General features: G+C 71.1%; 46 protein-coding genes and 1 other RNA gene (1 of these 47 cut by a window edge). 7 read left to right on the forward strand and 40 right to left on the reverse strand.

Features of this window, described 5'->3' with window-relative positions:
- The 10 genes from AB0B86_RS28510 to pruA all read right to left on the reverse strand — a co-directional run.
- Window positions 1-529 carry the 5' portion of a hypothetical protein gene (locus AB0B86_RS28510; protein ID WP_357405211.1) on the reverse strand. 422 nt of this gene lie to the left of the window's left edge, so the window shows 529 of its 951 coding nt (coding positions 1-529); its start codon is at window positions 527-529; the stop codon falls past the left edge of the window.
- 46 nt (window positions 530-575) lie between these two features.
- Window positions 576-1,064: a hypothetical protein gene (locus AB0B86_RS28515; RefSeq protein ID WP_357405213.1), complete on the reverse strand. Its 489-nt coding sequence runs from the start codon at window positions 1,062-1,064 to the stop codon at window positions 576-578.
- Between the two features lie 142 nt (window positions 1,065-1,206).
- On the reverse strand, window positions 1,207-1,887 hold the full coding sequence (locus AB0B86_RS28520) for a hypothetical protein (RefSeq protein ID WP_357405215.1): 681 nt from the start codon (window positions 1,885-1,887) through the stop codon (window positions 1,207-1,209).
- A gap of 81 nt (window positions 1,888-1,968) precedes the next feature.
- Window positions 1,969-2,344, reverse strand: a transfer-messenger RNA (tmRNA) gene (gene ssrA / locus AB0B86_RS28525).
- 105 nt (window positions 2,345-2,449) lie between these two features.
- Window positions 2,450-2,929, reverse strand: a complete 480-nt coding sequence (gene smpB / locus AB0B86_RS28530; RefSeq protein WP_355028000.1) for an SsrA-binding protein SmpB — start codon at window positions 2,927-2,929, stop codon at window positions 2,450-2,452.
- Window positions 2,930-3,078: 149 nt separating this feature from the next.
- Window positions 3,079-3,954 carry a permease-like cell division protein FtsX gene (ftsX, locus tag AB0B86_RS28535; RefSeq protein WP_357420173.1) on the reverse strand — a complete coding sequence of 292 codons (876 nt, stop codon included), beginning with the start codon at window positions 3,952-3,954 and terminating at the stop codon, window positions 3,079-3,081.
- Between the two features lie 67 nt (window positions 3,955-4,021).
- Window positions 4,022-4,702 carry a cell division ATP-binding protein FtsE gene (gene ftsE / locus AB0B86_RS28540; RefSeq protein WP_030331491.1) on the reverse strand — a complete coding sequence of 227 codons (681 nt, stop codon included), beginning with the start codon at window positions 4,700-4,702 and terminating at the stop codon, window positions 4,022-4,024.
- Between the two features lie 118 nt (window positions 4,703-4,820).
- A complete protein-coding gene (gene prfB / locus AB0B86_RS28545; protein WP_357420174.1) occupies window positions 4,821-5,942 on the reverse strand; it encodes a peptide chain release factor 2 in 1,122 nt (373 codons plus the stop codon).
- A gap of 121 nt (window positions 5,943-6,063) precedes the next feature.
- Window positions 6,064-6,579: a PadR family transcriptional regulator gene (locus tag AB0B86_RS28550; protein ID WP_357405221.1), complete on the reverse strand. Its 516-nt coding sequence runs from the start codon at window positions 6,577-6,579 to the stop codon at window positions 6,064-6,066.
- A 177-nt stretch (window positions 6,580-6,756) separates the two neighbouring features.
- Window positions 6,757-8,385, reverse strand: a complete 1,629-nt coding sequence (gene pruA / locus AB0B86_RS28555; RefSeq protein ID WP_357420175.1) for an L-glutamate gamma-semialdehyde dehydrogenase — start codon at window positions 8,383-8,385, stop codon at window positions 6,757-6,759.
- Window positions 8,386-8,710: 325 nt separating this feature from the next.
- Here pruA and AB0B86_RS28560 point away from each other — a divergent pair, with 325 nt between their 5' ends.
- Window positions 8,711-9,796 (forward strand): hypothetical protein, encoded by a 1,086-nt coding sequence (locus tag AB0B86_RS28560; RefSeq protein ID WP_357405225.1) that lies wholly within the window; start codon window positions 8,711-8,713, stop codon window positions 9,794-9,796.
- Window positions 9,797-9,823: 27 nt separating this feature from the next.
- Here the strand turns inward: AB0B86_RS28560 and AB0B86_RS28565 are convergent, their stop codons facing one another.
- Entirely contained in the window at window positions 9,824-10,333 is a 510-nt protein-coding gene (locus AB0B86_RS28565) for a hypothetical protein (RefSeq protein WP_357420176.1), read from the reverse strand.
- A 217-nt stretch (window positions 10,334-10,550) separates the two neighbouring features.
- Here AB0B86_RS28565 and AB0B86_RS28570 point away from each other — a divergent pair, with 217 nt between their 5' ends.
- Window positions 10,551-10,778: a helix-turn-helix domain-containing protein gene (locus AB0B86_RS28570; protein ID WP_357405230.1), complete on the forward strand. Its 228-nt coding sequence runs from the start codon at window positions 10,551-10,553 to the stop codon at window positions 10,776-10,778.
- 109 nt (window positions 10,779-10,887) lie between these two features.
- Complete coding sequence (locus AB0B86_RS28575; protein WP_357405232.1) at window positions 10,888-11,508, forward strand: Rv3235 family protein; 621 nt, start codon at window positions 10,888-10,890, stop codon at window positions 11,506-11,508.
- Between the two features lie 183 nt (window positions 11,509-11,691).
- Here the strand turns inward: AB0B86_RS28575 and secA are convergent, their stop codons facing one another.
- The gene (gene secA / locus AB0B86_RS28580; protein ID WP_357405234.1) at window positions 11,692-14,619 is read right to left on the reverse strand and encodes a preprotein translocase subunit SecA; all 2,928 of its coding nucleotides are present in this window, start codon (window positions 14,617-14,619) and stop codon (window positions 11,692-11,694) included.
- A gap of 168 nt (window positions 14,620-14,787) precedes the next feature.
- On the opposite strand from secA, the gene AB0B86_RS28585 reads away from it, so the two are divergent.
- Together AB0B86_RS28585 and AB0B86_RS28590 are read left to right on the forward strand one after the other, a co-directional pair.
- On the forward strand, window positions 14,788-15,939 hold the full coding sequence (locus AB0B86_RS28585; protein WP_357405236.1) for a GNAT family N-acetyltransferase: 1,152 nt from the start codon (window positions 14,788-14,790) through the stop codon (window positions 15,937-15,939).
- The gene (locus tag AB0B86_RS28590) at window positions 15,936-17,048 is read left to right on the forward strand and encodes a GNAT family N-acetyltransferase (RefSeq protein WP_357405238.1); all 1,113 of its coding nucleotides are present in this window, start codon (window positions 15,936-15,938) and stop codon (window positions 17,046-17,048) included. The genes AB0B86_RS28585 and AB0B86_RS28590 overlap by 4 nt, the downstream gene beginning before the upstream one ends.
- Before the next feature lie 62 nt (window positions 17,049-17,110).
- Here AB0B86_RS28590 and raiA read toward each other — a convergent pair whose 3' ends face one another.
- The 8 genes from raiA to efeU form a co-directional block, all read right to left on the reverse strand.
- On the reverse strand, window positions 17,111-17,746 hold the full coding sequence (raiA, locus tag AB0B86_RS28595) for a ribosome-associated translation inhibitor RaiA (RefSeq protein ID WP_357405240.1): 636 nt from the start codon (window positions 17,744-17,746) through the stop codon (window positions 17,111-17,113).
- A gap of 245 nt (window positions 17,747-17,991) precedes the next feature.
- Window positions 17,992-18,693, reverse strand: coding sequence for a ComF family protein (locus tag AB0B86_RS28600; protein WP_357420177.1), 702 nt, complete (start codon window positions 18,691-18,693; stop codon window positions 17,992-17,994).
- Window positions 18,694-18,705: 12 nt separating this feature from the next.
- Window positions 18,706-20,517 carry an LpqB family beta-propeller domain-containing protein gene (locus AB0B86_RS28605; RefSeq protein ID WP_357420178.1) on the reverse strand — a complete coding sequence of 604 codons (1,812 nt, stop codon included), beginning with the start codon at window positions 20,515-20,517 and terminating at the stop codon, window positions 18,706-18,708.
- Complete coding sequence (gene mtrB / locus AB0B86_RS28610; RefSeq protein WP_357405246.1) at window positions 20,514-22,271, reverse strand: MtrAB system histidine kinase MtrB; 1,758 nt, start codon at window positions 22,269-22,271, stop codon at window positions 20,514-20,516. Before mtrB ends, AB0B86_RS28605 begins: the two co-directional genes overlap by 4 nt.
- A gap of 12 nt (window positions 22,272-22,283) precedes the next feature.
- Window positions 22,284-22,973, reverse strand: a complete 690-nt coding sequence (mtrA, locus tag AB0B86_RS28615) for an MtrAB system response regulator MtrA (RefSeq protein WP_110564421.1) — start codon at window positions 22,971-22,973, stop codon at window positions 22,284-22,286.
- Between the two features lie 226 nt (window positions 22,974-23,199).
- Window positions 23,200-24,477: an iron uptake transporter deferrochelatase/peroxidase subunit gene (efeB, locus tag AB0B86_RS28620; protein WP_357405248.1), complete on the reverse strand. Its 1,278-nt coding sequence runs from the start codon at window positions 24,475-24,477 to the stop codon at window positions 23,200-23,202.
- Between the two features lie 25 nt (window positions 24,478-24,502).
- Window positions 24,503-25,636, reverse strand: a complete 1,134-nt coding sequence (gene efeO, locus AB0B86_RS28625; RefSeq protein ID WP_357405250.1) for an iron uptake system protein EfeO — start codon at window positions 25,634-25,636, stop codon at window positions 24,503-24,505.
- A gap of 22 nt (window positions 25,637-25,658) precedes the next feature.
- The gene (gene efeU, locus AB0B86_RS28630; RefSeq protein WP_357405252.1) at window positions 25,659-26,561 is read right to left on the reverse strand and encodes an iron uptake transporter permease EfeU; all 903 of its coding nucleotides are present in this window, start codon (window positions 26,559-26,561) and stop codon (window positions 25,659-25,661) included.
- 169 nt (window positions 26,562-26,730) lie between these two features.
- Between efeU and AB0B86_RS28635 the strand changes: the two genes are divergently transcribed.
- Complete coding sequence (locus AB0B86_RS28635) at window positions 26,731-26,889, forward strand: hypothetical protein (protein ID WP_357405309.1); 159 nt, start codon at window positions 26,731-26,733, stop codon at window positions 26,887-26,889.
- 72 nt (window positions 26,890-26,961) lie between these two features.
- Here AB0B86_RS28635 and ahcY read toward each other — a convergent pair whose 3' ends face one another.
- The 14 genes from ahcY to AB0B86_RS28705 all read right to left on the reverse strand — a co-directional run bounded on the left by ahcY (window position 26,962) and on the right by AB0B86_RS28705 (window position 42,725).
- Window positions 26,962-28,458, reverse strand: coding sequence for an adenosylhomocysteinase (gene ahcY / locus AB0B86_RS28640; RefSeq protein WP_357405254.1), 1,497 nt, complete (start codon window positions 28,456-28,458; stop codon window positions 26,962-26,964).
- Window positions 28,459-28,739: 281 nt separating this feature from the next.
- Complete coding sequence (manA, locus tag AB0B86_RS28645) at window positions 28,740-29,903, reverse strand: mannose-6-phosphate isomerase, class I (protein WP_357405256.1); 1,164 nt, start codon at window positions 29,901-29,903, stop codon at window positions 28,740-28,742.
- A gap of 3 nt (window positions 29,904-29,906) precedes the next feature.
- Window positions 29,907-30,908 carry a cation diffusion facilitator family transporter gene (locus AB0B86_RS28650; RefSeq protein WP_357405258.1) on the reverse strand — a complete coding sequence of 334 codons (1,002 nt, stop codon included), beginning with the start codon at window positions 30,906-30,908 and terminating at the stop codon, window positions 29,907-29,909.
- Window positions 30,909-30,975: 67 nt separating this feature from the next.
- Window positions 30,976-32,172: an SIS domain-containing protein gene (locus AB0B86_RS28655; RefSeq protein WP_357405260.1), complete on the reverse strand. Its 1,197-nt coding sequence runs from the start codon at window positions 32,170-32,172 to the stop codon at window positions 30,976-30,978.
- Window positions 32,169-32,354, reverse strand: a complete 186-nt coding sequence (locus AB0B86_RS28660) for a Trm112 family protein (protein ID WP_357405262.1) — start codon at window positions 32,352-32,354, stop codon at window positions 32,169-32,171. The genes AB0B86_RS28655 and AB0B86_RS28660 overlap by 4 nt, the downstream gene beginning before the upstream one ends.
- A gap of 61 nt (window positions 32,355-32,415) precedes the next feature.
- Complete coding sequence (locus tag AB0B86_RS28665; RefSeq protein ID WP_357405264.1) at window positions 32,416-33,801, reverse strand: phosphomannomutase/phosphoglucomutase; 1,386 nt, start codon at window positions 33,799-33,801, stop codon at window positions 32,416-32,418.
- A gap of 69 nt (window positions 33,802-33,870) precedes the next feature.
- Window positions 33,871-35,010 (reverse strand): hypothetical protein, encoded by a 1,140-nt coding sequence (locus AB0B86_RS28670; RefSeq protein ID WP_357420179.1) that lies wholly within the window; start codon window positions 35,008-35,010, stop codon window positions 33,871-33,873.
- Between the two features lie 210 nt (window positions 35,011-35,220).
- Window positions 35,221-35,886 (reverse strand): endonuclease V, encoded by a 666-nt coding sequence (locus tag AB0B86_RS28675; RefSeq protein ID WP_357420186.1) that lies wholly within the window; start codon window positions 35,884-35,886, stop codon window positions 35,221-35,223.
- A gap of 173 nt (window positions 35,887-36,059) precedes the next feature.
- Window positions 36,060-36,353 (reverse strand): hypothetical protein, encoded by a 294-nt coding sequence (locus AB0B86_RS28680; protein WP_357420180.1) that lies wholly within the window; start codon window positions 36,351-36,353, stop codon window positions 36,060-36,062.
- 184 nt (window positions 36,354-36,537) lie between these two features.
- Complete coding sequence (locus AB0B86_RS28685; RefSeq protein WP_357420181.1) at window positions 36,538-37,011, reverse strand: hypothetical protein; 474 nt, start codon at window positions 37,009-37,011, stop codon at window positions 36,538-36,540.
- 50 nt (window positions 37,012-37,061) lie between these two features.
- On the reverse strand, window positions 37,062-37,502 hold the full coding sequence (locus AB0B86_RS28690) for a hypothetical protein (RefSeq protein ID WP_357420182.1): 441 nt from the start codon (window positions 37,500-37,502) through the stop codon (window positions 37,062-37,064).
- Window positions 37,502-41,962 (reverse strand): toxin glutamine deamidase domain-containing protein, encoded by a 4,461-nt coding sequence (locus AB0B86_RS28695; RefSeq protein ID WP_357420183.1) that lies wholly within the window; start codon window positions 41,960-41,962, stop codon window positions 37,502-37,504. The genes AB0B86_RS28690 and AB0B86_RS28695 overlap by 1 nt, the downstream gene beginning before the upstream one ends.
- 11 nt (window positions 41,963-41,973) lie before the next feature.
- Window positions 41,974-42,306, reverse strand: coding sequence for a hypothetical protein (locus tag AB0B86_RS28700; protein WP_357405280.1), 333 nt, complete (start codon window positions 42,304-42,306; stop codon window positions 41,974-41,976).
- The gene (locus AB0B86_RS28705; RefSeq protein ID WP_357420184.1) at window positions 42,303-42,725 is read right to left on the reverse strand and encodes a YbaB/EbfC family nucleoid-associated protein; all 423 of its coding nucleotides are present in this window, start codon (window positions 42,723-42,725) and stop codon (window positions 42,303-42,305) included. Before AB0B86_RS28705 ends, AB0B86_RS28700 begins: the two co-directional genes overlap by 4 nt.
- 80 nt (window positions 42,726-42,805) lie before the next feature.
- Between AB0B86_RS28705 and AB0B86_RS28710 the strand changes: the two genes are divergently transcribed.
- Complete coding sequence (locus AB0B86_RS28710) at window positions 42,806-44,047, forward strand: SUKH-3 domain-containing protein (protein WP_357420185.1); 1,242 nt, start codon at window positions 42,806-42,808, stop codon at window positions 44,045-44,047.
- Window positions 44,048-44,057: 10 nt separating this feature from the next.
- Here AB0B86_RS28710 and AB0B86_RS28715 read toward each other — a convergent pair whose 3' ends face one another.
- The 6 genes from AB0B86_RS28715 to AB0B86_RS28740 all read right to left on the reverse strand — a co-directional run bounded on the left by AB0B86_RS28715 (window position 44,058) and on the right by AB0B86_RS28740 (window position 49,389).
- Entirely contained in the window at window positions 44,058-44,720 is a 663-nt protein-coding gene (locus AB0B86_RS28715; RefSeq protein ID WP_357405286.1) for a hypothetical protein, read from the reverse strand.
- Window positions 44,721-44,776: 56 nt separating this feature from the next.
- Window positions 44,777-45,454: a M15 family metallopeptidase gene (locus AB0B86_RS28720; protein ID WP_357405288.1), complete on the reverse strand. Its 678-nt coding sequence runs from the start codon at window positions 45,452-45,454 to the stop codon at window positions 44,777-44,779.
- Window positions 45,451-46,581, reverse strand: coding sequence for a D-alanine--D-alanine ligase family protein (locus AB0B86_RS28725; protein ID WP_357405290.1), 1,131 nt, complete (start codon window positions 46,579-46,581; stop codon window positions 45,451-45,453). The genes AB0B86_RS28720 and AB0B86_RS28725 overlap by 4 nt, the downstream gene beginning before the upstream one ends.
- Window positions 46,578-47,591: a pyridoxal-phosphate dependent enzyme gene (locus AB0B86_RS28730; RefSeq protein ID WP_357405292.1), complete on the reverse strand. Its 1,014-nt coding sequence runs from the start codon at window positions 47,589-47,591 to the stop codon at window positions 46,578-46,580. The genes AB0B86_RS28725 and AB0B86_RS28730 overlap by 4 nt, the downstream gene beginning before the upstream one ends.
- A gap of 71 nt (window positions 47,592-47,662) precedes the next feature.
- Window positions 47,663-48,727 (reverse strand): HAMP domain-containing sensor histidine kinase, encoded by a 1,065-nt coding sequence (locus AB0B86_RS28735; RefSeq protein WP_357405294.1) that lies wholly within the window; start codon window positions 48,725-48,727, stop codon window positions 47,663-47,665.
- Window positions 48,724-49,389, reverse strand: a complete 666-nt coding sequence (locus AB0B86_RS28740; protein WP_357405296.1) for a response regulator transcription factor — start codon at window positions 49,387-49,389, stop codon at window positions 48,724-48,726. The genes AB0B86_RS28735 and AB0B86_RS28740 overlap by 4 nt, the downstream gene beginning before the upstream one ends.
- Between the last annotated feature and the right edge of the window lie 339 nt (window positions 49,390-49,728).

The following is a 49,728-nucleotide window of genomic DNA, read 5'->3' on the forward strand; positions in this document are numbered from 1 at the left end:
CGGCACCGAACGTGACAGCGGTGACGGTGAGCGGCAGACAGGCCGTCTGCGCCGAGCTGGTGGCCCACCCGTCCGGCCCCGGTTCGACACTGGGGCCACCGGGGGTCGGTCGGCCGGTGCGCTTCGGTCGCCCCGGGCAGGGCAGCGGATCACCCTGGGCCAGCTGCTGGTACGCCTCGGCGGCGCTGACCAGCGGCAGCGTCAACCGGCCGTCCGGGAAGCGGATCTCGCCGGCGACCCGGGTGGGCGGTATCGCGACCTCGGCCCGGTACCACCCGGCCCGGAAGGCCGTCTCGGTGTCGGGAGTGAAGCGGGGGTCTCCGGTGAGCACAGTGGGCCCCTCGAGCGGGACGTACCCGGTGCGCCATTCGGAGCCGGGCCGCCACGCCTCGGCCACCTCGGCGGCCCGATTGTCGAACGCCTCCCCGCGGGGCGACGCGCTGCGGGGTCCGTCGGCCGGATCCGCGCCGGTGGCGCAGCCCGCCACGAACAGCAACGGGAGTACGAGCAACAGGGCTTGTCGACGCATGTACGGTTCGACGCCGCCGTCGACCCCCCGGTTCCCGGTCGACCGCTCAGGTTTCGCCGCCCAGGTCCGTCTGGTACGCCTCCCAGAGCAGGTCGGCACCGCTGCGCCGATGCCGGGCCAGGCTCCGCAGCAGGTGCCCGGCCCGGTACCGCAGCTCGTCGAGGTCACCCTCGGGCCGCTCGGCGATCCGCTGCACGGCCAGGATCGCCGCGGTGATCCCCGGGTGCTCCCGGGTCAGCAGCCGCACCCCGTGGTGCAGCCGCGGCGACTGGGTGAGCAACTCCCGGTAGAGGCCGGCTGGACCCTCGGTGGCGCGGACGTGCTCGGCGAAGCCCTGCCGCACCGGACGCAACCGGAGCAGGACCTCGTCACGCCAGCGCGGCTCGGTGGGCGGTGCGGCGACGGCCCGGCCGAACGCGTGGACGTCGCCGGCCAGCCCGGCCGGGCGTGGCTCACCGGGCAACCCGGTGGCGTGGTGCGGTGCGGCGGACGACCGGGCGCCGAGTGACGACTGCTGGACCGGACCGGTGACCATGGCACCTCCCGCGCTGTGCTGCTACCCCATACCGCGATGGTGAGCCCGCCCGACCGCGCCTGTAAAGGTGCCTGAGCCTGCTCATTCGCCCCGTTGACCCCGGCAGTCCCGTACGTCCCAGTCGGCCCGGAGGTACCGTCGCTCAGCCGAGCTGGGGGTGTTCCGCCAGGCGGCGCAGTTGGCGGGCGACGGTGTGCGCGTCGCCGTCCCTGCCGTCGACGGGCCGACCCGTCGCTATCGCGTCGGCCAGGGCCCGCAACTCGGACGGGGGCAGGCTGACCAGCCCCATGCCGTGCAACGCGAGGGTGACTCGTCGTCCATTCGCGCGGTCGGTAGCGATGATGGCGGGGGCCCGCTGCCCATCCGTCGGGAAGTCGTCCGACGCCTCCCGGTACGCCAGCGCCGCGGTGTCGATCCGGGCGGTGGCGAGGTCGACGCCGCGCGTCCGAAACGCGCCCCGGACCCGCAGGTTGCTGCCCTCCAGCCATGCGGCAGTACGGAGCACCCGCAGCACCAGGTAGATGCTGAGCAGGACGAACGGCAGGCCGCAGAGCCCGATGAACGGGCTCAGCCCGACCTGTTCGGTGCCACTGCCGGAATCTCGCAGCGCGCGGGGCAGCATCCCCGGCGGCACGTCGCGAGCGTCCTCGTAGGAGGAGAACGGGTCACCCGGGCCGGACAGTTGGCCCAGCACCCCGCGGGCGATCAGCGGCAGCACCACGAACGCCGCACCGACGGCCGCGACGAAGACGCCAACCACCACCGTCCAGGTGCGTTGCGACGGTGAGGCACCCACCGAAAGGCGCAGCTCCTGGCTCATCACAGGGGCAGCGTAGGCGCTCCGCGCGACCGATCCAACACGACGAAGCGCCCCGGCTGGTGGGCCGGGGCGCTTCGCTCGAGGTGGTGGAGGTGCCGGGAATCGAACCCGGGTCCTTCGCCGGTTTGTCAGGGCTTCTCCGAGCGCAGCTCGCTGTGCCTCTACTCGGCCCCACCGCTCACGCGAGCAAGTTGGTGTGACGGGCCCAGTCGCTGATTGATCTCGCCGCACGGACCCCGCGACCGGGTCCGGTTGGCCAGCCTCCTAGCTGATGCCGGCTACTGGGACGAAGGCGTTCCCAGACCGACAGACTTAGCTACTCGCCTCAGGCGGCGAGAGCGAAGTCAGCGCGTTGGTTATTGGCGCTTATAAGTTTCCGACGACCGATTCTCGAGACGACGTCGGCTTCCTCGGCTCGCTTCCCCTGTCGCTGCGTACGAAGTCGAAACCAGTCACCCCCTCGACGGGCCACCGATGTGGTGGCACTGACAAGACTAACGCCTGCCGCAACGGCTTTCATCCCGAGGCCCCGGGCCGGTGCGTCGACCCGGACAAACGGGGCAATCTACTCGTCCATCCCCTTGCCGCGCCGACCGGACACCCGGGCGATCTCCCGGTCCGCGTCCCGCTTGGCGAGGTCCTGACGCTTGTCGTACGACTTCTTGCCCTTGGCCAGCGCGATCTCGACCTTGGCCCAGCCGTCGGAGAAGTAGACCTGCAACGGCACGATCGTCAGCCCGCCCTCGCGGGTCTTGCCGACGAGCTTGTCGATCTCGCCCCGGTTGAGCAGCAGCTTGCGGGTCCGCCGGGGCTCATGGTTGGTCCAGGTGCCCTGGGTGTACTCCGGGATGTGCATGGCGTGCAGAAACAGCTCGCCGTCACGTTCCTGGGCGAACGCGTCGACGAGCGACGCCCGCCCGGCCCGCAGCGACTTGACCTCGGTCCCGGTCAGCGCCATGCCGGCCTCGTACGTGTCGAGGATGGCGTAGTCGTGGCGGGCCTTCTTGTTGGAGGCGACCACCTTGCGCCCCTTTTCCCGTGGCATCGGTGCCACCCCCTCTCCTCCGTGGTCCGGGCATCGAACTCACCTCAGCCGGACAACCGATCATGCTACCCGAATAAGAAGGACCCTCCCGCGCCGTTTATTTCCGGCGGCGGGAGGGTCCTTCACAGACGGGACGACCCGTACGGTGCCTAGACGCGCAGGTAGAAGCGCAGCGTGATCCAGGCGGTGCCCGCGCTGATCAGGCCACCGACGACGGCCATCAGCGGGAAGACGACAAGGATGTCGCCCCAGGAGATCGGCGAGAGCAGACCCTGCAACGCGCTCAACGAGCGGTCGAAGAGCAGATACTTGGCTGCTACCAAGGCCACCAGACCCAGCAGCGAGCCGATCAGACCGGCCACCACGGCCTCCAGCACGAACGGCGCCTGGATGAACCAGTTGGACGCGCCGACCAGCTTCATGACCGCCACCTCACGCCGCTTGCTGTACGCGGCGACCTGGATGGTGTTCGCGACAAGCAGCAGGGCGGCGATCGCCATCACGATGGCGGCAGCCAGGGCGATGTTCTGGATCGAGGTGAGGATGTCGAAGATCTTGTCGAGCAGTCGACTCTGGTCGATGATCTCGTCGACGCCCGCGCTGTTCTTGTACTGCTCGTAGATGTCCTTGTACTGCTCCGGGTTGTTCAGCTTGAGCCGGAACGACTCGGGCAACTGGTCGGGCTTGACCACGTTCACCAGGTCGGGCGCGTCCTGGTACATGACCTTGAACTTCTTGTAAGCCTCGTCCTTGTCGACGTAGAAGACCTCCTTCACCAGGGGGTCAGCGTCGAGTTTGGCGTTGAGGTCGGTGCGCTCCTGCTCGCTCACCTCCTGCTTCAAGAAGATCGAGACTTCGATGTTCTTGTAGTAGGTGACCTTCATGTCGTCGACCTGGCGGTACATGAGACCGCTGGCGCCGAGCATGGTCAGCGAGACCGCCATCGTGATGATCATCGCGATGGACATGGTCACGTTGCGCCACAGTCCGACCAGTACCTCGGACAGGACGTATTTCACGCGCATCGGGATTTCCTCCGGGTCTCCGGCATGAAGTGTTCGTCGTCAGGCTGCGCAAGGGTGGAGAGCCGGCTCACCCGTAAACGCCGCGGGCCTGGTCACGCACGATGCGACCGCTCTCGATCTCGACGACGCGGCGGCGCATCTGGTTCACGATGTTGGAGTCGTGGGTGACCATCACGACGGTCGTGCCGGTGCGGTTGATCCGGTCCAGCAGGCGCATGATCTCGATCGAGGTGTCCGGGTCCAGGTTTCCGGTCGGCTCGTCCGCCAGCAGGATCAGCGGACGGTTCACGAACGCCCGGGCGACGGCGACCCGCTGCTGCTCACCACCGGAGAGCTCGTGCGGGTAGCGGTGCTCCTTGCCACCGAGCCCGACCAGCTCCAGCACCTCCGGCACGACCCGGCGGGCAACCGCCTTGGTCTTGCCGATCACCTCGAGGGCGAACGCCACGTTCTCGTACGCGGTGCGGTTCGGCAGCAGCCGGAAGTCCTGGAAGACACAGCCGATCGAGCGCCGGAAGTGGGGTCGCTTCCAGGAACGCATCGACGTGACGTCCTTGCCGTTGACGACGACGCGGCCCTTGTTGGGGGCCACCTCGTGCAGCAGCATCTTGATGATTGTGGACTTGCCGGAGCCGGATGGACCGATGAAGAAGACGAACTCGCCCTTCTCGATCGAGACGGACACGTTGTCGAGCGAAGGCCGGGACGCCTTCGGGTACGTCTTCGTCACTTGCTCAAGCTGAATCACGGGTGGTGAGTCTACGCGGTGTAACAACTGAGCCAAGCCCCACGCCCCGTCCATCCGGCACGAGTCGTCGAATCGGGCCTCTACCTGGAGATCGACGACGCGTTCCGCCCGCGTGTCGTTACGCTCCGTCGTTGGCGAGTTGCCGCTGCTTGCGCCAACGGATGCCCGCCTCGATGAAATCGTCCAGATCGCCGTCGAAGACGGAGCTCGGATTGCCGGTCTCCTGCTCGGTTCGGAGATCCTTCACCATCTGATACGGGTGCAGGACATAGGAGCGCATCTGGTCGCCCCACGAGCTGGTGCCGCCGCTCTTGAGGCCGGCCATCTTCTCTTCCTCCTCCTGGCGCTTGCGCTCCAGGAGCCGGGCCTGGAGCACCCGCAGCGCGGAGGCCTTGTTCTGCAACTGGGACTTCTCGTTCTGGCAGGTCACCACGATGCCGGTCGGGATGTGGGTCAACCGGACCGCCGAGTCGGTGGTGTTGACGCTCTGCCCACCGGGGCCGGAGGAGCGGTACACGTCGACGCGTACCTCGTTCTCCGGGATGTCGATGTGGTCGGTCTGCTCGGTGACCGGCAGGACCTCGACGCCCGCGAAGCTGGTCTGCCGGCGGCCCTGGTTGTCGAACGGGCTGATCCGGACCAACCGGTGGGTGCCCGACTCGACACTCAGCGTGCCGTAGGCGTACGGCACCTTGACCGCGAAGGTGGCCGACTTCAGACCCGCCTCCTCGGCGTAGGAGGTCTCGTAGACCTCGGTCGGGTAGCCGTGCCGCTCCGCCCACCGCAGGTACATCCGCAGCAGCATCTCCGCGAAGTCCGCGGCGTCCACGCCACCGGCGCCCGCACGGATGGCGACAAGCGCCTCCCGGGAGTCGTACTCGCCGGAGAGCAGGGTGCGGACCTCCATCTCCTGGATGGCCTTCGTCAACCCGGCGATCTCCGACTCGACCTCGGTCAGCACACCCGGGTCGGACTCGGCCTCGGCCAGCTCCAACAACACCTGGGCGTCGTCGAGGCTGGATCGGAGGCTGCCCAGCTTGCTGATCTCGCCGTTGACGTACGACAGCTGGGAGGTCACCTGCTGAGCCTTGGCCTGGTCGTCCCACAGGTCGGGGGCGGAAGCCTCCTGCTCAAGGCGGGCCTTGTCCTCGTGGAGTCGGTCGAGGTTGAGGACGGCCTCGATGTTTCGCAGGGTCGCGTCGAGTTCCTTGAGCTGTTCGGCGTAATCGGCAGCGGTCACGACAGGTAAGCGTACTGCGCGGACGGCGATCGGGCTTGCGAGCCCCGCGGTCCGGCGCGAAAGCGACACTGCGCCACCTTGCGCTGAGCAGCTGCGACCCGCCGGGCGAACCCGCCGGAGATCACCCGACCGGCGCGGACTTCAACCAGGACAGGGCGGCCCGGTGATAGGCGACGGCGAACTCCAGCGCGCTGGCGTCGTACGTCTCCCCATCCCGTTTGGCGTTCTTCACCTGCTCCCGGACCTGGGCGAGGGCCTCGGTGTGGTATTCGTTCGCCGAGGCGTACAGGCCCTTCAACTGGCTGGCGGAGTGCAGGTTGCCGAAGGCCATCCGCAACGCGATCGGGTTGCGGATGGTGTCCCGCCCCGGGTTCTCGGTGAGCCAACGGGAAAATGTCCGTTTCCCGCTGGCGGTGAGCGCGTACGGCTGGCTCATCCGCGGCCCCGGTTTCCCGAGCCGCACATAACCTCGCTCGGCAAGCACCGGCAACTCGCGGTAGACCTGACTACGCGTCATCGACCAGTACGGCGCCAGACGGCGCTCAGCAGCGGCCATCAACTGACCACCTGTCATCGGGCCCTCGTGGAGGAGGCCGAGCAGGGCCGCCGCCGTGGGGTTGACTCCGGAATCCGCCATGCCCTCTACGCTGCCACTTTGCGCACCCGGCGTCCAGGATTTGCCGGTTTGCCACCCAACAGGTCTTCCTAAGTGCACTGTCGGCGGCAGACTGTCCGTTGAGGACTATCGATGCCTCGCGGCATACGGGCCGACCGGCCGGCGGCGCGGGTGACGTCGCCGGCCGATCGTCGCCGGTCAGCCCATGTGCGGGTAGGTGTGGTCGGTCGGCGGTACGAAGGTCTCCTTGATCGTCCGCGGCGACACCCAGCGGACCAGGTTGAGCCAGGAGCCCGCCTTGTCGTTGGTGCCGCTGGCCCGCGCGCCGCCGAACGGCTGCTGCCCGACCACCGCGCCGGTCGGCTTGTCGTTGATGTAGAAGTTGCCCGCCGCGTACCGCATCCGCTCGGCGACCGCGTCGACCACCCGGCGGTCGGTGGCGAACACCGAGCCGGTGAGCGCGTACGGGGCGATCGACTCGGCCTGCGCGACCACCTCGTCGAACCGGGCGTCGTCGAACACGTGCACGCCGAGGATCGGCCCGAAGTACTCGGTCGTGAAGGTCTCGTGCGCGGCGTCGGAGCACTCGAAGAGCGTCGGCCGGACGAAGTAGCCGACCGAGTCGTCGGCGGTGCCGCCGGCGAGCACCCGGCAGCTGTCGTCACCGCCGATCAATTCCAGCGCGGCGGTGTGCCGGGCGAACGCCTTGTCGTCGATGACCGCGCCGCCGAAGTTGCCGAAGTCGGCCACGTCGCCGTAGGTCAGTGAGTCGGTGGTGGCGGCCAGCCGGTCCCGCAGCCCACCCTCCCAGAGGGAGCGCGGCACGTACGCCCGGGAGGCCGCCGAGCACTTCTGGCCCTGGTATTCGTACGCGCCGCGGATCAGCGCGGTGTGCAGGGCGTCCACGTCGGCGCTCGTGTGCGCGACCACGAAGTCCTTGCCGCCGGTCTCGCCGACGAGGCGCGGGTAGCCCCGGTAACGGGCGATGTTGTCGCCAACGGTCCGCCACAACTGCTGGAAGACCTTCGTCGAGCCGGTGAAGTGGATGCCGGCCAGGTCGGGGTCGGCGAGCACCACGTCGGAGACCTCCTCGCCCCGGCCGGTGACCATGTTGATCACGCCGGGCGGCAGGCCGGCCGCCTCGAACAGCCGCATGGTGAAGTGCGCGGCGAACTGCTGGGTCGGGCCCGGCTTCCAGATCACCGTGTTGCCCAGCAGGGCCGGGGCCGACGGCAGGTTGCCGGCGATGGCGGTGAAGTTGAACGGGGTGACCGCGTAGACGAAGCCCTCGAGCGGGCGGTGGTCGAAACGGTTCCACACGCCGGGCGAGGATGCCGGCTGCTCCTCGAGCAGACGCCTGGCGAAGTGCACGTTGAACCGGAGGAAGTCGATGAACTCACACGCCGAGTCGATCTCCGCCTGGATCGCGGTCTTCGACTGGCCGAGCATGGTGGCGGCGTTGAGGGTGTCGCGCCACGGGCCGGCGAGCAGCTCGGCGGCGCGCAGGAAGATCGCGGCCCGTTCCTCGAAGGGCAGCGCCCGCCACATCGGAGCGGCGTCCTTGGCCGCCTTGATCGCCGCGCGGGCGTCGTCGTGGGTGGCGTGCGCGGTCACGCCCAGCACGTGCGCGTGCCGGTGCGGCTGCACCACGTCGATCGACTCACCGGCGGCCATCCGCTGCTCACCGCCGATGGTCATCGGCAGGTCGATGCGCTCGGCGGCGAGCTCGGTCAGCCGCCGCTGGAGCCGGTCCCGGTCGGGGCTGCCCGGCTCGTAGTTGCGAACCGGCTCGTTGCGCGGCTCGGGAACGGAGAACACGGCATCCATCAAGGCTCCTGGCGATCTCGACAGCAGTGGCGAAACCGGACCCGCGGGCACCGACCGGGCGGCCGGACACCGGTCGCCGCACGGGTGGGCCGAGCAGCGGCGGGACCTCCGACAATTCTCCCACGGAGGGAGGCCCACCCTGCCTCCGCCATCGCCTTCCACGAAGGACCGGCCCACCCCTTCTCCCCTTACCGACCGGAGTCGATCCGGCGATCGGCCCGCGGTGCGTGCCCCAGCTCACCCGCTCGTGGTCGGCGGCGGTGGGGCGCCCAGCGGGCCCGCGTACCCTGAATGGTCGGTGACCTGCCGCCTCGAAGGGGAGACGATGACCAAGCAGCCCGGCCGCGTCCCGGCCGCGGAGTCGCACGAGCCGGCGGCCGACGCGACGCGCCCCGGCAGCCGGCCGCTGCCCGCGCCCGGCGCGGCGGTGCTCGCGCTGCTGGCCCTCGGCTGGCTGGCCGCCATGCTCTGGTCCACCCGGGAGGCCACCAACTCGGCGGCGGCCGGGGTGACCGCGATCAGTCTCTCCGCGTTCGCGCTGCCCGGCGTGATCTCGGCCGCGCTCGTGTGCGGGGCGGCCGTCGCGCTGGCCGGCGGCAACCTGCTCGCCCGCCGGTACGGCGACTGGGCCACCCTGCGCTTCGCCGGGGCGATCGGCGGCGGAATGCTTGTCGGGCTGGTGGCGGCACTGGCCATCAACCTCACCTACTTCGACACGTCGACCACAAACGTGATCGCCGGCACCACCGCGGCCGCGGCGATCATCGGTGGCGCGGTGGCTGCCGCGCGGACCGCCCCGGCGGTCGGTGCGGTGGTGACCGCCGCACTGGGCGCGCTGATCTTCGTGGTCGCGTTCAGCCAGGCCCGGGACCCGCTGTTCGACCTCTTCGGGGCCGGCGACAGCCAGCAGTCGGTGGTCGACGCGGCCAAGTGGGTGTCCCGCACCGAGTCGTTCATCGCGGGGCTGCTCGCCGGGCTGCTCGCCTTCGGTTACCTGACCTGGGCGCGACGCCGGATGGTTCGCCGCGATCCTGCCGCTCCGGCGCTGCGCTGGCCGGCGTACCTGCTCGCCGGGGCCGGGCCGGGCCTGCTCCTGCTGCTCGCCGAGGTGATCATCCGGGTCGGTGGCCGGTCGCTGCTCGATCTGGCCAGCGCACTCAGCGAGGCGGACGCGGTGGCGCAGACCTCACTGGGCACCTCGCGGGTGGACAACGGCATCTGGGTGCTCTTCGTGGGGGCACTGACCGCGCTCATCGCGTTCGGCCGCACACTCGGCCCGGCACACGCCGAGGACGACGAACCGACCGCCGACCCGGAGGCCGGCGCGCACCAGGTCGACCCGGCGGCCGACGAGCCGGACCCGGCCGAGGCGTTCGACACGGACCCGGCCAAGGCGGATCCAGCCCGCTGACATCGGCGGCCGGAGCGCGGGGCCGGCTCAGCTGGCCGCGTGCAGCAGCAGGTCCAGCTCCGTCACGTCGTACCACTCAAGTTCGTGGTCCTCCGCGCCATCGACTGTGAACTGGGCGTCCGGATCGCCGGCGGCCGCCTCGGCCACCACCTCGGCCGCCGCGGCGACCTCCGCCACCGCGTCCGCGCCGTCCACGTGCAGGGCCGCGACGGCGCCCATCGGCACGGCCTCGGCCAACGTCACAATGCTGGAACCCAGCTCGCCGTCGCCCCGCCCGAGCGCGCTGGCCGGCAGGTCGGCTGAGACGACGACGCGGCGGCGGGGAGCCGTCGGGTCGGCCCGGAGCAGCTGGAGCGCCTGCTGGGCGGCCCGGGTGAACGCGACGTACTCCAACTCCTCCTCGTCGCCTTCGGCGTACCACTCACGCAGCGCCGGGGTCACCGCGTGCGCCTGGTCGGCCGCCAGCCCTTCCGCGCGCAGTCGGGCCAACATCGGTACGGTCGCCGGCACGTACACCCGGACAAGCTCGTCGGTCACCTGTCGTCTCCCCCGCCTCGTCCCCGCGCCGGCGTCCGCCGGCACGGGCGCAGATCATGCCGCACGCCGTGACCGTCATACACCCCGACCGGAGGCCGGTGGAAGTTTCCGCCCGGTGTGTCCGGTGCGTCGACCTTCGGCCGGACCGGTCCGGCGCTGGGCGTTCCTTGCTGTCGATGGCAAACTTAGCCAAACGACATCAACCCCGGGAGTTCGTGTGGAGCCCAGGTTCCTGTTGCTCTCCGACGTCGCCACCGAGCTGAACGTGTCGGACTCGCAGGTCTACCACATGGTGCGCAGCGGCGAACTGCCGGCGATCAAGATCGGTGGACGGGGTCAGTGGCGGGTCGAGCGGGCGCGCCTGGAAGAGTACATAGCCCGCAAATACCAGGAAACCGCTGAATGGGTGCAGAGCAACCCGCTGGTCGACCGCGAACCGGAGTAGCACCCCGGCCGGCCCGCCACCCTGAGGCATTGACCGACATTGGTGCGTGGTCCAGAATCGAGGATGTCGAAGGCAAACGAAAGCAAACGCAAGATCAAGAGGGGGTACGATGAGCGAGGCGCGATCCGGGCCTGCTCGGCCAGCGGTGCGACTGCGCCCCGTCCCGCCCGTCGACCCGCCGTACGCCGACGAGATCGACGGGTCGTACTGGCCGGCACCAACCCATGGTCAGCTCGCCCTCGACCTGTTCGCGGCGACCCGCCCGGACCCGGTCCGGCCACCACAACGCCAGGCCGCCCTGCGCGCCGCGCCCGGCCGGTCGATCACCCACCCGGTCACGCCAGCGCCGCCGGCGACCGCCCCGGAAGCCACCCGAGCCGCCCATCGGTTCGTCGGCAGTTGCCTGGAAGTGATAAACGGCTACCGCTCGCCGGCGCAGGTGCGGGCCCTGCTCGACCCAGCCCGAGCAGGTGACCTGTTGACCGAGCTGGCCCGAGCCTGCGAGGTGCTGACCGGGTCGGTCCGCGCGTCCGGGCGGGCGGGGTCACCCCGCCGCCGCGCCGACCGACCACTGGTCCGGCTGCTCCGCATGCGGGTCTGCGCGCCCCGGCCGGCAACTGTGGAGGCAGCGGCTGTCGTCACCGGCGCGGGCGGTCGGAGCTGGGCGGTGGCACTCCGGCTGGAACACCGCCGGGGCCGCTGGCTCTGCACCGCGCTGCACGTCCTCTGACCGCATCCGACACCGCGGCGCCCGCCACCCCCGGCAGGTGCGGGAGCCACCGCGGTGCCCGCCACCCCGGGCAGGGCAGGAGCCTCGGGAAGCCGGGCAAGCAGGCCGCCGCCGACACCCGGACACCGAAACGGGTCCCGGCCTGGTCGGCCGGGACCCGTCGGTCAGGTGCTGTCGGGTCGGTCAGTTGCCGCCGTTGGGAGCACCGTGGCAGCGCTTGTACTTGCGACCCGAGCCACACGGGCACGGCGCGTTGCGGGACGGGCCGTTGCTCGCCTCCGCCTGGTTCGCCGACGGTCGACGGGAGGCTGCCGACGGAACCGCCGGGCCACGCAGCCCGGTGGCCGGACGTTGCGGGGCGGACGGGGCGGTCCGCCCCGGTGCCGCCGGAGCGCCCGGGGCCGGTCGGCCCACACCGAGCGCCGGAGCCTGCTGCTCGGCCTGCTCGATCGCGGGAGCGCCGGGGCTGGCCTCACCGTCGATGGTGGGAGCCGAATATTGCAGGCCCTGCCGACGCGGTGCCTGGTTGAGACCCTTGGCCCGGATCTCCACCGGCTTGTCGAGCAGCGTGACCTCTTCCGAGCCCGCCTCCGGCTCCGGTTCGGTCACCTGGACGTCGATGTTGTAGAGGAAGCCGACAGTCTCTTCCTTGATGCCGTCCATCATGGTGGCGAACATGTCGAAGCCCTCGCGCTGGTATTCGACAACCGGGTCGCGCTGGGCGTACGCCCGGAGGTTGATGCCCTCCTGGAGGTAGTCCATCTCGTAGAGGTGCTCGCGCCACTTCCGGTCGATGACCTGGAGCAGCACCATCCGCTCGAGCTGCCGCACCCCTTCGGGGCCGAGCTGCTCCTCACGCCTGTCGTACGCGGCGTTGGCGTCTTCCTTGAGGCGGGCGACCAGGAAGTCGGCGTCCATGCCGGCCCGCGAGCCGCCGGCCTCCTCCTCCAGCTCCTCGATCGTCACGGCGACCGGGTAGAGCTGCTTCAGGCTGGACCAGAGCTGCTCAAGGTCCCAGTCTTCGCCGTAGCCGTCCGAGGTGGCCCCCCGCACGTACGCCTCGACGGTGTCGTCGATCATGTTGCGGACCTGGTCGGAGAGGTCCTCGCCGTTGAGCACCCGGAGCCGCTCGGCGTAGACGACCTGGCGCTGCTTGTTGAGCACCTCGTCGTACTTCAGCACGTTCTTGCGGATCTCGGCGTTCTGACCCTCGATCTGGGCCTGGGCGCTCTTGATCTGCCGGGTGACCATCTTCGACTCGATGGGCACGTCCTCCGGGATGTTGAAGCGCTCCATCACCGCCTCGACCGCCCCGGCCCGGAACCGCCGCATCAGCTCGTCCTGCAGGGACAGGTAGAAACGGGACTCGCCCGGGTCACCCTGCCGGCCGGCGCGACCGCGCAACTGGTTGTCGATCCGCCGGGACTCGTGCCGCTCGGTGCCCAGCACGTAGAGGCCACCGGCGGCCGCGACCTCCTCCGCCTCGGCGTCGCAGGCCTGCTTCCACGTGGGCAGGACCTCCTCCATCGCCTTGGCGTACTCTTCCTCGTTTTCCAGCGGGTCGAGCCCGCGCTGACGCAGCTCGTTCGCGGCGAGGAACTCGGCGTTGCCGCCGAGCAGGATGTCGGTGCCTCGACCGGCCATGTTGGTGGCCACGGTGACCGCGCCCTTACGCCCGGCCTGCGCGACGATCTCGGCCTCCCGCGCGTGGAACTTGGCGTTCAGCACGTTGTGCGGGATGCCCCGGCGGCGCAGCAGCTGGGAGAGGATCTCGGAGTTTTCCACCGAGACGGTGCCGACCAGCACCGGCTGACCCAGCTGGTGCCGCTCGGCGATGTCCTCGATGACGGCGTTGAACTTGGCCTTCTCGGTCTTGTAGATGACGTCCGGCCGGTCTTCGCGGACCATCGGGCGGTGGGTCGGGATCGTCACGACACCGACCTTGTAGACCTTGTTGAACTCGCTCGCCTCGGTCTGCGCCGTGCCGGTCATCCCGGACAGCTTCTCGTAGAGACGGAAGTAGTTCTGCAGGGTGATGGTGGCAAGAGTCTGGTTCTCCTGCTTGATCTCCACCCCCTCCTTGGCCTCGATCGCCTGGTGCATGCCCTCGTTGTAGCGGCGGCCGTGCAGGATGCGACCGGTGAACTCGTCGACGATCAGGACCTCGCCGTCGCTGACGATGTAGTCCTTGTCGCGCTTGTAGAGCTCCTTGGCCTTGATGGCGTTGTTGAGGTAGCCGACCAACGGGGTGTTCACCGACTCGTACAGGTTGTCGATGCCGAGCCGGTCCTCGACCTTGGCGACACCCCGCTCGGTGACCGCGATGGTGCGCTTGGAGTGGTCGACCTCGTAGTCGCCCTCGCCGTCGGTGCCGGGCTGGAGCCGGGCCACCACTCCGGCGAACTCGCCGTACCAGCGGGCCGAGTGCTCGGCCGGGCCGGAGATGATCAGCGGGGTGCGGGCCTCGTCGATCAGGATCGAGTCGACCTCGTCGACCACCGCGAAGTTGTGGCCACGCTGCACCAGCTCGTCCTTCGACCAGGCCATGTTGTCGCGCAGGTAGTCGAAGCCGAACTCGTTGTTGGTGCCGTAGGTGATGTCGCACTCGTAGGCGGCCTTGTGCTCGCTGGCCGGCCGGTTGGGCAGCACCACACCGACGGTCAGCCCGAGGAACTCGTGCACCCGACCCATCCACGCCGCGTCCCGCTGGGCGAGGTAGTCGTTGACCGTGATCACGTGCACGCCCTTGCCGGACAGCGCGTTGAGGTAGACGGCCATGACCGAGGTCAGCGTCTTACCCTCACCGGTCTTCATCTCGGCGATGTTGCCGAAGTGCAGTGCCGCGCCGCCCATCACCTGGACGTCGTACGGGCGCTGGCCGAGCACCCGGGCGGCCGCCTCGCGGGCCACCGCGAACGCCTCCGGCAGCAGGTCGTCGAGGGTTTCCCCGTCGGCGAGCCGCTCCCGGAACTGTTCGGTCATGCCGGCCAGCTCCTCGTCGGTGAGGTTGACGTAGTCGTCCTCGATCGAGGTGACGGCGGCGGCGATGGCCTTGAGCCGGCGCACCATGCGGCCCTCGCCCGCGTTAAGGACCTTTTCCAGAATCGACACGGATCAACGCTCCCCTAGACAGTCTCGAACCATCGTAGGCGCTCCATCGGCGCAATGGTCACTGGTGGCGGGGGTCGACCCCGCCGAACCCGACATAATTCGCGTCCTGCGCACCCCTCGAACGTTATCCGGTTACGCCGTCGGCGAACGGTGCGGCACCATGCACGGATGGAGCCCGTGGAGATCATCGAGGACGGCGTGCTGCTGCGGCCCTGGCGCGTGACCGACGCCGACGCCGTACACCGGGCGTGCCAGGACCCGGACATTCAGCGCTGGACCCGCGTGCCACGCCCGTATCTGCCCGAACACGCCCTCGGCTTCGTCACCGACCAGACCGGGTCGGCCTGGGCGGCCGGCACCGGGACGCCGTTCGCGGTCTGCGATCCGGCGAGCGGTGAACTGCTCGGCTCGTGCGGGTTAATCTCCATCGGCAGCGACGGCAGCGGTGAGGTCGGTTACTGGACCGCCCCCTGGGCGCGCGGCCGGGGCGTGATGACCCGGGCCACCCGGGCGGTGGCCCGCTGGTCCTTCGCCACCCTTGGGCTGCGCCGGCTGATCTGGCAGGCCGAGGTGGGCAACCATGCCTCCCGGCTGGTCGCTCTCCGGGCCGGTTTCCGGATCGACGGCCGGCTGCGGCGGGCCAACCCGGCGACGCGGTCCGACGCGGACGGCTGGATCGGGTCGCTGCTGCCCGGCGAGGTACCCGAGCCCGGGGCGACCGGTCCGGCCGGCCCCGGCACCCTCGTCGCCCGGCGCGCCGCGGTCTTCGGCCGCCCACAGCCCACCCTGTTCGCCACCACCGGGGCCGGTGAGCTGCCGGTACGGCCGATGGAAGAGCGGGACCTGGATGCCGTGACGCAGACCTGCCGGGACCCGGAAACCATCCGCTGGACGACCGTGCCGGACCCGTACGAGCGGGCCGACGCGCAGGGGTACCTGGTCTACGCCCAGGACACCTGGGCTCGGGGACAGTCCGCCTGCTTCGTGGTCGCCGACCCGGACGACAGGTACGCGGGCACCATCGACCTGCGGATCTCCTCCGGGGACGCGCTGCTGGCCGACGTCGGCTTCATGACCGCCCCGGCGGCCCGTGGCCGGGGGTACATGCCCGCCGCGCTCGTCGCGGTCAGCACCTGGGGCTGCGCCACGCTGGGCCTGGCCCGGATCGAGTGGAAGGCGAACGTGGGCAACGCCGCCTCCCGGCGGGTGGCCGAGAAGGCGGGCTTCACGTTCGAGGGGACGGCCCGCGGTGGGGTGCAGCACCGGGGCGAGCGGGTCGACGCCTGGGTGGCCGCGCTGCTCGCCAAGGACCTGACGTGAGCCCCGGCCAGGTCGTCGAGGCGCACGGGGTGCGGCTGCGGCCGTTCCGGGCCGCCGACACCGCCGACGTGGTCGACGGCTGCACGGACCCGCTCACCCAGCGGTTCGTCACGAACCTGCCCACGCCGTACACCCGGACCGACGCCCGGTGGTGGATCGACGTCGGCGCTCCGGCGGCCTGGACCGGCGGCGGCGCGGCGTACGCCGTCGCGGACCCGGCCACCGACCGGCTGCTCGGCGCGGTCGGGCTGAACAACCCGGTGCCCGCGCGGGCCCAGGCCGAGATCGGCTACTGGGTGCGGCCGGCGGCGCGGGGGCGCGGACTGGCCACCGCGGCGACCCGCGCGCTGAGCGAGCACGCGTTCGGCACCGGAACGGCTCGGCTGGAGTTGCTCACCGAGGCGGAGAACGGCCCGAGCCAGCGGGTCGCGCTGGCCGCCGGTTTCCGGTACGAGGGTTCGCGCCGGTCGGCCGGCGCGGGCCGCGACGGTGCTCGGCACGACCTGCTGGCCTGGGTACGCCTCGCCGACGACCCGCCCGGTCCGGTCGCCCGGCTGCTGCCCGACCTGCCCGACGGGGTGCTCACCGACCAGGTGGTGAGTCTGCGCCGGCTCGCGCCGGACGACGCCGAGCTGATGTACCGACTGCACAGCCGACCGGAGGTGGTAGCGAACCAGGCGCCGCCGGTGCCGCCGACGCCTGAGGCGATCGGGCGGCGGTGCCGGCTCGCGGAGAGCGGCTGGCTGACCGGTGAGATCGCCCGACTGCTGATCACGGACGTGGCGACCGGGGAGCCGGTGGGTAGCTGCGGGCTGTCGTACACCGACGTGGCGGCCGGAGAGGCGTCGGTGGGCTACGCGCTGCTGCCCGAGTGGCGCGGCCGGGGGTACGCGACCCGGGCGGTCCGACTGCTTGCGGACTGGGCGTTCGGGCCGGCCGGTATCGCCCGGCTGACCGCCGGCACGGTGCCGGAGAACACCGCGTCGCACCGGGTGCTGGAGCGGGTCGGGTTCCGGCGGGAGGGGCTCCAGCATGGCCGGCTGCCGGGCCTGGCCGGTGCCCGGCTGGACGACCTGACGTTCGCGCTGCTCCCCGCCGACCTGCGGTGAGACCGGATCAGGGAGTTGTGGCGGGAGGCCCCACCACAACTCCCTGATCGACGAGAGGCTGGTCAGGTGGCGAGGGAGATGATGCCGTAGTCGTACGCGTGGCGCCGGTAGACGACGCTCGGGCGGCCGGACTCCTTGTCCTGGAACAGGTAGAAGTCGTGGCCGACAAGTTCCATCTCGAACAGCGCGTCGTCGACAGTCATCGGCTCCGCCGGGTGCACCTTCTCCCGGGCGATGTGCCACGGCTGGTCGTCGTGCTCCTCCTCGACCCGCTCCGCGACGGCGGTGCCGGCGCGGGCGCCGTCGAGCGGCGCGCTCAGCGTGCTGGTGCCCAGGTCGGCGACCGGCAGGCCGGCGGTGGCTTCGGCGACGGAGATCGGCGCGTGCCGACCCCGGTGTACGCGACGGCGGTCGGCCGCGCGGCGCAGGCGGGTGTCGAGCTTCGCGATGGCCGCGTCGAGCGCGCTGTAGAAGTCGTTCGTGCAGGCCTCGGCCCGCATCACCGGGCCCCTGGAAACGCAGGTGATCTCCACCCGCTGGCAGTGCTCGGCCTGGCGCGGATTGCGCTCGTGGAACAGCTCCACATCGACGCGAATCAGTTTGTGGTCGTAGCGTTCGATCTTTGCGAGTTTCTCGGCTACGTGCACCCGGTAATGGTCCGGCACTTCTACGTTTCGGCCCTTGACCACGATGTCCACGTGACCTCCCTTGTTCGGACGGTCTTCGATCCGGCAACCCGGTCGCGCGCCGTGGGGGGACCCGCTGGCGTCGACCGGTTGGTACGGCTACGCCTCCTCTCACCGCCGGGGGTGGGTGGAACGACCTCCTACCCCCGACAGCGAAACGCTAACTCCTGTTCGCCCGGCAGTCACCCCAAGTTGCCGAGACAGCCCAGGATTTTCCACAGCTCATACACCAACGGGTGAAACGGAAACACTGTCGGTTACGAGAGGTGTCTTTTTTGGGTCGCCGCGAGTACCGCGGCGACACTCGGCACCCATCCGGTCGCACCCAGCGCCCTGGCCGCGGCGGCCAGGGTCACCCCGGTGGTGACGATGTCGTCGAGCAGCACCACGACCGGCGTACCGGCGGCACGGGCCCGACCCGCCGTGGCGCGCGGGCGGAAGGCGGCCTCGGCCGCCGCCGCGCGCCCGGCACTGTCCAGGCTCACCGAGTCGGGCCGGGGCAGCGCCCGCAGCGGACGGTGCACCCGCGCCGTCCAGCCGCCCTGGTCGAGCCGGGCCGCGCAGTGCCGGGCCAGCCGGTCCAGGTGGTCGCCGTAGCGGGAGCGGGCCGCGGCCGCAGTGTCCGGAACCGGGACCAGCGCCACCGGACGAGGCGCACCGACCGCCGCCGCGACAACCTCGGCGAGCAGTGCGCCGAGCGGGCGGGCCAGACCGTGCCGGCCGTGTTCCTTGTACGCCAGCAGAGCCTCGCGCAGCGGGCCGGCGTAGGGGCCGAGGGCGACGCAGGACGGCAGGCCCGGCGGCACGGGCGTCGGGCGGACCGACCGGGGGCGCAGCGCGCCAAGCGCCGCGGCACAGGTCGGGCAGACCCCGTGCCGCAGGCCGGGCCGGCGCTCCCGACAACCCGCGCAGGTGGTGGGCAACACCAGGTCGGCGAGGTCCGCCCAGAGGCCGGTCACCACGTCACCCGGTCAGTAGAGGAAGAACGGTGCCGACGGGTTGCTCGGTCGGACCCCGGTCGGGACCGGGGCGATGTCCCGGACCCGGTCCGGCTCGATCCGTTCGAAGGGGCTGCTGCGGTACGCCACCCCGTTCGCCTCGTACATGTACGCCCCGCTGGGCACCCGCACTGTGCGATTGGTCGGGTACGCGGTCAGATGGTTGACCTTGGCACCGAGGTCGGTCCGCAGCGGCGTCTCCAGGGCGCCGTCGACGCTGATCTCGTAGATCGCCGGCTGGCCGACGGACCCCGCCACCACCAGTTGGTCCTCGCTGCCCCAGTCGACAGCGGTGAGGGCGGTGAGCGAGGTGGCCACCTGCCGGGGTGGGCCGATGGAGACGCCGCCACCGTCCGGGTTCACCGCGGCGACGTAGAGCCGGCCACCGGCGATCAGCGCGACCCGCTGGCCGTCGAGCGCGGCAGCCACCGCGGTCACGCCGGCGGGCAGGTTGAGTGGAACCTGGTACATCCGCGCGCCCTCGTCGAACCGGTAGAGCTGCCCGTCGGCGACGACCAGGCCACGGGCGGCGCGGGCGTCGACAGTACGCAACCAGACCGGGCGACTCATCGCGGAGTATTCGGACGTGCTGCGGTTGAGGTCGGCGACCGGCGCGGCGCCCGTACCCACCGCCAGGCGGTGCCGGCCGGCGCTGCCGCCGGTGACGACCATCGCGGCGAGGACCCGCTGTTCCTTGGCCAACGCCAGGTCGGCGGAGACGATGCCGCGGTTGGCCCCGGGTGCCAGCGGCACGGTGCCGCTGAGTTCGCTGCCGAAGTCGAGCGGATGGATGGCGCCCTCGTACAGGCCGAACCGCTGCGGGCCCTCGGCGTTGGGGTAGAGCGGGTGGGTGTTGCGCCGCTCGCTCAGGTCCTGCACGGGCAGCGAGTTGTTGCGGATCTTCAACTCCAGCGCACCCGGGAGATCCCCGAGCGACCAGGCGATCTGCGTGATCAACTGGTCGATGCTGGTCTGGTCGTCGTCGGACATGTCCAGGTTGATCTCCCACCGACCGTTGCCGCCGGTGGCGTTGTTGATCAGCTCGGTGCGGTCGGGGAGCCCGACGACGCCCGGGCGCAACCAGTCGGAGGGGCCGCCGACCAGCCACTTCACCACCTCGTTGACCCGACGCTCGGCCGGCACCGCGAGCGGCCGGTAGCGCTGGTCGGGCACGAGCCGGGTGCCGTCCGAACTCCAAAAGTAGATCGACTCGTCCTGGTAGTAGCGACGAAGGGCGGCGTCGCTGAGCAGCAGCACGTTCGGCGGGTCGAAAATGTACAACCCGGCCCGCTCGTCGTTGACACCGCCGTCGAACGCCGCGCTGCGGATCCCGAACTCGTACTCCGTCTCGGTCGCCACCGGCGGTGCCAGGGTGCCGTTGGCCCGCAGTACGCCGATCTGCTGCACGGTGATCTTGACAGTGGTGGTCGAGTCGCTGTTGAGGGTGTAGACCGCCTCCCGCAGCCGCACCACGTTCAGCGCGACCTCGCTGCCCTTCTTCTCCTGCAGGCGGGACTTGTTCTCCGGGGCGACGAAGGCCTTGACCCGCTCGTACGCCCGATCCGGCTCGCCGGCGGCAGCGGACAGGAAGTTGCGGACGAACGCCTCGTTGACGCTGCCGCTGGCGGTACGCGTCGGCGGCTCGTTGCTCGGACCGTTCACCACGCCGGCCTCGGTAGCGGTCCCGCCCCTGCCGTCCACCCGAACGTCGGACGCCGCCGGGATGCCGCAGCCGCCACCCAGCAGCACCACGCCGAGCGCCGCGACCAGCGTCGGCCGTCTCATGAGCGCACCTCCGCCCGCTGTCCCTCTCCGGCCGGCGCCGGGTCGATCGCCAGTGCGCCACCGGTGCCGGGCCCGATGGCAAGCGGACCACGGTCGCGGGGGCCGCCGAACGGCAGCGCGGCGTCGGCCGGCACCAGGCGCAGCGGTGAGGTGGTCAGCCGGTCCCCCGCACGGGCCGGCAGCGTGAGCCGGAACTGCGCGCCCTGCCCGGGAGCACCCCACGCCTCCAGCCAGCCGCCGTGCAGCCGGGCGTCCTCCAGGCTGATCGACAGGCCCAGGCCGGTGCCTCCGGTCTGCCGCGCCCGGGACGGGTCGGCTCGCCAGAACCTGTTGAACACCAACTTCTCCTCGCCCACCTTGAGCCCCACGCCATGGTCGCGGACGGTGATCGCCACGGCGGTCTCGTCCACCCCGAGGGTGATCAGCACCGGCCGGGCCTCGCCGTGTTCGACGGCGTTGCCGACCAGGTTGCGCAACACCCGTTCGACCCGGCGCGGATCCACCTCGGCGATCACCGGCGTGCCCGGCAGGTCGAGTTCGATGGGTACGCCCACCCGCTCGGCCAGGCCAGCCAACCGGTCGACCACCCGGTGCACCACCGGCACCAGGTCGGTCGGCTCGGAGTCGAGCATGGCGAAGCCCGCGTCGAAGCGGCTGATCTCCAACAGGTCGGTGAGCAACTCCTCGAAGCGGTCCAGCTCGGCCTGGAGCAGCTCGGCGCTGCGGGCCACCGCCGGGTCGAACTCGTCGCGCTCGGCGAAGATCAGGTCAGCGGCCATCCGCACCGTGGTCAGCGGGGTACGCAGCTCGTGCGAGACGTCCGAGGTGAACCGGCGCTGTAGTCGGGACATCTCCTCCAGGCGCAGGATCTGCCGTTGCAGGTTGGTGGCCATCTGGTTGAAGGAGGCGGCGAGCAGCGCGAGGTCGTCCTCACCGTTGACGACCATGCGCTGGTCGAGCAGACCGGCGGAGAGCCGCTGGGCGGTCCGTGCGGCGACGCGGACCGGGTTGACGACCAACCGGGTGACGAGCGCGGCGAGCAGCCCGAGCAGGATCACCAGGGCGACCCCGGTGGCCACGACCGTGGCGCGGGCGTCGGCGGCGGTGACGTCCTGCCGGGTCAACGGCACCAGGTAGTAGAGCTCGATCTGGCCGAAGCGGGTGGGCACCGGTGAGCCGTACACCAGGTATTTGGTGGACTCGCCGGTGAGCCGCCCGGTGCGGATCTGGCTGGCCACCTTGCCGTCGGCGATCGCGGCCCGCAGCTCGGGGCTGATCAGCGCCTGGACGTTCGCCGACGGCGCGGTGCGGGTCTGGATGTCGTTGGGGTAGCCGTCGGCAGTGATCGCCACCACCACCCCGCTGGTCTGCTGGGGGTCACCGCCGGCCAGGTAGTTGACGGTGCCGTCGATGGTCTCCTGGAGCTGCGCCTCCTGCGCCTGACCGTAGAGGGAGACCTGCTTGGCCGTGTAGCTGGCACCGCTGATCACCCGCTGCCGGACGTCGCTGCGGGCGTTGTCGAGCAGGATGGTGGTGATCTTGTCAGCGATCAGGAACGCGAAGCCGCCGACCAGCAGGCTGGACGCGACCAATGTGATGGTCACGACCCGGACCTGTAGGGAGCGCCGCCAGGTCTGGTGCACCCGGGACACCACCCGGGCGGCCCGCCCGCTCACCGCGCGCCAGATCTCCCCACCGGCGCTGGGCCGGTGGGCTGCCGTGCTCGGGGAGGGTGGGGGCGGCGAGGTCGACACAGTGCGACCAGGCTATCCGGTCCCCGCCTTGTATCCCACGCCCCGCACGGTGAGGATGATTTCCGGTCGCTCCGGGTCCGGCTCGATCTTGGCGCGCAACCGCTGGACGTGCACGTTCACCAGGCGGGTGTCGGCCGCGTGCCGGTAGCCCCAGACCTGCTCCAGCAGCACCTCGCGGGTGAAGACCTGACGCGGCTTGCGGGCCAACGCGACAAGCAGGTCGAACTCCAGCGGAGTCAGCTTCACCTCCTCGTCGTTGCGGCTGACGGTGTGCGCGGGCACGTCGATGGTGATCTGGTTGTCGGGTGGCCCGATGGTGAGCATCTCGGGGGCCACGTCCTCGCCTCGGCGCAGCCGGGCCCGCATCCGGGCAACCAGCTCCTTGGGCTTGAACGGCTTGACCACATAGTCGTCGGCCCCGGACTCGAGGCCGAGCACGACGTCCACGGTGTCGCTCTTGGCGGTCAGCATGACGATCGGCACGCCGGACTCCGCCCGGATCGACCGGGCCACGTCGATACCGCTCATTCCGGGCAGCATCAGGTCAAGCAGCACGATATCGGGGCGACTGTCACGGAAAGCAGCCAACGCCCGTTCGCCGTCCGCCACGAACGAGGGCTGGAAGCCCTCGCTGCGCAACACGATGCCGAGCATCTCGGCGAGCGCGGGGTCGTCGTCGACCACCAGTACGCGGGCTCTCATGGGATTAATATTGCATCCTTATTCGGTTCGGTGGGACCGGCGTCCGCCGGTAACGCAGGGTGCCGCCGAAGAAGCGCTCGTCGCAATCCGGGCGGCGGCGCCACGTGCTGCGGAGCCTGGCACCCGGATGAGCCCCGGGCCCAGGCTGACACCATGATCCCCCGTCGAAGCCGCCCGGCGCCACCGCGGCTCGGGCCGGTCCCGCTGTCGCCAACCTGACCCTTGCTCAGCCGAAGAGCGCGCGCCCCCAGTGGTCCCCGCCGTCGCGTACTCCGGGCGGGCAGGCGAACACGCCGCTGGAGACGTGCCGCAGGTACTCGTTCATCACGTCGTGCCGCGCCAACTGGGTCTGGATCGGCACGAACTGGCGGCGCGGATCGCGCTGGTAGGCGATGAAGAAGAGCCCCGCGTCGAGCCGGCCGAGGCCGTCCGAGCCGTCGACGAAGTTGTAGCCGCGGCGCAGCAGTTGGGCGCCGTTGTTCCGGCTCGGGTGGGCCAGCGCCACGTGCGCGTGCTCAGCGATCATCGGCTTGCCGTCGCCTCCACGCGCGGCGAAGTCCGGCTCGTCGAACTCGTCGGTCCGGCCGAGTGGGGCGCCGCTGCCCTTGGTCCGGCCGACGATCTCCTCCTGCTCGGCCAGGGAGGTCCGGTCCCAGGTCTCCACCAGCATCCGGATCTTGCGAGTGACCAGGTACGAGCCGCCGGTCATCCAGTCCGGTCCGTCACCCGGCTGCACCCACAACTGGTCGCGCAGCAGGTCGGTGTCCTCGGCCTTGAGGTTGGCCGTACCGTCCTTGAACCCGAACAGGTTGCGCGCGGTGGCCTGGTCCCGGGAGGTCGACGAGGTACGCCCGAAGCCGAGCTGCGACCAGCGGACGCTCACCACGCCCATGCCGAGCCGGGCCAGGTTACGGATCGCGTGCACCGCCACCTGCGGATCGTTGGCGCACGCCTGCACGCAGAGGTCGCCGCCGGAGAGCTGCGGTTGCAGGGCGTCGCCGGGGAACTTCGGCAGTTCGGCCAGTGCGGCGGGCCGCCGGTCGGCGATGCCGAAGCGGTCCCGCCCGTCGGCGTCGCGGAACAGCGTCGGCCCGAAACCGATCGTCAGGGTGAGCTGCGACGGGGGCAGGCCGAGCGCCTCGCCGGTGTCGTCCGGTGGGGCCTCCGGCATCCCGCCGACCGCGCCGAGGATCCCGGCGTCGCGTCCCGCGGTCATCCGGGCGGCGGCGGCCGTCCACTCCTCGAGCAGCTCGACAAGCCGGGACCGGTCCTTCGTGATCACGTCGAAGGCGACGAAGTGCAGCCGGTCCTGCGCCGGGGTGACGATGCCGGCCTGGTGCTCACCGTGGAAGGGCACCGCCCCGGCCGGGTGGTCGCTCGCCGCCGCCGGGCCCTGGGAGCCGTTGAGCAGCGCCCCCGCGCCGGCCGCGACTCCGGCGACTCCGGCCACCCCGGCGCCGGCCAGGGTGATCGCCCGGCGCCGGGTCAACCTGCTCCCGCTCATCGACTCCACTCCTTCTGTCGGCCGGTCACTTCGCGACGGCTGCGGCGACCTTGCTGATCGGCTCGGCGAGCGCGTTGATCCCGTCGGAGAGCTCCTTGAGCTCGGCCTTGCTCAGTGCGGTGTGCAGCTTCCACCCGTCGCCGTCGCGGTGCTTGCCGAGCAGCGCCTCGACGTTGGCGAACTCGGTGTCCAACTGCGTGACCAGCTCCGGCGAGCGCTGCTGAAGGGCCGGGCGGAGGGCGGACACGGCGGCCTTGGAACCTTCGAGGTTCGCGGCGAAGTCCCACAGGTCGGTGTGCGAGTAGCGGTCCTCCTCGCCGGTGATCTTGCCGCTGGCCACCTCGTCGAGCAGTTCCTTGGCACCGTTGGCGAGCTGGAGCGGGGAGAGCTTCTCGGCGTTGGCCCTGGTCACGATCTCCTTGACGTCCACCAGCAGGCGGTCCGCGATCGGGCCGTCCTTGCTGATGTCGCCGGACTGCCAGAGGTCCTTCTCGATCCGGTGGAAGCCGGTGAACTCCATCCCCTCCTCGATGACCTCCTCGCGGCCATCGATCTTGGGGTCGAGGTCGCCGAAGATCTCGGCCACCGGCTCGATCCGCTCCCAGTAGGTGCGGGCGACCGGGTAGAGCGCCTTGGACTTCGGCACGTCACCGGCCTTGACCGCGGTGACGAACTCCTCGGTCTTGTCCAGCAGCGCGTCGGTCTGGCTCTTGACGTAGCGCTGGTAGTTCTCGGCCGCGCCGGCCAACGCGGCGTCGGCGGTGAGCGGCTGCGCCGACCCGCTGACCTTGAGCGCACCCCGGATGCCCTTGCCGCTCATCCCGGGCTTGCAGGCCGTCTGGTAGGTGCCGGCCGGCAACTCCACGTGCAGCTCACGGCTCAGCCCCGGGGCGATGTTCTCCACCTCGCCCATGACCCGGTCGCCGTCGGCGTACACGTAGAACTCCGTCACCTTGGCACCGGAATTGGTGATCTTGAAGGTGGCGGTGCCGGCGCCCAGGTCCGTGGTGCCGACCTCGCAGGCGGTGTCCGTCGCCTTGACCGCGATCGGCCCGCCGGCCGCGGCCGGGGTGTCCTTGTCGGCACCGGAGCAGGCGGTCACACCGGCCGTCGCCAGCACGCCGACGGCGGCCAGCGCGAAGAATCGGGTGGTACGCATCTGAGCTGTCTCTCCTCGTGGGTCAGGCCCGCTGCGGCGTGGCTGCCGCCTCGGCCTCGGCCTCGGTGCCGGTGTCGGCGCCGTGCTCGGTGACTGTGGTGGTCGCGGCGGGTGCCGGCTTGCGGCGGGCCGGCCGCAGGAACAGCAGGAGGACCGGCACGGCGTACCCGATCCAGGCGATCGTCTCCAGCACGGAGGGCGCCGGCGTCACGTTGAACATGCCGGCGAGCAGGGCCGCGTACCAGGTGGTCGGGTCGAGCGCGCCGGTGATGTCGAAGGCCAGGTCGTTCAGGCCAGGCAGGACACCGGCCTCCTGGAAGTCGTGGACGCCGTACTTGAGGATGCCGGCGGCGACCAGGATCAGCAGCGCGCCGGTCCAGGTGAAGAACTTGCTGAGATTGATCCGCAGGGCGCTCGCGTAGAGCAGCACGCCGAGCACCACTGCGGTGACGACACCACCGACCAACGCGAGCAGCGGCCCGCTGTCACCCGCCGCACCCTGGGCGGCCGAGTAGAAGATCAGCGCGGTCTCCAGGCCCTCCCGGATCACCGCGAGGAAGGCCATGCCGGCGACCGCGAACGAACCGACGGCGAGCGCCTCGGTCAGCTTTCCGCGCAACTCGCCGGCGATGGTCCGGGCCGCCCGGCGCATCCAGAAGATCATCCAGGTGACGAAGACCACTGCCGCGACCGAGGTGATCGCCTCGAACAGCTCCCGATCCTCGTAGCGCGAGAACAGCGAGGTCGACGTGTACTCGATGAGCCAGCCGAAGAGCACCGACAGCACCACGGCCAGGCCGACGCCCGCCCAGACCTGCGGAAGCCGGTCCTGGCGCTGCGATTTCACCAGGAAGGCGACCAGGATGCTGACCACGAGGGTGGCTTCCAGACCCTCCCGCAGGCCGATCAGGTAGGTGGCGAACATCCGGGCTCCGAGTTCATTAGGTACGCCTCAACTAACTTAGGCCAGGCATACCTTGCTCCTGCCCAGGATCCTCGTCAAGTTGTTCACGACAAGCTCACTCGACCCCGCGCTCAAGGCTCGGCCGACCGGCGCCGGGACGCACCCGTTCGGCTGTGCGAGGATGCCCGCCGTGAAGGGATTCCTGCCGTGGCTCGCCGTGCTGGCCCTGGTCCTGCTGCTCAGCGCGCTGCGCCTGCGGGCACTGGCCACCGTGGTGTCGCTCGGCTGGCTGCTCTGGTGCGTCTGGACCTGGTTCCGCCCCAGCCGCCGCGACTCCCGTCCGGGCTGACCCCGCCAGCTCCGTCGGATACGACGAACCGGGCCGGCTGCGAACAGCCGACCCGGTCCGGTAACGCGTCGATCAGTAGCGGTAGTGATCCGGCTTGAACGGACCCTCGGTCGAGACCCCCAGGTACGCGGCCTGCTCCTTGGTGAGCGTGCTCAGCTTGGCGCCGAGCGCGCCCAGGTGCAGCCGGGCCACCTTCTCGTCCAGGTGCTTGGGCAGCACGTAGACGCCGATCGGGTACTCCTCGGTCTTGGTGAACAGCTCGATCTGGGCGATCGTCTGGTTGGCGAACGAGTTCGACATCACGAAGCTCGGGTGCCCGGTCGCGTTGCCCAGGTTCAGCAGGCGGCCCTCGGAGAGCACGATGATCGCGTGCCCGTCGGCGAAGCGCCACAGGTCGACCTGCGGCTTGATGTTGATCCGCTCGACGTCGGAACGCTTGGCCAGACCAGCCATGTCGATCTCGTTGTCGAAGTGGCCGATGTTGCCGACGATGGCCTGGTGCTTCATCCGGGCCATGTGCTCGTTGGTGATGACGTCGAAGCAACCGGTGGCGGTGATGAAGATGTCCGCCTGCTCGACCACGTCGTCGAGGGTGGCGACCTGGTAGCCGTCCATCGCGGCCTGCAACGCGCAGATCGGGTCGACCTCGGTCACCACGACCCGGGCGCCCTGGCCGCGCAGCGACTCCGCGCACCCCTTGCCCACGTCGCCGTAGCCCAGCACCACTGCCATCTTGCCGCCGATCAGCACGTCGGTGGCCCGGTTGATGCCGTCGATGAGCGAGTGCCGGCAGCCGTACTTGTTGTCGAACTTGCTCTTGGTCACCGAGTCGTTGACGTTGATGGCCGGGAAGAGCAGGGTGCCCGCGCGGTGCATCTCGTAGAGCCGGTGCACGCCGGTGGTGGTCTCCTCGGTGACGCCCTTGATGCCGGCGGAGATCCGGGTCCAGCGCTGGCCGTCCTCGGCGAGCGAGCGGTGCAGCAGCTCCAGGATGACCGCGTACTCCTCGGAGTCGGCGGACTCGACCGGCGGCACCGCGCCGACCTTCTCGAACTCGGCACCCTTGTGCACGAGCAGGGTGGCGTCGCCACCGTCGTCGAGGATCATGTTGGGGCCCTGCCCGTCCGGCCAGGCGAGCACCTGCTCGGTGCACCACCAGTATTCCGGGAGGGTCTCGCCCTTCCAGGCGTACACCGGGACGCCGGCCGGGGCCTCGGCGGTGCCGTTCGGGCCGACGACGATCGCGGCGGCGGCGTGGTCCTGGGTGGAGAAGATGTTGCAGGACGCCCAGCGCACCTGCGCGCCGAGCGCGACAAGCGTCTCGATCAGGACGGCGGTCTGGATGGTCATGTGCAGCGAGCCGGTGATCCGGGCGCCGGCCAGCGGCTGCGCCTCGGCGAACTCGCGACGAATCGCCATCAGGCCGGGCATCTCGTGCTCGGCGAGCTGGATCTCCTTGCGCCCGAACTCGGCGAGCGACAGATCCGCCACCTTGAAGTCGCCGTCGGCGAGCGTGCTCGGCCGGGCCTCGGGCGTGCCGCTGGCGGACGCCGGGAGGGTGCTGGTCATGAAAGCTCCTGTCGAACGATGTCTGCGCCGACCTTCCACCTTACGCGCGTCGGCGACGGGCATCAGGCACGGTCCGCGGACAGCGCACGGGGCGGTCGGTGCTGGACGGACCTACCCGTCCATGCCCCGCCCGCCCCGTGCATCCCCCCGGTTTGGTTTCCCCCGCACGTTCTCGGACCGTCGTCGCGATAACGCTGCGTACTCATAGAGTCACACTCGGGCAACTCGTCGTCAAGCTATTCCGGAAAAGTCGGACTTGTGTCGTCGCTGGCGAGGGCCGGTCACTGATGTCCGGGGGTCGCCACGTACGCCTCGCCGTCGCCACTGATCCGCAGTGGCTCGCCGGCCGCGGTGCCGATCGCCGCCTCGCCGGACGCCAGCGTCACCGCTCCGGCGCCGTCGTCCACGGTGACCGCGCCACCGGCGCAGAGCACCACCCGGGGACCGGGCGACGGCAGCGTGACCGACGGCACCGCCGGACCCACCCGCACCCGGTGCAGCGCGAAGTCATCGACCGGTACGGGCCAGCAGTCCACACCTGGACCCACCGGCAACGCGGCTCGCACCGGCTCGTCGAGCACCTCGAAGCGGAGCACCCGCAGCAACTCGTCGACGTCCACCCGCTTCGGGGTCAGCCCACCCCGCAGCACGTTGTCGCTGGCCGCCATGATCTCCACGCCACAACCGCTGAGGTAGGCGTGCAGGTTGCCGGCGGGCATCCAGATCGCCTCCCCCGGCACCAGCCGCAGGTGGTGCAGCAGCAACGCCACGAGCACGCCCGGATCCGCCGGGTACGCCTTCGCCAGTCGGCGGGCCAACTCCGCGTCCGGGCCGTCGACAGTGGAGGCAACCACGCCAGCCAGCAACCCGTCGCGCTCGGCCACCGGCCAGCCGAGCAGCGTCCGTACCGCCGGGCGCAGCCCCGCCGGCCCGGTCCGCAACGCGTCGACCACCGGCGCCAACTCCGGTACGCCGAACGCGGCGAGCGCCTCGGCCGACTCCGCCGGATCCCGGAAACCGCACAGTGCCTCGAACGGGGTGAGAGCGACAAGCAACTCCGGCTTGTGGTACGGGTCGGAATAGTTGCGCTGCCCCGCCGGCAGCCCGGCCTCCGCCGCGTAGCCCGCCCGCGCCTGTTCGGCGTCCGGGTGTGCCTGCAGGCTCAGCGGAGCGTCGGCCGCGAGCACCTTGAGCAGGAACGGCAGCCGGCTGCCGAACCGCTCGGACACCCGCTGACCGAGCCACTGCCCCGGCTCGTCGCGCACCAGGTCGCAGAGGCTGACCCGCCGGCCGGCACGGTCCACACGTGCCGGAGCGCCCGGGTGGGCGCCCAACCACAGCTCCGCCTCCGGCCCCGGGCTGGGCACCACCCGACCCTGCAGGAGGGCGAGGGCCGAGCGGGAGCCCCAGGCGTAGTCGCGAATCGGTCCGTAGAGTGGCTCCACAGGTCAGCCCCCAGGCCGCCCGGCCGCCTCGCCCGCCACGTCCTGCGGCACGGCGGTGTCGGCCGCCGCGCCAGTGCCGGCCTCGGCGGCGGCGACGCTGTAGACGTCCGGCTCCAGGTAGATCACCCGGGCGATCGGCACCGCGGCACGGATCCGCGCCTCCACGGCGTTGATGCCGCGGGCCAGGTCGTGCGCGCTCTCCCACTCCGGCACGGCGATCTTCGCGGCCACCATCAGCTCCTCCGGCCCCAGGTAGAGCGTCTTCATGTGGATGATCCGCTCCACCTCGGGGCCATCGGTGATGGCTCGCTCGATCACGGCAAGGTCGGACGGCTCAGCGCCCTCACCGAGCAGCAGGCTCTTCGTCTCGATGGCCAGCACGATCGCGATGACCACCAGCAACACACCGATCATGGCGGTGCCGGCGGCGTCCCACCTACCGTCGCCGGTCATCAACGTCATGCTGACGCCGAACAACGCGAACACCAGACCGACGAGCGCGCCGAAGTCCTCAAGCAGCACCACCGGCAGCTCGGGCGCCTTGGCCCGGCGGATGAAACGCACCCAGGACTGGCTGCCGCGGATGTGGTTGGACTCCTTGATGGCGGTCCGGAAGGAGAACCCCTCCATCACGATCGCGGCCAGCAGCACGACCACCGGCACCCACTGCCAGGAGTCGATGCCGTGCGGGTCGTGCCACTTGTGGTACGCCTCGTAGAGCGCGAACAGGCCACCGATGCTGAACAGCACGATGGACACGATGAACGCGTAGATGTAGCGCTCACGCCCGTACCCGAACGGGTGTTCCGGGGTGGCTGCCCGCTTCGCCCGCTTGCCGCCGAGCAGCAGCAGACCCTGGTTGCCGGAGTCGGCGACCGAGTGGATCGACTCCGCAAGCATCGACGACGACCCCGTCAACAGGAAGGCGACGAACTTGGTGACGGCGATGCCGACGTTGGCCAGCAGTGCGGCGACAATCGCCTTCGTCCCGCCGTTCGCGCTCATGCCGCCGCTCCGCTTCGTCGCACGAAGCTGACCGGTCCGCGCATGCCGCGCCGCCCCCTACGGTCGTTCACTGGTTCGACAGCTCCTTCATCTCGGTGATGGCCGGGACGGCCATCGGGTCCAGCCCGTGGGCCAGGGCAAGGTAGATCGAGGCGAAATCCGGGACCGCGACGAGCGAGGCCAACCGCTCCAGGGCGGAGCCGCCCTCGGCGGTCACCACGTCACACCGCACGCCGCGACGCTCGGCGAGGGTCTGCACCGCGTCCGCGCGACGTTCCTCGACGGCGAGCGGCTCGTCGGTGTCGTCCTCGGCGTTGAGCCCGCCGTCGCGCAACAGCACGAGCCGCAGTCGGGTGCCCTCGCCGTCGTCCTCCGCAGGATCGGCGAAGATGTCCCGCTCGCCCTCGGCCAGGCCGCCGAAGACGCCGTCGAGCAGCCCGACCCGGCCTCGGCCGGCCTCGCCGAGCGCTCCGGTGACCACCGGGTAGCGGGCGTTGGCCGACAGGGTGTCGCCGAACCGGCGGGCCGCCACGGTGGCCAGCGGGGACGAACCCCAGACGATCGGGATCGAGCCGGCCAGGCCCAGGGCCAGCGACTTCGCCGGATTGACGAAGGACTCCGCGGCGGAGCGGCAGCGGTCGGCGTCGGCGTCGAGCCGGGCCGCGGTCTCCGCGAGATCCGCCTCGTTGACCTTCACCAGCCCGAGCGAACGGGCCGCGAGCAGGACCGGCACGGTGAGCGCCCAGAGGCTGGCTCGGGCCGGGGCACGCCGGGGCACCGGAATGAACGGCGCTCGGGCCTGCTCGGCGATCGACTGCAACTGCGAGTCGGGGGCACCCACGGCGACCAGCCGGGCACCGCGCCGGTGCGCCGCCTCGGCGGCACCGAGCGCCTCCGGGCTACGACCGGACGCGCTCACCGCGATCACCACGTCCGCCGCGCCCACCCAGCCGGGCACGCCCGCGCTGCGGTGCCCGATGATCGGCACCGGGCAGCGCGGCCCGGCGACCGTGGCCAGCACATCCCCGGTACGCCCCGCGGTGCCGATGCCGGCGATCACGACGGCACGTGGGCGCCCGTCGTCGGCGAGGACTGCCAGATTCGCCTCGGCGGCCAGGGCCGCGCTCTCGCGAACCTGCGCACCGGCCGACGCGGTGTGCCGGAGCATGCCGCCCGGGTCGTGCTCGGCCAGCGCCTCCGGGTTGTCGAGCAGCGCCTCGTCGGCGTCCCGACGACCACTCACCCCGGCCGTACCGTCGATCATGACGACTGCTCCGGGCCGCCGCGCGCCTCGTCCAACAGCAGCACCGGCACGTCGTCGCGGACCTCGAAGATCCGGCCGCACTGTGTGCAGGTGAGCGTCTGCGCCTCGGCGTCGTAGTCGAGCGGGGCGTGGTGCGTGTCCGGACAGGCGAGGATCTCGAGCAACTGCGGATCCAGGGCCATGGCACGGCTCCTTCCACGTGTGCGGCTTGACCGGTGGCGGTGCCGACCGGCGCAGGCGATCTTATCGGCGAACGCGGCCGAGCACGTCGTCCCGGAGCGAGACCATCCGCTCGCGGGTAGGCGCCTCGACGTTGAGCCGCAGCAGCGGCTCCGTGTTGGAGGCGCGCAGGTTGAACCAGGCGCCGTCGGGGAACCGCAGGGTGAGCCCGTCCATCTCGTCGGCCACCGCGTCGGGGTACGCGGCCCGCACCTCGGCCACCGCCGCCGCCTGGTCGGTCACCGTCGAGTTGATCTCCCCCGAGGCGATGTAGCGCTCGTACTCGCCGGCCAGCACGGACAGCGGCAGCGACTGCTCGCCCAGCGCGGCCAGGGTGTGCATCGCCGCGAGCATGCCGGTGTCGGCGAACCAGAAGTCGCGGAAGTAGTAGTGCGCTGAGTGCTCGCCGCCGAAGACGGCGTTGGTCCGGGCCATCTCCGCCTTGATGAAGGAGTGCCCGACCCGGGCGACCACCGGCTGCCCACCGTGCTCGCGGATGATCTCCGCGACCGCGCTGGAGGTGATCAGGCCGTGGATCACCGTGGAGCCCGGGTGCTTGGCCAGCTCACGGGCGGCGACGAGAGCGGTGATCGCCGACGGCGAGACCGGCTCGCCGCGTTCGTCCACCACGAAGCACCGGTCGGCGTCGCCGTCGAAGGCCAGCCCGATGTCGGCCCCGTGCTCGACAACCGCACGCTGGAGGTCGACCAGGTTCGCCGGATCGAGCGGGTTGGCCTCGTGGTTGGGGAAGCTGCCGTCCAACTCGAAGTAGAGCGGCACGATCTCCAGCGGCAGCGCCGACAGGGCGGCGTCACCCAGCACGGTCGGGACTGTGTAGCCACCCATCCCGTTGCCCGCATCGACGACGACCTTCAACGGCCGGATGCCCGAGAGGTCGACAAGCTTGCGCAGGTAACCGGCGTAGTCGGGCAGCAGGTCGCGCCGCTCGGCCGGCCGGTTCGGCGCACCGGCCGGGCGGGCTTCGCCCGAGTCGAGCAGCGCCTGGGCCCGCTCCCGGATCTCCGCCAGACCGCTCTCCTGGCCGATCGGGCGAGCGCCGGAACGGCACATCTTGATGCCGTTGTACTGGGCCGGGTTGTGGCTGGCGGTGAACATCGCGCCGGGCAGGTCGAGCGAGCCGGAGGCGAAGTACAGCAGGTCGGTGGAGGCGAGCCCGATCTCGATCACCGAGCGGCCCTCGGCCCGTACGCCGGCGGCGAACGCGGCGGCCAGGCCGGGCGAGGTGGCGCGCATGTCGTACCCGACGACCACCGCGTCGCCCGGCTCCTCGGTGGAGTTGAGCAGCTGGGTAAATGCGGCTCCGAGCGCCTCGGCTACCCGTTCGTCCCACTGGTCCGGCACCGTCCCTCGGACGTCGTACGCCTTCACAATCTGGGACAGATCAGACACGTGTTCCACTCCTTGGCCGCAGGTAGACACCGAGCCTGAGCCTAACGGAGGGTCCGGGTCGCGCCCCGCTCAGCCGGGGAGCCGGGGCATGATCACGGTGCGACCGCCATCGTCGGGGGGCGGATCCCCGGGCAGCTGTCGACCTTCTGGCGCACCCGGCAGCAGCTGCGTCGCCTCCGGCGGCCCACCGGCGGCGGGTCGGGCGCCATAGACGCCACCGGCGGGCGGCCGTGCGGGCGGCACGGCACCCGGACCGGCGGGCGGCACGGCACCCGGACCACCAGCGTGCGGCACGGCACCGGGACCGGCGACCGGGCGCGCTGGCGGCATGACACCCGGACCGGCGGGCGGCTGCTGGCCGTACACCTGGCCGGGGCGACCGGGCGCGGCCGGTGGCCCACCGCCGGCCCGGTAGGTGGTGCCACCGGGGTTGCCCGGCAGTGCGCTTGTCGGCTCGTCGGCCGGCCGGCGGTCCTGGCGCGAACGACGGAACAGCAGCACGATGAGCAGCAACCCGATCGCCACCATGACGACGCCAAAGATCATCACCGGCGACGTGCCGCCGGACGAGGTCGCGGCGACCGCCGAGGTGTCCGGCGCACCTGACGCGTCGCCGAGCGCCGCCGGAGTCACCGCGTCGTCGACGGCCGCGACGTCGGTCGGAGTCGGGGTGGGCGTCGCCTTCTTCGAGGGCGTCGGCGAGGGGGTGACCCGCGCGCCGGTCACCCTCGCCGTGTCGCTGCCCCGGCCGATCTCCAGACCGGCCGCGTTGAAGCCCGCGCCGATCACGACGAGCCGACCACCCGAGACACCCGCACCGAAGGTCACCCGGTACCGCACGGTGATGCCCTTGCCCTTGCACAGGGTCGGCTGCGCCGGCGACGTCTGCACGGTCCCCACGTTGCCGCCACCACCGCTCAGGCCTACCGGGGACCAGTGCCGGCCCGCGTTGACCTCGACCTTCACCTGGTTCGGCTGAAGACCCTCAAGGCTGAGAACCACAGCGGTACGCAGCAGGACGCAGCCGTCGGTGCGCTTGCGCACCGCCACGTTCACCCCCTGCGCGGAACCACCGGCGGCGAAGCTGCTGGCCGCACCCACCCGGACCGAGTCGTCGTCGGCCAGCGCGGGCGAGGCGCCGAGCATCACCAGCCCGCCCACCAGACCGCAGACCGCAGCGAGCCGTGCCGCGCGTCGACGCACCGTCATGATCAACCTGCCGTTCTCCCCGGGTGGGGTCCGCGGCCAGGCTACTACCGCCCCATCCGCCTCGCCGGTCATAGAGCGGTCCGGATGTGTGCCGCGTTACGGTTTACTCGCCGTGATCCACTCGACTTCCTCGCCGTGATCCACTCGACTTCATTGATGTCGGGTCACCCCACGACCTCGGATGCCGCGACATCACCAAACCCAACTCGATCAGCCGGCCTGCTCCGCGCGGGAGAGGGCGTCACGGCAGAGCCGGTCGGCGGTGCGGGTGCTCTCCGGTAGCCGGAACCGCGGGGCCAGCGCCAGCATCTGCGCTGTCGCGTTCTCCAGGCCCATCCGATGCCCGACGCTCACGAAGACCGGCTTCACACCGTCCTGGGTCCGGAGCACCCGACCGACGATGTCACCACCGTCGCGCAGCGGCGACCAGGCACCGCGCTCGGCCGTCGGCGGATCCCACGTCCCGACCAGCGGCGTCTTACCCACCCCGATCGCCGGCAGGCCGGTGACCACCCCGAGGTGGCAGGCCAGCCCGAACCGACGCGGATGCGCCAGCCCATGCCCGTCGCACACAAGCAGATCCGGGACCGTGGCCAGGCCGTCCAACGCGCTGAGCAGCGCGGGCAACTCACGGAAGGCGAACAACCCCGGCACATAGCCAAACGCCGGACGCCCCACACAGACCGCCGAGTCCACCACGACCAACGTTCGGGCATCCAGCACCGTCACGGCCGCCGCCAGCAGGTCACCGCCCTGGGAGTACGCGACGTCCAGGCCGGCCACCGTCGCGGGCGCGCTGGGCCCCGGCCCGACCAGGTCGACAAACGGCCGCAACTCCTCCTGTACGGCCACCGCCTCCGCCACGCTGCCCGGCACCGCCACATCACCCGGTGCCACTCCACTGCCCGGCGCCGAGGCCGCCGCTCGGCCTGACCCCGCCACACCGCCGCCCGGCCCCGAGGCCGCCGCTCGCCATGATCCACTCGACTTCATTGAAGCCGGGCCATCCCACGGCCTCAGATGCCCCGACATCATGAAACCCGAGTCGATCACTCTCGCCGCGAACCTTCGGCGCGAGTCACCGGGGCGTCGTCGGTCGAGGTGCCGCCCTGACCCGCGTCCGTAGCGCTGGCGTCCCGCTCCGGCGCCCCGTCAATCGGGTCGCCGCCGACCCGACTCCTGATCGCGCCGACGGCGAACGCGAACGCGACCCCGAAGGCGATGCCGAAGGCCACCCCACCCTTCGGACCGAACACGGGAATGCCAACAGCTACACCGATCAGGATGCCGACCGGCCACGCCCAGACGTTGGACTTGGTGCTCTTCATACCGGACCTCGCCATCCGTCGATCTTATTCGGCCCGGCCGACTTCCCGTCCGTCCCCTGCCTTCCACGACAGCGGCAACTACGTCCACTCAGCACGGCACAACTGGCTGCGACCAAGCTCGATCGATGGACCGAGCCGGTGGGCGCCACGGCAGGCCCGGCGAGTCCGGCGGCGCCGTTGAGCGGCTGCCCCAGCGCCGTCACTGGTCACCGGCTCCGCCTGCCCCTGTTGGATCACCTGGCAAACCGGCCGCGCCGTTCGCGAGCATCAACTCGAAGGCCGCCTCATCCGGCAGCCCCGGCGATCCCGTCACGATCGGGGCAATCTGCTCGGCTTTCGCCCGGTCGACATTCTCGTAGCGGTCCATGTTGCGATAGTCGCTGAGAAAGCGCAGGACCAGACCCGCATCGACGGCCCATCCACCACGGCGGTGATCCCACAGAATGGCGTTACCCGCTCCGACGTTCATTACGAAGAGTCCGGCTGGGCCGCCCACCCTCTCGTCGTTACGGTAGATAACGTAATATGTCAACAATGTCTTTCTCCAATTGATGGCGCACTCCTGAGTGAAGCCGACGCCTCGACGGCACGGCCACTCACCGCGCAACACCCCGGCAGTCTCCCGATCATCGTCGTCCACGGCCAGGGCCGCCATATCAATGAAAGTGGCCATCCCCTCCTCGGATGAGATCAAGGTCCCGGCAATCGCCGGAGCAGGTCTGGCTACTTCGCCCTGGCTATCTCGGGGTCCGCGCCAGGATCACCGGCCGCCTGGAGCTGCTCCTCGAACATGACGAACGTCCGCCGTCGGATGCCACGAATAATGGCCTGCTCCATTGGCGTCAGGTGACGATTTTCGGCCTTTGCTAAATCCCTGACCGCCTGCACCGTCTCATATAGAGCGAAGATCGGGCCCTCGCCCTCGAGATGGTGAGCCCGGAAGCGCTCTACCTCCTGCACGAATTCCTCAGGCATCCGCCGGAAAACCTCTCCCCCGACATCGAAGACAATCTCACTGAACAGGTCGTTCTTCTCCTGCCATCCGCCAGTGTCGATGGAAACCCGCCACACGCGGGCACCACCATCGGGCGTCTCAACGATCTTCACCGGCGACTGGTAATAGAGGTAATAGGCGGGGAGCGCCAGGCCAGACACCTCTGTCATCAAGCATCTCCCTCATAGGTCGACTGCAATGCCTGCCAGAACAACTGTTGCTCGCGCCGAAGGATCCCCGCTGCGATCGCTCCCTCACGCCTCGTCAAAGCTCGACCTTGGGCACGAGCCAGGGCATCCACATCACGGCGTACCTCATACAGCGCATGCTCCCAGACCGCTATGGCGTCAAGCGCAGCCAGGTGCAGACGGAACTCGGCAAGATGGCCGTTGCGCGTGCGCAGTATGAGTTGCACGTCCCGGTAGCCACTGTCCTGGGGAGACATGAAGCGGTCCTGGAAACTCACGATCGTAACGTCCGGGTGGTCTCGTATCCGCTCGAGCGCGGCGTAGAGGTCGTCGAGGTTGCGGAACTCAACCTTCGCGGCAGCCAGATCGAGCAACCTACACGTTTCGCCCTGGTATTTGTCCACCTTGTCAACGGCTCGAGAACGAAGTTTCGGATGAGTGCGCCAGCCAGGCTCACCGACGAGACGATCATCCACGCGTGCGAGCGATACTGCCAACTGGTTCACCTCCGCCTGCGCAATGGCCGCCGCCGCGTAAAGATTGTCGAGATACTGGCGGCGATAGGACGGGTCAGACTGACGACGCTTGTCAAAACCGGGCTGAACCACCGGTTCATCCGGGATCTGAATTCTCAAACTGGTCTGCCGCTGGGCATCAGTTAGGGGCGTCGGCTGCGGACGGCCCACATCTCTGACGGTCCCGGACTGGGGCCTCGATGCCTCCAGGTGAGCAGCCTCTTGTCGGGCGACGTCGTCGAGGACCTCGGCGAGGACGTCGATGGCCTGCTGATGACCGGCCAGGTGATAGAGCGTCATCGGGCGCGCGGTCAGCGAGTTTGCGAGTTCGGGCGTGGACAAGATCATGTGCGCCAAATCCGGATGTCGCACCAACTGCCGGGTGAGGCGCTCGGCCAGTTCTGGCTCGTCTGCGGGCGGCTCCCGCCCAACGCTGTCGAGCATGTCGCGGACCCGACCGTCGGCGAACAGCCGCACCACATCCCGGGCCGACGCGTCGTCCAACTCCGGTACCAGCCGACAAAGGCTAGGCGGGTCGACTACCGTCGCGAACTCCGCCGGGCTCACTCTGGCCGTGAAGATCTCGTCCAGACTGGCGGCCATCGAGACGATCTGGGCCGGGCTGTCACCCGCCGACGGCCGCCGCGGAACAGCGCCGGAGGAGAGCCCGGCGGGCTCGCCGTCGCCGGCACTCGTCGAGCCCGGACCGTCAAGCAGCAGATACATCCGGTTGATGTACGGGTCGCCGTGGCCGCCGCCGTCGTCCGTCGAGGGGTGGTCCGGCAGGTCGGGCCGCTCGCTGAACCGGCCACGGGGTAGCCCGCCGAGCGGCATCGGCCGGCCGTCCCCGCTCAGTACCAGCGCGTCGATGCCGACCACGTCGGGGTACAGCGGCCGGTCCCGGACCACGCCGTTCTGCGGGTCCACGTAGAGCACGGTGCCGTTCTGGTTGAGCGCCACCCACGCGTGCGAACCGCCGTGCGGCCACTCGGTGACCAGGAACGCGTAGCTGCCGTGACCGCCGAGCAGAAGCTGGTCGTGCAGGTTGCGGTAGCCCCGGTCGGCGGCCTGCCGTGCCTGCCCGGCGTACGGGTGTCGCCCGGACGGCGGGGCGAGGAGCTGCTGGAAGCGCCCGCCGGTCACGTCCTCCACCCGGCCCGGGCCGCCTGCCTCGCCACGAATCGGGCGGCGGATGTCCCCGTCCAGGTAGCCGTCGAAGGTACGCGGAGCCGACACCCGGGGTCGCCCGTGCACCCAGGTCTCGAACATCGACAGGGTGCAGTCCAGGCAGTTGATGCCCCGGGTGGCGTCGGCCCTGGGGCCTCCGTCGTTCAGCAGCCGGAACCAGCCGCCTCGACGGGGATCGGCGGTGCGCGTAACTGTGCCGTCCGGCTCGCGGGGCATCTGCCGTTCGACGTCGACCTGGTGCAGGGCGAGCGGCGGACGCAGTCCTCCCGGCCGCCCGTACGGCCGGGAGTCGTCGATCGGCGGGGGTGTGTCGTCGCCGGTGAGCCGGGACGGACCGGAGGTCTCCACCGCCCCGAGCGCGAGCGCGCCAACGTCCCGGTTCGCCTGCTCGAAGGCGCTGGCCTCGATGTCCACGACCGCCGGCGCCGTGCTGCCAACCAGCACCGCGTCCGCCAGGTCACGCCACTGGGCGTACGCGCGTGCCTCGTCGTTCGCGGCCCGCTGCCAGCCGTCGGCCCACTGCCGGTGACCAGCCTGGTGCAGTTGTCGCGCGTAGGTGGCGTACTCGACGGCCCGGCGATCGTGTTCGGCGGCCCGGCCGCGCAGTCGGGTGGCCTCGGCCTGTCGGCGATTGCGCTCGAACCCGCTCCGCTGTGTTTCGTAGTGGCCCTGGTAGCGCTGCCGCTCGGCGGCTTCCGCCGCGGCGGCCCACTGCGCGGCGTACCAGTCGATGGTCTCGGTGGTGGGCGTCGGCTCGCCGAACGCCACGACGTCGACGGGGACCGGGGCCCTGCCCCGGGCCGGGTGATCCGGCCCGCGCGGCGCCCGCGTCGGGGCGGGTGGTTGCCGCATCAGCGGGGTGGCGACGGTGACCGGCGGTGTCGGGCCGGTGGCTGTCGTCGACGCTGGCGTGCCGGTCGACGGCGACCAGGCGACCGGGCCAGCGGTGGTGGGGTGCGGCGAGGTGCCGGGGTGGCCCGGCGGGACGGCGGTGGCTGGGCCGCTTGTCGACCCGAAGGCCCCGACCACGGGCGCGGCCACTGCCGAGAGCCCCGAAGCCGGCACCGGCGAGGCCCCGGGCGCGGCCACTGCCGAAGGCCCGGAAGCCGGCACCGGCGAGGCCGCGGCCACTGCCGAGAGCCCTGGCGCAACCGTCGGCGGGACCCCGGGCGCGATCCCCGACGGCAGCCCCGGCGCAATTGTCGGCGAGACCCCGGGAGCGGCCCCCGGCGAGACTCCGGGAACCGGCGCCGGCGGCTGCCGTGGATCGGCGGGCGGTGGCGGCAGCGCCGGATCGGCCACGACCGAGGAGGTGACGCCTGCCTCCTTCAGCAGAGGCCCGTCCGCGGATGGGACCGGCTCGGCCGGCTGTGGCGATCGGCCGGCGGTGTCCAGATCGGACAGTGGGCCTACCGACTGTGGCGTCGACAGGTGGGCGTCGGGGGCCGGCGGTGCCGCCGCCTGGGTCGCGCCACCGTTCGACAGCTCGGCGCGCGGCGGCGCCAGGTGGTCCGGTGGTGACATGGCGGCGGCCGGCATCGCCTGCACCGGAACGCCAGGCGCCGAGACGGTGTCACTCGAACCCGCCGGGTGTACGGCCAGTGCTGCCGGATCCGATCCGAGCCGACCCCCTCCCGAAGCCGCGTCGGCCGGGGCGGACAGGTCTCCGGCGACGGGTGCCACTGGTGGAAGGGAAGGACCGGCGAATGACGCCCCGGCGAGGGCGTTGGCCTGCGCGTCGAGCCGGGTGCGCAACGCGTGGTCGGTCTGCCCGGTGGCCGAACCGGTGGCCCCGGACGCGGCGGCGCGGGCCACGTCCTGCATGGAGGTGAGGCCCTGACCGGTGGCCAGGCTGGCGGCGCTCTCGGCGAGCACCTCGCCGGTCATCTCCCGCCCCAGGTGCTCCCCGACTCGCGCCACCCGCCCGGTCGCGTGCCGACCCAGACCGGCCAGCGGTGCCACCGCCCCGCCGGCGAGGCCACCTACCGCCGACGCGCCCAGGTCGGTCAGGTCCAGGCCGTGTGCCCGCCCTGTGGAGTTCTGGTACGCCTGGGTGGCCAGGGTGACCCCGGCCTCCTCGGCGGCTTCCTCAAGCCCTTCCCGGGTGGCCCGCCTGGTGAGACCGCGCACGCCACCCCGGGCAACCTCCTTGGCGGCCCGCTCGCCGGCCTCCTTGAGCCCGTGTTTGAGGGATTTGCTGGCGAGTTGCCCCATCAGCCGCTTGAAGATCTGTTGCACCACCAGCCGGGTGGCGGTGACCGCCGCGCCGGCCGCCGGGCTTGCCGCGCCGGCGGTGAGCACCGCCGCGACCGCCACCGAGAGCAGCTCGACGACCAGGATGCCCAGCTCGATCCAGACCTCCAGCTTGGCGCCCTCGATGTCGCAGCCGCACTCCTCGACAAGCCGGCCCAGGTCGGCGGTGACCGCGAGCAGCACGGGCAGCGGGGCGTCGACACCTTCGGCGATCCCCCGCCAGGCGGCCTCGAACGCCGCGTCGACCGCCCCGACACCGCCGTACCCGTCGTGCACCTCGGCGGCGGCCGCGGCGGCGTCGGCGTACGGGGCGGAGAGGACGCCGGCGACCGCGTACCACTTGTCGGCGACATCCCAGACGGCCCGCTCGTCGCCCTCCGGCCACTGCACACCGACCACCCAGTCGAGGGCCTCGTAGATCCAGCCCGGCACGTCCCAGGGTGCGTAATCAAGTGGGTGGGGAATCGGGCTCGGCAGCACACTCATCGCAGTCGCCGTCAGCGCTGGTCGGTGGCCCGGCCGAACCGGGCGGCGCTGTCCCCGTCGGTCTGCACGCTGGCGTCGACGGCCCGGACCACGTCGCTGCCCAGCTCGGTGAGCCGGTGACCGACGCCCGCCCAGGCCCGCAGCACCGTCTGCTCGAACCCGCGGTAGTTACGCTCGAAGGCGGCGCCGATGTCGTCGCGGCCCCACGGACGGGCGCCGCTGGCAGCCTCGATCGCACCCCCTTCGACCGCTCGACGGGCCGTCACCGCCTCGCCGGCGAGCGCCAGGTCGGCACCGCCGCGGCGGGTCCGCGACGGATCGAGCCAGAGCTGTCCGTCGGTCATGGCTGCCCCGCAGCCCTGCCGAGAACGGCGTCGGCGCGGCCGAGCAGCGCGGCGTAATCCCCGGTGCGCAGGAAGTCCGGCGACCCGGAGCCGGCCGGCACGACCTCGGCGACAAGGTCGCGGGTGGCGTCGGCGGCGGCGGTCGCGGCAGCCCGGATGGTTTCGGTGATCTTCCGGCTGAGCGCCCCGGCGTCCCGCTCGCGGTAGACGGCCGGCGTCAGCTCAACCTCGATCAACTGACCCTGGGCACCAACGGTGGCCGTCACCTGCCCGTCGGTAGAACGCCGGGTCACCCGCAGCTCGGCAAGGCGTGTCTGCAAGCTGTCCAAACTGGACCTGAGCTGCTGGTACTGCCCGTACACGTCGTCAAATCGGGCCCGTAGCTCGCGGTTGGCGTGCCGGTCCACGTGGTCGCTCACCGCTGCCCCCTCCGTCACCGTCGGTAGACCCAGCACCATACCGGCCGCCATCGATCCGCGTAGTCCGGTAGTTTCAATGCGTGATCGACCGTCAACAGGCAGAGCAGCTCGCGGCCACCTGGGCCCGCCGCGACTCGCAACGCCTCGGCCACGAGTGCACCGCGATGGTCGACGAGTTCGACCTCGGCTTCGTCATCACGTCCGTCGTCCCCACCGAGGTGCGCACGGTCCCCGGTGACCTGCCGACGACTGTCATCGACAAGCAGACCGGCAAGGTCACCACCTGGCCGCGGGTGCCGAGCGATGTGGTGGCGGATCTGTACCGCCGCAGCCAGCCGGCCGAGCCGACCGCTCCCCGCACCGTCGACCCGGCGAGTCTGCTGGCCCGGGAGATCCATCGGATCGCCACCCCTAACACCACAGCGCACCTGACCCTCGAAGGCCGGATCTGGACGGCCCAGGGCACCAGGGCGGACGTTCCGCTGCACCACCATCCGCTGGTCCGCAGCTACCTCGACGAGTTGCCTCCGGGCGACCTGGTCCGCGGCGGCGAAGCCCACGCCGAGCTGATCGTGGTCTCCGACGTGTTGCACGAGTACGACCACCGCCGGGCCGCCGAGGGCATCGCGCCGATGGGTCGGGCCGATGCGGCAGCACTGCTTGCGGACGCCCGGTTCGAGATCTTCCGGGTCCGGGAGCCGGGTGACCCGGCTGGCGGCCCCGCCGACCTGCCGTGCGATTCGTGCATCACGTTCCTGGTGCGCGCCAACGTCCTGCCGGAGGCGGCTCGGGCGTACACCGAAACCTGGGTTGCCCCGGCGGAACCCGACCCTGATCCTGGCCGGTTCCCGGCGGAGGTCGCCAACGCGCTGGTCGCGGCGGGTTGGCGACCGCACATCGGGGACCAGATCATGGCTGCCGCCGCCGTGCGGGACGTCACAGCGGTGCGGGGGGCGACCCACCAGCATGCGGTCTTCCCCGCCGCCGTCGAGGCGCTCACCGCGTTTCCCAGCCTTGTCGGTGCCCGACGAGGCCGGGGCGAGCAGGTGTGGATCTCCCGTTTCGACATCCGCCCGCACACCATCGCGCACACCGCCGACACCCTCGCGGACTTCGGGGCGGTGCTCGGCGTACGGCTCTTCCCGATCGGCACCGAACGACAGGACAGCATCCTGGCGGTGGACGAGCGCGGCCGGGTCTTCGCCCTCGATCAGGCTGGCGACTGGTTTCTCGGCGACACCATCGACGCGGCGTTGACCACGCTGCTGCTCGGCCGTGCTCCCGCCCGGGTCCGCGCCGACGGCACCTGGCAGTCCGACTGAGGCGCCGGCCTCAGCGGATCACCTCGACCGTGTTGCGCCGGACCACGTTCTTGCCGGGTTCACGGATCTGGTCCATCGCGGCGGTGTTGAGCAGCACACAACTGCCCGACGGGCCGGTCACCGTCACCGTGGTCGCCCGGTTGTTGTCCAGGTTCGTCACCCGCAACCGGGTGCCCACCGGGAACTGCCCGCTGGTCGCCGCCGGTCCGGCCGCCTCCTCGAAGAAGGTGATCGCTCCCGAGCAGGCCGAACGGGGTGCCGCACCGGGCACGCCCGGCGACGCGGCACCGGGGCGGATCGTCCCGGGCGCGGGCGGCGCCGCAGCGTCCAACCGCTCCACGACGTTGCGGCGGATCACGTTCTTGCCCGGTTCCCGGACCAGTTCCATGGCAGCCGCGTTGAGCAGCACACAACTGCCCGACGGGCCGGTCACCGTCACCGTGGTCGCCCGGTTGTTGTCCAGGTTCGTCACCCGCAACCGGGTGCCCACCGGGAAGCGGTCACTGGTCGCGGCCGGCGCACCGCCCTCCGCCGAGAAGGTGACCGAGCCGGCGCAGGCCGTCGACCGGGCCGGGGCGGTGTCGGCGAAGCCGAAGTTGGTCCCCACCGCCACGCCCGCCGCGGCGAGCACCGCCACTGTCGCCGCCAGCACGTGCCTGCGCTGCACCCTCATCGACGTCACTCCCGTCCTCGGTGGTGTCTTCCCACCCTGGTACGGACGGGAGCGCCCTACCGTTCAGCAGGGACGGGCACCGATCGTGCGGCAGCCAGGTCCACCGGCCCGTACCTGGTCCGCGGCGCCCCGGTGATCAGCGCCCAGTAGCGGTCGCCGTACGACCAGTGCCACCACTCGGTCGGGTAGTTCACCATTCCCGCGCCGCCGAGAGCGTCCACCAGGATCTGCCGGTGCCGTCGGGCCGTGGCGGAGATCGTGGGCGCTGCGGTGAAACAGGCGTCGTCGCTGTCCTCCGGGGTCGCGTCGATGGCCGTGCCGAGGTCGAGCTCCACACCGTCGTCGGTGCACAGCGTCAGGTCCACCGCCCCGCCGGTGGTGTGGGGGGCCACCTCGACCGGCGAGACGAACTTGGTGGTCTCCCGGTGCAGACGCTGCGGGGACCAGTCCGGGTGCCGTCGGCGCAACTCGTCCCGGTAGCCGGTGAAGATGGCCAGCTGCGCCTGGTACGGCCGGTATCCCTCGACCACGAGCAGTCGCATCCCGGCCGGCAGGGCACGCTGCGCGGCGAGCAGGCGGTCCACGACCGCGGCGCGCAGCCGCGCGTACGCCCCGGCGGGGTCGGCCGCGCGGCCGTCGAGCCGCAGTTCCGGCAGCTTCCGCAGGTCCAGCAGGGGATCGCCGTCGTCGGCGCTGGGCACCGCCGCCACCCGGGGATCGGCGAGCAGGATCATCGGATGGTCCCCCCGGTGGTGGCGACCCGTTCCGCATGGCGGGTACGGGCCAACTCGACGAGCCGGTCCACCACCTCCCGGTAGCCGAGGCCGGCCGCCGCCCACACCTTCGGATACATCGAGTGCGCGGTGAATCCGGGCATTGTGTTCAGTTCGTTGACGTACAGCTCGCCGTTGCTCTCGTCGTAGAAGAAGTCGACCCGGGCCAGGCCCCAGCCACCGATCGCGGCGAACGCGCGCAGCGACAGGTCGCGGATCCGCGCTGTCACCTCGTCCGGCAGTACGGCGGGGACGATCATCGGGTCGGCGTCGCCGAAGTACTTCTGCTGGTAGTCGAACCACCCGCCGGCCACCTGCACCTCGCCCACCGCCGACGCCTCGGGGCGCCAGCCGCCGAGCACCGCGCACTCCAACTCCCGGCCGGCCACCCCCTGCTCGACAATGACGAGCTGGTCGTGGCGGAACGCCTCGGTCACGGCGGCGGCCAGGTCGTCGCCCTCCCCGACCCGGGAGATGCCGATCGAGGAACCCATGCTCGCCGGTTTCACGAAGAACGGCCGACGCAGCCCGAGGACCAGCTTCTCCGGGTCGCCGGCCGCCCGGTACGTGTGTGCGTCGAACGCGACGTACGGGGTGACGGGGATGCCCTCGGCGCGCAGCGCCCGCTTCATCGCCACCTTGTTCATACCCACCGCGGAGGCGAGGATGCCGCACCCGACGTACGGCACATTCAGTGACTCCAACAGCCCCTGCACCACACCGTCCTCGCCGAACGGGCCGTGCAGCACCGGGAAGACCACGTCCAGCTCGGCGTGCACCGCGCCGGGGGCGTTACCCGCGGACACCTGCACGACGCCGGGACGCGGACCGGCCCGCAGCTCGACGGCCGGTCCGGTCACCAGCAGCCGGTCGTCGATGGCGCGCTCGCCCGCCGGCCGGTCCCGCAACTCGGCGAGCAGCGCGTCGGGCATCAGCCGGAACCCGCCGCTGCGGGTGACGCCGACGGCGACAGTGCGGTAGCCGCCACCGCCGAGCGCCCGCGCCACCCCGAGCGCGGACGCGCAGGACACCTCGTGCTCCGCCGACGGTCCGCCGAACAGGATTCCGATCCGCGTGGGCGCGCTCATGCCGCCACCGTTTCCAGGCCCGGCAGCTCCGCGGGCGGCGGGACCAGCAGCCTGGCCACCAGCGCCGGCTCCACGTTCCCGCCGGTGAGCACCACCCCGATGGTTCGCCGCCGGCCGGTTTCGGGGGCGAGCCGGAGCGCGCCGGCAAGGCCGGCCGCCCCGGACGGCTCGGCGAGCACCTTCAGCTCCGTCAGGATCAGCCGGAACGCCGCCCCGATCTCGTCGTCGTCGACCCGGACGACTCCGCGCAGCACGTCCCGCACTATCGCGAACGGCAACTCGCCCACGCAGGACGGCCGCAGCCCGTCCGCGATGGTGGGCACCGACACGACCGGGACCCGCTCACCGGCCGCCAGGCTGCGGGCGAGCGAGTCACAGCCGACCGGTTCCACGCCGTACACCTCGATGCCCGTGCCGGCGGCGGCCAGGCAGGCGCCGGCGACCCCGCCACCACCACCCACGGGTACGACGAGCGCGTCCAACGGTGTGCCGGCGCGCTCGGCCTCCTCGATCAGTTCGAGGCTGGCGGTGCCCTGCCCGGCGATGACGTCCGGATGGTCGTACGCGTCGACGACCGGGTGACCGCTCTCGTCGTTGAAGCCGTTGGCCACCGCCACCCGCTCCGCCACGCTGGTGCCGGCGAAGACCACCCGCGCCCCCGCCGCGCGGGCCCGGTCGACCTTCGTCGGTGCCGCGTCGACAGGCAGCACCACCGTCGCCGCGATCCCGTGCTGCCGGGCTGCCAACGCCACCGCCACCGCGTGGTTGCCGGTGCTCTGCGCGATCACCCCGCGGTGGCCGGCGGCGGCGAGCCGACCAACCGCCCGCAGCGCGCCACGCATCTTGTACGAGCCGCCGTCCTGGAGGTTCTCCGCCTTGAGCAGGACGCGCGCCCCGGCCAGTCCGTCGATCACCGGGGACCGCAGCACCGGGGTGCGGACCACCCGGCCGGCGAGCCAGCGGGCGGCCTCCTCCACATCGGCCCGGACCGGGGCAACGGTGCGTGACATCGATTTCTCCTTTCGGGCACACCACGGATCGGATCCGCCGGTACGCGGACCCGGGAAACGGTGGTGCGGCGCTAGGTCACATTGGGTAGTTGGACGTCGACCCGTAGACCGCCGTGCTCGGCGGGCCGGGCCGCGATGATCCCGTCGTGTGCCTGGGTGATCGAGCGGGCGATGGCCAGGCCGAGACCGGCGCCTCCGCCCTGCGAGGTGCGGTCCCGGGCGAGCCGGCGGAACGGCTCGAAGAGACCGGCCACCGCCTCGGCCGGCACGGGCTGACCGGTGTTGACCACGGACAGCGCGGGCACGCCGCTCACCACGACGGTAAGCGAGCCGCCCTGCCGGTTGTACTTGATCCCGTTCTCCACCAGGTTGCTGACCAGGCGCTCCAACAGCACCCGCTCGCCGACGACGACCCGGGGCGTGAGGTGCGTGTCGACGGTTATCGCAGCCTCCCGGGCACGGTCCTGGTACCCGGCGAGCACCGCCTCGACGATCGCGTCGAGCCGCTGCGGTATCCGCGATCGCAGACCCTGGTCACTCTCGCTGAGCGCGAGCAGACCCTCGATCAGTCGTTCGTTGCGTTCGTTCGTCTCAAGCAGTTGGGCGGTCAGCAACTCCAACTGCTCACCGGTGAGCGGCCGAGCCATGCCGACCTCGATGAGTGTCCGCTGCACCGCCAGCGGGGTGCGCAGCTCGTGCGAGGCGTTCGCGGCGAACCGCCGCTGCCCCTCGTATCCGGCGGAGATGCGTTCCATCATCTCGTCGATCGCCCGGGCCAGCCGGGCCAGCTCGTCGCGCCCCCGGGGGCGGATCCGGTGGCCGAGGTTCTGCGGGCCGACGTGTCCGATCGGCCCGGCCAGGTCCCGGACCGGGCTCAGGCACCACGCCGCGCCGAACCAGAGCGCCACCAGGGCCGCCGCGGTCACGAGCAGTACGGCCACCAGGGGCAGCACGAACGCCCCCGGCCGCGCCTCGGCGCAGACCGTGCTGAGGCCGGGCAGGGGCACGTCGCAGAACTGCTGCCCCCAGGCCCAGGTCACCCCGGTCAGCCACTTGCCCATCGTCGGCAGCACCGGCCCGGCCAGCAGTGCCAGCAGGCCCACGAGCAGCACCCGACGGCGGGGCGTCCAGCTCACGCCGTACCGCCGATCCGGTAGCCGACCTTCGGAACGGTGTGGATGATCGTCGGATCACCGAGCTTCTTCCGGAGCGTCATCACGGTGACCCGTACCGCGTTTGTGAACGGGTCGGCGAACTCGTCCCAGGCCTGCTCCAGCAACTCCTCGGCGCTCACCACCTGCCCGTCGGCCCGCAGCAGCACGTGCAGCACCGCGAACTCCTTCGGGCTCAGGGTGAGCGGCCGGCCGTCCCGGGTGGCCACGTGCCGGCCCACGTCCAGGGTCAGGCCGTCCTGGCTGAGCACCGGTGGCAGCGCCGGGGTGGACCGTCGGCCGAGCGCCTGCACCCGGGCCACCAACTCGGCGAAGGCGAACGGCTTGGTCAGGTAGTCGTCCGCACCGAGCCCGAGCCCCTCCACCCGGTCGCGGATGCCGGCCGCCGCGGTGAGCAGCAACACCCGGGTGCCGACCTGGGAGTCGGCGATGCTGCGGCACACCTCGTCGCCGGTGTGCACGGGCATGTCCCGGTCCAGCACCGCGACGTCGTAGCGGTGCACCCCGATCCGCTCCAGCGCGCCACCGCCGTCGTAGCAGACGTCAACGGCCATCGACAGACGGCGCAGCCCTTCGGCCACCGTGTCCGCCAACAACCGCTCGTCGTCCGCCACCAGCACCCGCACGTCGTCTGCTCCCCCGAGTTCCGCTTGCCCGGCATACCGTCGCAGGCCCGGGTTAAGGGTTCTGTAAGCACCCGCAGCAGCCATCCTCCACGCGAGCGTCCGGCGGGCAAACCAGCAAGCACCCCGGACGCCGTCGACTTCGTACCGATCGCCAACCCCCTGCGCCATCCGTCCCAAACCCCCCAACGTGACCTACACCACCCCCGGCCACGCCCCGGCACCCCCGGCCGCGTCCCGCACCCCCAACGGTGTTTCCGGCCTGACCTGCCAGGCGTTGTGCCTGGTGAGGAGGGTGCCGTGATGACCGCGACACTGAACGACCAGACCGGACGTAAGAAG

The organism is Micromonospora sp. NPDC049047 (assembly GCF_040649135.1).
In the GTDB taxonomy this organism is placed as follows: Bacteria; Actinomycetota; Actinomycetes; order Mycobacteriales; family Micromonosporaceae; genus Micromonospora.

Excerpts from the sequence above, each read along its gene's own strand:
- AB0B86_RS28515 (WP_357405213.1), bottom strand. The coding sequence starts at position 1,064 with ATGGTCACCGGTCCGGTCCAGCAGTCGTCACTCGGCGCCCGGTCGTCC.
- smpB (WP_355028000.1), bottom strand. The coding sequence starts at position 2,929 with ATGCCACGGGAAAAGGGGCGCAAGGTGGTCGCCTCCAACAAGAAGGCC.
- ftsX (WP_357420173.1), bottom strand. The coding sequence starts at position 3,954 with ATGCGCGTGAAATACGTCCTGTCCGAGGTACTGGTCGGACTGTGGCGC.
- AB0B86_RS28550 (WP_357405221.1), bottom strand. The coding sequence starts at position 6,579 with ATGGCGGATTCCGGAGTCAACCCCACGGCGGCGGCCCTGCTCGGCCTC.
- pruA (WP_357420175.1), bottom strand. The coding sequence starts at position 8,385 with ATGGATGCCGTGTTCTCCGTTCCCGAGCCGCGCAACGAGCCGGTTCGC.
- AB0B86_RS28560 (WP_357405225.1), top strand. The coding sequence starts at position 8,711 with ATGACCAAGCAGCCCGGCCGCGTCCCGGCCGCGGAGTCGCACGAGCCG.
- AB0B86_RS28575 (WP_357405232.1), top strand. The coding sequence starts at position 10,888 with ATGAGCGAGGCGCGATCCGGGCCTGCTCGGCCAGCGGTGCGACTGCGC.
- AB0B86_RS28585 (WP_357405236.1), top strand. The coding sequence starts at position 14,788 with ATGGAGCCCGTGGAGATCATCGAGGACGGCGTGCTGCTGCGGCCCTGG.
- AB0B86_RS28605 (WP_357420178.1), bottom strand. The coding sequence starts at position 20,517 with ATGAGACGGCCGACGCTGGTCGCGGCGCTCGGCGTGGTGCTGCTGGGT.
- mtrA (WP_110564421.1), bottom strand. The coding sequence starts at position 22,973 with ATGAGAGCCCGCGTACTGGTGGTCGACGACGACCCCGCGCTCGCCGAG.
- efeB (WP_357405248.1), bottom strand. The coding sequence starts at position 24,477 with ATGAGCGGGAGCAGGTTGACCCGGCGCCGGGCGATCACCCTGGCCGGC.
- efeO (WP_357405250.1), bottom strand. The coding sequence starts at position 25,636 with ATGCGTACCACCCGATTCTTCGCGCTGGCCGCCGTCGGCGTGCTGGCG.
- efeU (WP_357405252.1), bottom strand. The coding sequence starts at position 26,561 with ATGTTCGCCACCTACCTGATCGGCCTGCGGGAGGGTCTGGAAGCCACC.
- ahcY (WP_357405254.1), bottom strand. The coding sequence starts at position 28,458 with ATGACCAGCACCCTCCCGGCGTCCGCCAGCGGCACGCCCGAGGCCCGG.
- AB0B86_RS28650 (WP_357405258.1), bottom strand. The coding sequence starts at position 30,908 with ATGAGCGCGAACGGCGGGACGAAGGCGATTGTCGCCGCACTGCTGGCC.
- AB0B86_RS28655 (WP_357405260.1), bottom strand. The coding sequence starts at position 32,172 with ATGATCGACGGTACGGCCGGGGTGAGTGGTCGTCGGGACGCCGACGAG.
- AB0B86_RS28660 (WP_357405262.1), bottom strand. The coding sequence starts at position 32,354 with ATGGCCCTGGATCCGCAGTTGCTCGAGATCCTCGCCTGTCCGGACACG.
- AB0B86_RS28670 (WP_357420179.1), bottom strand. The coding sequence starts at position 35,010 with ATGACGGTGCGTCGACGCGCGGCACGGCTCGCTGCGGTCTGCGGTCTG.
- AB0B86_RS28680 (WP_357420180.1), bottom strand. The coding sequence starts at position 36,353 with ATGGCGAGGTCCGGTATGAAGAGCACCAAGTCCAACGTCTGGGCGTGG.
- AB0B86_RS28685 (WP_357420181.1), bottom strand. The coding sequence starts at position 37,011 with ATGGCCACTTTCATTGATATGGCGGCCCTGGCCGTGGACGACGATGAT.
- AB0B86_RS28690 (WP_357420182.1), bottom strand. The coding sequence starts at position 37,502 with ATGACAGAGGTGTCTGGCCTGGCGCTCCCCGCCTATTACCTCTATTAC.
- AB0B86_RS28695 (WP_357420183.1), bottom strand. The coding sequence starts at position 41,962 with ATGAGTGTGCTGCCGAGCCCGATTCCCCACCCACTTGATTACGCACCC.
- AB0B86_RS28700 (WP_357405280.1), bottom strand. The coding sequence starts at position 42,306 with ATGACCGACGGACAGCTCTGGCTCGATCCGTCGCGGACCCGCCGCGGC.
- AB0B86_RS28715 (WP_357405286.1), bottom strand. The coding sequence starts at position 44,720 with ATGAGGGTGCAGCGCAGGCACGTGCTGGCGGCGACAGTGGCGGTGCTC.
- AB0B86_RS28720 (WP_357405288.1), bottom strand. The coding sequence starts at position 45,454 with ATGATCCTGCTCGCCGATCCCCGGGTGGCGGCGGTGCCCAGCGCCGAC.
- AB0B86_RS28725 (WP_357405290.1), bottom strand. The coding sequence starts at position 46,581 with ATGAGCGCGCCCACGCGGATCGGAATCCTGTTCGGCGGACCGTCGGCG.
- AB0B86_RS28730 (WP_357405292.1), bottom strand. The coding sequence starts at position 47,591 with ATGTCACGCACCGTTGCCCCGGTCCGGGCCGATGTGGAGGAGGCCGCC.